This is a genomic window from Pseudomonas poae (genome assembly GCF_001439785.1).
GTDB lineage: Bacteria > Pseudomonadota > Gammaproteobacteria > Pseudomonadales > Pseudomonadaceae > Aquipseudomonas > Aquipseudomonas poae.
The window spans coordinates 57,672-115,342 of the sequence record NZ_JYLI01000001.1 but is presented as its reverse complement, the minus strand read 5'-3'; the positions used below and the strand labels follow the sequence as shown (position 1 = coordinate 115,342).

44 protein-coding genes and 3 pseudogenes (2 of these 47 cut by a window edge) are annotated in these 57,671 nt (G+C 59.5%); 16 read left to right on the top strand and 31 right to left on the bottom strand.

Features of this window, described 5'->3' with window-relative positions; all coding sequences use genetic code 11:
• The 5 genes in view from TU75_RS00425 to TU75_RS00405 are tightly spaced (at most 34 nt apart) and all read right to left on the bottom strand, a layout consistent with a single transcriptional unit that may run on beyond the window.
• A protein-coding gene (locus tag TU75_RS00425; RefSeq protein WP_060547894.1) for a non-ribosomal peptide synthetase crosses the window boundary here: on the bottom strand, positions 1-2,146 show its beginning. It extends 11,744 nt beyond the left edge of the window; 2,146 of the gene's 13,890 nt are visible here — the first part of the coding sequence; it begins with the start codon at positions 2,144-2,146; its stop codon lies beyond the left edge, outside the window.
• Between the two features lie 34 nt (positions 2,147-2,180).
• Positions 2,181-5,165 carry a non-ribosomal peptide synthetase gene (locus TU75_RS00420; protein WP_060547893.1) on the bottom strand — a complete coding sequence of 995 codons (2,985 nt, stop codon included), beginning with the start codon at positions 5,163-5,165 and terminating at the stop codon, positions 2,181-2,183.
• Positions 5,166-5,199: 34 nt separating this feature from the next.
• The gene (locus TU75_RS00415) at positions 5,200-6,246 is read right to left on the bottom strand and encodes a TauD/TfdA family dioxygenase (protein ID WP_060547892.1); all 1,047 of its coding nucleotides are present in this window, start codon (positions 6,244-6,246) and stop codon (positions 5,200-5,202) included.
• Between the two features lie 17 nt (positions 6,247-6,263).
• Positions 6,264-9,635 carry a condensation domain-containing protein gene (locus TU75_RS00410; protein WP_060547891.1) on the bottom strand — a complete coding sequence of 1,124 codons (3,372 nt, stop codon included), beginning with the start codon at positions 9,633-9,635 and terminating at the stop codon, positions 6,264-6,266.
• 8 nt (positions 9,636-9,643) lie between these two features.
• Complete coding sequence (locus TU75_RS00405; RefSeq protein ID WP_060547890.1) at positions 9,644-10,618, bottom strand: TauD/TfdA family dioxygenase; 975 nt, start codon at positions 10,616-10,618, stop codon at positions 9,644-9,646.
• 254 nt (positions 10,619-10,872) lie between these two features.
• Between TU75_RS00405 and TU75_RS00400 the strand changes: the two genes are divergently transcribed.
• Positions 10,873-12,933 (top strand): TonB-dependent receptor, encoded by a 2,061-nt coding sequence (locus TU75_RS00400; RefSeq protein WP_015372153.1) that lies wholly within the window; start codon positions 10,873-10,875, stop codon positions 12,931-12,933.
• 87 nt (positions 12,934-13,020) lie between these two features.
• Positions 13,021-14,424 carry a diaminobutyrate--2-oxoglutarate transaminase gene (locus TU75_RS00395; protein WP_082630252.1) on the top strand — a complete coding sequence of 468 codons (1,404 nt, stop codon included), beginning with the start codon at positions 13,021-13,023 and terminating at the stop codon, positions 14,422-14,424.
• 3 nt (positions 14,425-14,427) lie between these two features.
• On the opposite strand, the gene TU75_RS00390 is transcribed toward TU75_RS00395, so the two are convergent.
• The 5 genes from TU75_RS00390 to TU75_RS00370 form a co-directional block, all read right to left on the bottom strand.
• The gene (locus tag TU75_RS00390) at positions 14,428-15,090 is read right to left on the bottom strand and encodes a fimbria/pilus periplasmic chaperone (protein ID WP_231981962.1); all 663 of its coding nucleotides are present in this window, start codon (positions 15,088-15,090) and stop codon (positions 14,428-14,430) included.
• A complete protein-coding gene (locus TU75_RS00385; RefSeq protein WP_060547888.1) occupies positions 15,074-17,476 on the bottom strand; it encodes a fimbria/pilus outer membrane usher protein in 2,403 nt (800 codons plus the stop codon). The genes TU75_RS00390 and TU75_RS00385 overlap by 17 nt, the downstream gene beginning before the upstream one ends.
• Before the next feature lie 52 nt (positions 17,477-17,528).
• On the bottom strand, positions 17,529-18,224 hold the full coding sequence (locus TU75_RS00380) for a DUF1120 domain-containing protein (protein ID WP_169794336.1): 696 nt from the start codon (positions 18,222-18,224) through the stop codon (positions 17,529-17,531).
• A 177-nt stretch (positions 18,225-18,401) separates the two neighbouring features.
• A complete protein-coding gene (locus TU75_RS00375; RefSeq protein ID WP_060547887.1) occupies positions 18,402-22,112 on the bottom strand; it encodes an ATP-binding protein in 3,711 nt (1,236 codons plus the stop codon).
• A complete protein-coding gene (locus tag TU75_RS00370; RefSeq protein WP_060547886.1) occupies positions 22,109-22,759 on the bottom strand; it encodes a response regulator in 651 nt (216 codons plus the stop codon). Before TU75_RS00370 ends, TU75_RS00375 begins: the two co-directional genes overlap by 4 nt.
• Before the next feature lie 326 nt (positions 22,760-23,085).
• Here TU75_RS00370 and TU75_RS00365 point away from each other — a divergent pair, with 326 nt between their 5' ends.
• Positions 23,086-23,334 (top strand): CsbD family protein, encoded by a 249-nt coding sequence (locus TU75_RS00365; protein ID WP_003230634.1) that lies wholly within the window; start codon positions 23,086-23,088, stop codon positions 23,332-23,334.
• Positions 23,335-23,484: 150 nt separating this feature from the next.
• On the opposite strand, the gene TU75_RS00360 is transcribed toward TU75_RS00365, so the two are convergent.
• The gene (locus TU75_RS00360) at positions 23,485-23,709 is read right to left on the bottom strand and encodes a hypothetical protein (RefSeq protein WP_003230636.1); all 225 of its coding nucleotides are present in this window, start codon (positions 23,707-23,709) and stop codon (positions 23,485-23,487) included.
• Positions 23,710-23,732: 23 nt separating this feature from the next.
• Positions 23,733-24,905: a zinc-dependent alcohol dehydrogenase gene (locus TU75_RS00355; protein ID WP_003230639.1), complete on the bottom strand. Its 1,173-nt coding sequence runs from the start codon at positions 24,903-24,905 to the stop codon at positions 23,733-23,735.
• A gap of 326 nt (positions 24,906-25,231) precedes the next feature.
• On the opposite strand from TU75_RS00355, the gene TU75_RS00350 reads away from it, so the two are divergent.
• A complete protein-coding gene (locus TU75_RS00350; protein WP_060547885.1) occupies positions 25,232-26,158 on the top strand; it encodes an NADP-dependent oxidoreductase in 927 nt (308 codons plus the stop codon).
• Positions 26,159-26,236: 78 nt separating this feature from the next.
• On the opposite strand, the gene cyoD is transcribed toward TU75_RS00350, so the two are convergent.
• The 4 genes from cyoD to cyoA are packed head-to-tail and all read right to left on the bottom strand — an operon-like array spanning position 26,237 to position 30,115.
• The gene (cyoD, locus tag TU75_RS00345; RefSeq protein WP_015372147.1) at positions 26,237-26,575 is read right to left on the bottom strand and encodes a cytochrome o ubiquinol oxidase subunit IV; all 339 of its coding nucleotides are present in this window, start codon (positions 26,573-26,575) and stop codon (positions 26,237-26,239) included.
• Between the two features lies 1 nt (position 26,576).
• Positions 26,577-27,191, bottom strand: a complete 615-nt coding sequence (gene cyoC / locus TU75_RS00340; protein ID WP_060547884.1) for a cytochrome o ubiquinol oxidase subunit III — start codon at positions 27,189-27,191, stop codon at positions 26,577-26,579.
• A gap of 3 nt (positions 27,192-27,194) precedes the next feature.
• Positions 27,195-29,168 (bottom strand): cytochrome o ubiquinol oxidase subunit I, encoded by a 1,974-nt coding sequence (cyoB, locus tag TU75_RS00335; RefSeq protein WP_060547883.1) that lies wholly within the window; start codon positions 29,166-29,168, stop codon positions 27,195-27,197.
• Positions 29,169-29,170: 2 nt separating this feature from the next.
• Positions 29,171-30,115 carry a ubiquinol oxidase subunit II gene (cyoA, locus tag TU75_RS00330; RefSeq protein WP_032869773.1) on the bottom strand — a complete coding sequence of 315 codons (945 nt, stop codon included), beginning with the start codon at positions 30,113-30,115 and terminating at the stop codon, positions 29,171-29,173.
• Positions 30,116-30,538: 423 nt separating this feature from the next.
• Between cyoA and TU75_RS00325 the strand changes: the two genes are divergently transcribed.
• Positions 30,539-30,853, top strand: coding sequence for a hypothetical protein (locus tag TU75_RS00325; RefSeq protein WP_003230651.1), 315 nt, complete (start codon positions 30,539-30,541; stop codon positions 30,851-30,853).
• Between the two features lie 8 nt (positions 30,854-30,861).
• Here TU75_RS00325 and TU75_RS00320 read toward each other — a convergent pair whose 3' ends face one another.
• Both TU75_RS00320 and TU75_RS00315 read right to left on the bottom strand, forming a co-directional pair.
• Positions 30,862-31,440 (bottom strand): DUF1349 domain-containing protein, encoded by a 579-nt coding sequence (locus tag TU75_RS00320; protein ID WP_060547882.1) that lies wholly within the window; start codon positions 31,438-31,440, stop codon positions 30,862-30,864.
• A 56-nt stretch (positions 31,441-31,496) separates the two neighbouring features.
• Positions 31,497-32,309: a DUF1206 domain-containing protein gene (locus TU75_RS00315; protein ID WP_060547881.1), complete on the bottom strand. Its 813-nt coding sequence runs from the start codon at positions 32,307-32,309 to the stop codon at positions 31,497-31,499.
• A gap of 183 nt (positions 32,310-32,492) precedes the next feature.
• Here TU75_RS00315 and TU75_RS00310 point away from each other — a divergent pair, with 183 nt between their 5' ends.
• The 6 genes and pseudogenes from TU75_RS00310 to TU75_RS00285 all read left to right on the top strand — a co-directional run bounded on the left by TU75_RS00310 (position 32,493) and on the right by TU75_RS00285 (position 40,341).
• Positions 32,493-32,876, top strand: coding sequence for a hypothetical protein (locus TU75_RS00310; RefSeq protein ID WP_060547880.1), 384 nt, complete (start codon positions 32,493-32,495; stop codon positions 32,874-32,876).
• A 268-nt stretch (positions 32,877-33,144) separates the two neighbouring features.
• Entirely contained in the window at positions 33,145-34,035 is an 891-nt protein-coding gene (locus TU75_RS00305; protein WP_060547879.1) for a LysR family transcriptional regulator, read from the top strand.
• A gap of 141 nt (positions 34,036-34,176) precedes the next feature.
• Entirely contained in the window at positions 34,177-36,855 is a 2,679-nt protein-coding gene (acnA, locus tag TU75_RS00300) for an aconitate hydratase AcnA (RefSeq protein ID WP_060547878.1), read from the top strand.
• 249 nt (positions 36,856-37,104) lie between these two features.
• A complete protein-coding gene (locus TU75_RS00295) occupies positions 37,105-38,157 on the top strand; it encodes a lactonase family protein (protein ID WP_060547877.1) in 1,053 nt (350 codons plus the stop codon).
• Positions 38,158-38,216: 59 nt separating this feature from the next.
• A pseudogene (locus TU75_RS00290) lies at positions 38,217-39,539 on the top strand (MFS transporter).
• A 70-nt stretch (positions 39,540-39,609) separates the two neighbouring features.
• Complete coding sequence (locus tag TU75_RS00285; RefSeq protein ID WP_060547876.1) at positions 39,610-40,341, top strand: transporter substrate-binding domain-containing protein; 732 nt, start codon at positions 39,610-39,612, stop codon at positions 40,339-40,341.
• A 6-nt stretch (positions 40,342-40,347) separates the two neighbouring features.
• On the opposite strand, the gene TU75_RS27600 is transcribed toward TU75_RS00285, so the two are convergent.
• Positions 40,348-40,629, bottom strand: coding sequence for a hypothetical protein (locus TU75_RS27600; protein WP_060547875.1), 282 nt, complete (start codon positions 40,627-40,629; stop codon positions 40,348-40,350).
• Between the two features lie 41 nt (positions 40,630-40,670).
• Between TU75_RS27600 and TU75_RS00275 the strand changes: the two genes are divergently transcribed.
• Positions 40,671-41,105 (top strand): YeeE/YedE family protein, encoded by a 435-nt coding sequence (locus tag TU75_RS00275; protein ID WP_060547874.1) that lies wholly within the window; start codon positions 40,671-40,673, stop codon positions 41,103-41,105.
• A 2-nt stretch (positions 41,106-41,107) separates the two neighbouring features.
• Complete coding sequence (locus TU75_RS00270; protein WP_060406158.1) at positions 41,108-41,527, top strand: DUF6691 family protein; 420 nt, start codon at positions 41,108-41,110, stop codon at positions 41,525-41,527.
• A 49-nt stretch (positions 41,528-41,576) separates the two neighbouring features.
• Here the strand turns inward: TU75_RS00270 and TU75_RS00265 are convergent, their stop codons facing one another.
• From TU75_RS00265 to TU75_RS26150, 11 genes and pseudogenes are all read right to left on the bottom strand, one after another.
• Positions 41,577-42,152, bottom strand: coding sequence for a TetR/AcrR family transcriptional regulator (locus TU75_RS00265; protein WP_060547873.1), 576 nt, complete (start codon positions 42,150-42,152; stop codon positions 41,577-41,579).
• Positions 42,153-42,168: 16 nt separating this feature from the next.
• Positions 42,169-43,809 (bottom strand): AMP-binding protein, encoded by a 1,641-nt coding sequence (locus tag TU75_RS00260; protein ID WP_060547872.1) that lies wholly within the window; start codon positions 43,807-43,809, stop codon positions 42,169-42,171.
• A gap of 94 nt (positions 43,810-43,903) precedes the next feature.
• Positions 43,904-44,143: pseudogene (locus TU75_RS28410) on the bottom strand (methyl-accepting chemotaxis protein); the annotation flags it as partial.
• A gap of 30 nt (positions 44,144-44,173) precedes the next feature.
• Positions 44,174-44,836, bottom strand: a pseudogene (locus TU75_RS28405) (PAS domain-containing protein); the annotation flags it as partial.
• A gap of 344 nt (positions 44,837-45,180) precedes the next feature.
• Complete coding sequence (locus tag TU75_RS00250) at positions 45,181-46,419, bottom strand: GTP-binding protein (protein WP_060547870.1); 1,239 nt, start codon at positions 46,417-46,419, stop codon at positions 45,181-45,183.
• Complete coding sequence (nthB, locus tag TU75_RS00245) at positions 46,416-47,078, bottom strand: nitrile hydratase subunit beta (RefSeq protein WP_060547869.1); 663 nt, start codon at positions 47,076-47,078, stop codon at positions 46,416-46,418. The genes TU75_RS00250 and nthB overlap by 4 nt, the downstream gene beginning before the upstream one ends.
• 41 nt (positions 47,079-47,119) lie before the next feature.
• A complete protein-coding gene (nthA, locus tag TU75_RS00240; protein WP_060547868.1) occupies positions 47,120-47,713 on the bottom strand; it encodes a nitrile hydratase subunit alpha in 594 nt (197 codons plus the stop codon).
• Positions 47,714-47,792: 79 nt separating this feature from the next.
• Positions 47,793-49,307 carry an amidase gene (locus tag TU75_RS00235; RefSeq protein ID WP_060547867.1) on the bottom strand — a complete coding sequence of 505 codons (1,515 nt, stop codon included), beginning with the start codon at positions 49,305-49,307 and terminating at the stop codon, positions 47,793-47,795.
• Positions 49,308-49,611: 304 nt separating this feature from the next.
• A complete protein-coding gene (locus TU75_RS00230) occupies positions 49,612-50,481 on the bottom strand; it encodes a transporter (protein ID WP_060547866.1) in 870 nt (289 codons plus the stop codon).
• Positions 50,482-50,568: 87 nt separating this feature from the next.
• Positions 50,569-51,627, bottom strand: coding sequence for an aliphatic aldoxime dehydratase (oxdA, locus tag TU75_RS00225; RefSeq protein WP_060547864.1), 1,059 nt, complete (start codon positions 51,625-51,627; stop codon positions 50,569-50,571).
• Between the two features lie 13 nt (positions 51,628-51,640).
• Positions 51,641-51,823 carry a hypothetical protein gene (locus tag TU75_RS26150; protein WP_082630250.1) on the bottom strand — a complete coding sequence of 61 codons (183 nt, stop codon included), beginning with the start codon at positions 51,821-51,823 and terminating at the stop codon, positions 51,641-51,643.
• A 285-nt stretch (positions 51,824-52,108) separates the two neighbouring features.
• Between TU75_RS26150 and TU75_RS00220 the strand changes: the two genes are divergently transcribed.
• Together TU75_RS00220 and TU75_RS00215 are read left to right on the top strand one after the other, a co-directional pair.
• On the top strand, positions 52,109-53,044 hold the full coding sequence (locus TU75_RS00220; RefSeq protein ID WP_060547862.1) for an AraC-like ligand-binding domain-containing protein: 936 nt from the start codon (positions 52,109-52,111) through the stop codon (positions 53,042-53,044).
• A 402-nt stretch (positions 53,045-53,446) separates the two neighbouring features.
• Complete coding sequence (locus TU75_RS00215; protein ID WP_060547861.1) at positions 53,447-54,724, top strand: DUF2254 domain-containing protein; 1,278 nt, start codon at positions 53,447-53,449, stop codon at positions 54,722-54,724.
• Between the two features lie 2 nt (positions 54,725-54,726).
• Here the strand turns inward: TU75_RS00215 and TU75_RS00210 are convergent, their stop codons facing one another.
• A complete protein-coding gene (locus TU75_RS00210) occupies positions 54,727-56,049 on the bottom strand; it encodes a chloride channel protein (protein WP_060547860.1) in 1,323 nt (440 codons plus the stop codon).
• 258 nt (positions 56,050-56,307) lie between these two features.
• Between TU75_RS00210 and fdhF the strand changes: the two genes are divergently transcribed.
• Positions 56,308-57,671 carry the start of a formate dehydrogenase subunit alpha gene (fdhF, locus tag TU75_RS00205; protein WP_231981967.1) on the top strand. The gene runs 1,816 nt beyond the window's last position, so 1,364 of the gene's 3,180 nt are visible here — the first part of the coding sequence; its start codon is at positions 56,308-56,310; its stop codon lies beyond the right edge, outside the window.

Sequence of the window (57,671 nt, the reverse complement as noted above, 5' to 3'; positions counted from 1 at the left end):
CGATTTCCAGCACATTCAGACGCTCGCTGGCGAGTACCTGCAACAGCCGTTGCGGGTCGTGGGCGACCTCGTCCGGCAGGATGTGCACGGTGGCGCCGAGTACCGGTGCGGCGAGGAATTGCCACACGCTGATATCGAAGGCCACCGAAGCGGTCTGGGGGATACGGTCGGCGGCCTTCAGGCCCAGGGCCGGGACTTTGCCGAAGATGTTATTGAGCATGCCGCGTTGTTCGATCATCACGCCCTTGGGCGTACCGGTCGAGCCCGAGGTGAACAGCACGTAGGCCAGACTGCGCGGGGTGCCGGCCGGTGCCAGCGGTGCATCGTTGGCGGTGTTCCAGGCCGCTTCGGCGAACAGCGCCTGGGGCGCGTGATCCAGACCGCTGAGCAACTGATCGAGCAGGCCGCTGCAGTCTTCGCTCGCCACCAGCAAGGGCGCGCGGGACAAACTGAGGATCTCGCGCAGGCGCTCCGGCGGGTGGTTGACCTCCAGCGGCAGCATCGCCGCGCCGGCCTTGAACACTGCGATCATCGCGGTCAACAGCGCCAGGCCACGGGGGGCCAGCAGAGCCACCAGTTGGTCCTCGGCGGCACCTGCCGCGCGCAGGGCATGGGCCAGGCGCGTGGCGCGCAGGTCCAGTTCGCCGTAAGTCAGGGACTGGCCGTCGCAGATCGCGGCCACCTGATCGCCGCGCTCGGCGACCTGGGCGGCAAACAGTTCGGCGTAGCTTTTATCCAGCGGGAAATCGTGAGGGTTGAGCGCCCAGTCGCCGAGCAATTGGTTGCGTTCATCGGCGGCCAGCAGGTCGAAACTGCCCAGCGGGGCTTCCGGTGCGGCGAGCATGCCGTGCACCAGGCTGGCCAGGTGGCCGAGCAGACGCTGCACTGTCTCGGCGGTGAACCGCTCACGGTCGTACGACACGCGGATGCCCAGTTGCTCACCAGGAAGGATCACCACGGTCAAGCCATAGTGGGTGTGCACGCTGTGGTCCATGCCATCGAGGCTGAACTGAAAGCCACCGTCAAGAATCTGCTCATCGATGGGAGCGTTCTCGAACACCAGGATGCTGTCGAACAGGGTTTCGCCACGGGGAAAGTCGCTCCAGCCCTGAATATCGGTGAGCGGCGTGTGCTCGAAGTCGCGCATCTGCACGTTGAGTGCCTGCAAGTCGCTCAGCCAGTCGCCCAGCCGCGCTTCGGGATCGACGTTGACGCGCAGGGGCAGGGTGTTGATGAACAGGCCGATCATCTCGGCAACGCCGGTGAGTTCGGCCGGCCGCCCGGCCACGGTGACGCCGAACACCACGTCGCGCTGCCCGCTGTAGCGCGCCAGCAGCAGCGACCAAACGCCCTGGAAGAAGGTGTTGGGCGTGATCCTGCGGCTGCGGCAGAAGCTCGCCAGTGCCTGGGTGTGCTGTGCGTCCAGATGGATCAGTTGGTCGTCCACCAGCACCGCATCGGTATAGCGATCGCGCGTCACGCCGTTGTCCACGGTCAGCGGCGTCGGCGCGTTGAGCCCCTGCAACTGGTCGCGCCAGAACTGCTCGGCCTTGCCCGCGTCCTGGCGTTGCAGCCACTGGATGTAGTCGCGAAACGGTCGTGGGCTGCTGATCTGCGGCGTGCGCTGGTTGCACAGCGCCTCGTAGACCTTGAGAAAGTCCACGGTCACCAGGGAAATGCACCAGGCATCCATCAGGATATGGTGGAAGCTGCGAATGAACTCATAGGCCTCATCGGCCAGGCGCATCAGGCGAAAGCGAATCAGCGGCGGCTTGGACAGGTTGAAGCCGACCTTCTGCTCCTCTTCCAGCAGCGCACGAATGCGCGCCTGCTGCTCGTGGGGCGCCACCCCGCGCAGGTCGAGGGTATCGAGGGGCACCTTGACCTCGCGGTGGATCACCTGCACCGGCTGCTTCTGGGTTTTCCACTGGAAGCTGGCCCGCAGGGACGGGTGCAGCGCCACCACCTGACGCCACGCTTCAAGAAACGCGGTCTCGTCAATGGCCCCACCGATTCGGTAGCGATCCTGCATCAGGTACACCCCGGAGTCCTCGTGCAGCAGGGAGTGGAACAGCATCCCTTGTTGCAGCGGTGACAGCGGGTAGACATCTTCGATCGGATTGCGCGTGGTCTGGTCGGTGGTCATTCAAAACGTCCTGCAGAAATAGGGGCGGCGGCGATTACAGGTCGGCGTCGTTGAGCTCGGCCATCAGCGCGTTGAGTTCGTCATCCGACATCCCGGAGGCGCTGAACTCGGCGCTTTGCGCCTGTGCAGGGCTGGCGTCCAGCGGCTGGGCGACGCTGGCCATGGCGGCGATGCTCTGGTGCTCGAACACGTGCTTGGCTGACAGCGCGATGCCTTGTTCGTGGGCCTGGGCCACCACTTGCAGGCTGAGAATCGAGTCGCCGCCGATGGCGAAGAAACTCTCGGTGACACTCACCCGAGGCAGTTTCAGCACCTTGGCAACGATGGCGTGCAACGTGGTTTCCATTGGCGTGCGCGGGGCCACGTGGCTGCTCTGGTCGAGCGAGTCCGGGTCGGGCAACTGCTGGAGATCGAGCTTGCCATTGGGCGTGCGCGGGAAGGCGCTGAGGGTGAGGACGCGGGTGGGCACCATGTAGGACGGCAAGCGTTCGCCGAGGTAACGCTTGAGTGCCTCGGAATCTGGCGCATAGCCATGGGCGGCAAGCACGTAGGCGAGCAGGCGTTTGCCGGCGGGTTGATCCTGCACGATCACTGCCGCTTCGCGCACGTCACTGTGGCTGCACAGTTGGCGCTCGATCTCGCCGAGCTCGATGCGGTAACCGCGCAACTTGACCTGATGGTCCTTGCGCCCCAGGAACGCCAGGCGCCCGTCGGCCAGCCAGCAGGCGAGGTCGCCGGTACGGTAGGCGCGGGTGCCATCGGCGAGGGTGACGAAGGCCTTGGCGGTTTCTTCGGGTTTGTGGCGGTAACCCCGGGCCAGGGTAGGGCCGGCAAGGATGATCTCGCCGGGTTCGCCGATGCCGCTGGCGACGTCGTGTTCATTGAGTACGCGCAGGTCCATGCCGGCGATCGGGCGGCCGATGGTCAGGGCGCGGTCGGTGTCGAGCACGTCGTAAGTGGCCCACACGGTGGCTTCGGTGGGACCGTATTCGTTGACCAGCAAGGCGCCGGGCAGGGCGTTGCGGTGCTGGGCAATCAGCGACGGCGGGCAGGCCTCACCGGCAACGATCCAGCAGCGCAGGCTGTCGGCGCCACCCAATTGATCCAGCAGCGCCTGGTACAGCGACGGCAGCGACAGGCCATGGCTGACCCGGTGGTGCGCGATCAGCTGGGCCAGGCGTGGCATGTCCAGTTCTTCGCCGGGCGCCGGCAAGACCAGGCGGCCGCCCTGGGCCAGGGTCCAGAAGATCCCGGCCACCGAGCTGTCGAAGGCAAATGATGACAGCAGCAGGTAGGCGCTCACGGGCACCTCATACGCGGCCATGCGCACCTGGGTGGAATGGCTTAGGGCACCGTGGCTGATTTCCACGGCCTTGGGCGCGCCGGTGGAGCCGGAGGTGTAAATCAGGTAGGCCAAGTCGTCGCTGTGGGGCAGGGGCAACGGCGGTAAGGCGCTGGCGGCGTGCAGGTCCGCCAGCACAATGCAGTGCAGGCCGGCCGGGACGCTGTCGGCCAGCTCGGGGCTGACGACGATGTGCGCGATGGCGCTGTCGGCGAGCATGTAGGCGCGCCGGTCCTGGGGGTAAGTGGGGTCCACCGGCACATAGGCGCCACCGGCCTTCATCACGGCGAGCATGGCGACGATGGCGGCGTTGCCGCGCGGGAACAGAATGCCCACCGGCACGTTGGCAGCGATGCCCGCGTCCACCAGTTGGTGCGCCAGTTGGGTGGCGCTGGTGTCCAGTTGCGCGTACGTCAGGTCACCCTGTTGATCGCTGAGGGCAACGGCATCGGGCTGGCGCTGCACCTGGCGGGTGATCAGCTCCACCAGTGTCACCGCTTCGATCACCGGTTGCTGTGTCGGTGCGGCGATGATCTGCGCTTGCTGCGGGCCGCTGATGGGCAGTTGCGCCCAGGCTCGCTGTGGGTCGGCCAGTGCCGCCTGCAGCAGTTGCGTCCATTGCTCGGCCAGGCAGGCCGCCGCGTCGGCGCTCAATACCGTGCCGTCGTAGACTAACTGAGCGCTGAGCCGCTCGGTGCCCTGATGAACCTGCAGGCACGCCTTGGCCGGGCTCATCACCGCACTGGCTGCGCGTTCGCGCGGGTCGCTGGCGCGCCAGGCGAAGGCATAACCGCCGCTGAAGTCGCCGGTGTAGTAGTCCTGCCAGCCGGCGGCATGGTCTACCAGGGTGCCGATGTGGTCGCTCTGTTCCAGCAAGGTGGCCTGCGCCTGCAGGTCGATGCGCAGGGGCAGGCGCTGCTCGAACAGGCCCACGGCGCTGTCGAGTTCCGGCCCACGGCTGGGGTGAATCAGGGTGATGGGCACTTGCTGCTGCCCGGACAGGCGCCCGAGCAGCACAGCCCAGGCGGTCAGCATCAGATGGGCGGTGAAAGACGGATGGTTGGGCAGGTTGATATCGAGGCATGCCGGGGCAAATCCACCGTCACGGGGTGTTTCCAGCGACAGTTGCAAGGCATGCCGTTCGTGCTCGGCCGCAGGGTGCCAGAACAGCGCGCCAGGATGCTCCGGTGCGTCTTCGACCAGGCTCCAGCGCCATTCGGCGTAATCGGCGTATTGCAGGGTGTCGGCCAGGTCCGGCGGGGTGTCTTGCAGCAGGGCGGTCGCCAGCAGCTTGAGGCTGGCGAGGTCCAGATGACTGCTGGCGGCAGCCAGGTGCAGCACCTGGCCGTCGGGCTGTTGCACGAGGGTGACCGTCAGGGGTTGTGTCCAGTCCTGGGGGAGCGACGGGATCTGCTGCGCCACGTTGACGCGCAGCGCGCAGGTGTCATGGATCACCTGCACCGGGTGGCGCAAACCGGGCACCGGAGTGAGCTGGGTGCGCAGGATTTCGCTGCCGCCCGCCAGCGCCTGCAAGCGCTGTGTGAGGGTGTCGGCGTCGACCGCCCGGGTCACGGTCCATTGCAGCTGGCAACCGAACGGGTGGCGGGTGCCGCCGTTGAGATGTGGGTAAAGGGAAGCCTGTTGCGGCGAGATGCGAAAGCCTTGAAGTCCGTTCATGTTCAACTCAACTGCAGAATAGGGGGGAGAGCGCTCACACGGCGACGTCGCTGGACAGCAGGGCTTCGGCCATGCCGGTCATGATTGCGCGCTTGCCGGTAAAGGGTTCGCGGCCGTGGACCGCGAGCATGTTGTCGATAAACAGCACGTCGCCCTGTTGCCAGGTGAAGCGCACCAGCGAATCGAGGTAGGCGGCGCGCAGGGCGTCCAGCACCTGGGGCTCGATGGGGGTGCCATCGCCGTAAAAGGTATTGGTGGGCAGGTCGAGGTCGCTGAAGTTGCCTTGCAGCGAATCGCGGATGGCGGCCGGCAGGGTGCTGATGTGAAAGAACGTCGCGTGGTTGAACCAGACTTCTTCGCCGGTACGCGGATGGCGCACCACGGCCGGGCCGCGTTGGCGGGTGCGCAGGCGGTTGTTTGCCTTCCACTCGACCTCGATACCGACGCTGGCGCAGTAGGCTTCGACGTCGCTGCGTTCGCTGGACTGGAACACGCTCTGCCACGGCAGGCCGAAGCCGTCGCCGTAGTTGCGCACGTAGAGCACGCCTTTTTCGCGAAAGCGCGCCTGGATGTCGCTGCTGATACGTGACTTGACGCTGCGGGTGGAGCCAATCGGGGTTTCGCCGCCGGTCTCGGAAGGCAACTGGCAGTAGAAGAACAGCCGCAGCGGAAACCGTGGCGAGTAGGAATGCTCGCTGTGCGGGAAGATCATCTGGTCGGCCGGGTAGTCGGTCGAGGTGTAGATATTGCCGCCCACCCGGGTGCGCGGCGAGGCGCGGAACATGTATTCCAGGGCGCCGGGAGACAGCGCGGCGATGACCTGATCGAACTGCTCCACGGAGTTGACGCCAAAGCCACGAAACAGCAGGGCGCCGTGTTGCAGCAGTTTCTGTTCCAGGGCGTCGCGCTCACTGGCGGCCCACGCCGCGAGGTCGACACCCTCGACGGCCGGTTCGAGCACCAGCGGCAGGGCATGGTCGGCGCTGAGCAGGCGTTCGCTGACCAATTGCCTTGGGGCGACGTTCATCGCTTTGCGGCGTACGCCGCCGAGGGTGCGCGGCGTTGGGGGTAGGTCTGGCATACAGGCATCCACCTCTGTCAAAGGGTCAGTGAGCGTCGTTTGGCGTGCAACAACTGGCTGCGCCCGGCGCTGGCCTGGGTTTGCTGACTTTCGCGCTGGAAGGCCTGGTCCCAGGTGTCGAGCTGCGCACCCAGTGCGGGCAGCGACTCGCTCAGCCGTTCGCCGGCCTCGTCCAGCAGACGCGTCCACAGGTGTTGCAGGCGCAGGGCACGGGCCTGATCGAAGTGCTCGCCACGGTATTTCAGCGTGGCGTCGATGCCATGGCTGCCGTGCACCAGGTCCAGCACCAGGTGGAAATCCCCCGGTGCCTGGGCCACCTCCAGGCTGTGCAGTTGCGCGCCGGCAATCAGAGTCGGCGCTGAACGTGACGGTTGATAGTTGAGCTTGACCTGGAACAGTGGTGCATGGCCCGGGCGTCGTGCGGGGGCCAGCGCGGCGACCACCAGGTCGAATGGCAGGTCCTGATGGGCGTAGGCGTGTTGCGCCTGCTCACGCACCTGCTGGAAAAATTCGCCGAGGCTCGACTCGCCCTCGACCTCGCAGCGCAGGGTGAGTTGGTTGACGAAGAAGCCGATCACCTCGTTATGCGCCGCCAGTGGACGGCCGCTGACGTCGGTGCCGAGCAAAAAGCGCTGTTGACCACCCAACTGCTTGAGCACCAGTTGGTAGCAGGCCAGCAGCAGCATGAACAGGGTCATGCCCTGTTCACGGGCGAGGCCGGCCAGCGCATCGCAGCGCGATTGAGGCAGGCTGAAGTCCAGGCGGTGTTGCCCAGGCGCCGCGCCGTTGCCGCCCAATGCCAGGGTTTGCGGGACGTCGGCCAGGTGCTCGCGCCAGAAGTCCTGCTGCGCGGCGATGCGCTGAGGTGTCCAGTGCGCCGCTTCCCAGCGCGCAAAATCCAGATACTGCGGGGGGCGTTGAGGCGACGTGTCCGCAGCCAGTTCGGCCAGCAACAGTTGCGCGGAGCGACCGTCGAAGGCGATGTGATGCAGGGTCAGCAGCAGGTCGTGCCGCTCGCCCTGACTGATCAGATGCGCGCGCAGCAGCGGGCCGTGTTGCAGGTCGACGGGAGTGGCGTGTTCCCGGGCCAGGCAATCCTGCAGGTTGTTCTGCACGATCAATTGCACAGCGCTGGCAGGCACTACGCGCTGTTGCGGGCCGTCGACGCCGTCGTGGTAAACCGTGCGCAGCACGCTGTGACGGTCAACGAGCGCGTCGAGCCGCCGGGACAGGGCTTGAGTGTCCAGCGCGCCGTGCAATGTCAGGTGCAGCACGAGGTTGTGCTGGGTGTCCTGCGGGTTGAGCTGGTGCAGGAACCACAGACGGCGCTGGGCGAAGGATTGCTGGCTGTGACTGCGGTCGGCCTCGGGCGCGGGGTTGACGAACGGGGCAGGGGTGCCGAGGTAGATCAGCAGCGCCTGCGCCCAGTGCGCCAGGGTCTGTTCGCCGAACAGGCTTTGTGTGTCCAATTCCCAGCCAAGGTCGCGCTGCAGACGCGCGGCGAAATCGGCCAGGCCGATGGAGTCCAGGCCCAGGCCGATCAGGCTGAGTTCGCTATTCACGGTGAGGTAGGGGTTGAGTTCGAGCAGGGTCTGCGCCAGCCATTGATGGCAGGCGGCGAGGTCGGGCTGCTCGCGCAATTGCGTCACTTCAAGGCGCTCTGCGGGCGCGGCGGCTGTGGCGCCGCTCTGGGCAATGATGCTCAAGGTGCCGGCCGCCAACTGGGTGCGGGCGCCCTGGCGGGCAATCTTGCCGCTGGTGGTCATGGGGATGGTGCCGGCCTGCACCAGCACGATCTGATCGATGCCGCAGTCAGCCGCTTCGCGCACGGCGTTTTGCATCGATGCGAACAGTGCCGGGTGATGGATCGGGTCGACGAACTTGCGTTGCGGCTCGGCCACGATCACCAGTTTTTCGCGGCCCAGCACCGGGTCCATTTCCGAGAAGGCGGCAATGCGCCCGGTGCGGATGCCGGGCTCGCTGTCGGTGATCGCAAACTCGATATCGTGAGGATAGAGGTTGCGGCCGTTGAGAATCAGCAGGTCCTTGAGGCGCCCGCAGATCACCACCTGGCCCTGGTGCATGAAGCCCAGGTCGCCTGAGCGCAGGTAATGGCCGGGCTCGCCGACGATCTGCGCCTGGAAGGCGATGCGACTGGCCTCGGGGTTCTGCCAGTAGGCTTCGGCGTTGCTCGGGCCTTGCAGCCACACTTCGCCGATACGGTCGGCAGCGCAGCGCTCGAAGGTATCCGGATTGGCGATGGCGATGCTGTGATGGGCCTGGGGATAGCCACAGGCGACGAACTCCACCGCTGGCGCGCCACCGAGGGCCAGCGCCACGCGACCGGTTTCCAGCACCTGTTTGTCCAGGCGCAGCACCACCGGCAGCGCGTCGGCCGGGGTGGCGCTGACGCACAGGGTGGCTTCGGCCTGGCCGTAACCTGGACTGATGGCCAACGGGTTGAGGCCACAGGCGGCGAAGCGCTGGGCAAAGGCGTCAAGGGTGCCGGGGTGGATCGGCTCGGCGCCGTTGATTGCGTGTTGCCAGGCGCTGAGGTCGAGCTGGGCGATCAGGCTGTCGCTGACCACGCGGTTGCACAGGGCGTAGGCGAAGTTGGGCGCGAAACTGGCGGTGGCGCGGTAGCGACTCAGCGCCTGCAGCCAGGTGGAGGGCGCATTGACGAAGGTCTGCGACGCCATCAGGTAGCACGGCATGCCGCTGTAGAGGGGCGCCAGCACGCCGCCGATCAGGCCCATGTCGTGATACAGCGGCAGCCAGTTGACCATGGCGCCATGTTCATCGAAGCCGTAGGCCTGGCGCATCAGCTCGACGTTGGCGATCAGGTTGCGCTGGCGCACTTCTACGCCTTTGGGCGTGCCGGTGGAGCCCGAGGTGTATTGCAGGAATGCCACCGTGGCCGCGTCGATAGACGGACGCTGCCAGTGGCCGGCAGGCGGCGTACCGAGGTCGTGCACGGTCAATACGTCGACGCGGTTGTCCACCAGTTCGCGCAGGGCCTCGCAATGTTCGACGGGCGCGAGGATCAGCGCCGGCTGCGCATCGACCACCACGTTGCGCACGCGGTCCAGATGCCGTGGCTTGCGCGACGGTGGCGGGAACAAGGGCACGGCGATCAGGCCAGCGTACAGGCAAGCGCAGAACGTGCGCACGTAGTCGAGGCTGCTGGGCAGCATCAACAGCACGCGCTCGCCCGGCCTGTAGCGCGCTTGCAGGGCAGCGGCCAGGGAGCAGGACTCTTCGTGCAGCTGGGCAAAGGTGAGCGTTTCGCCGACTTCGACGCCGTCGGGCAGAAAATGCAACGCGGCACGTTGCGGGAAGTGCAGGGCGTTGGCCTCCAGCACGTCTATCCAATGATTGAATGCGAACATGGTGGGGTTCATGCCATGGCGACGATGACTTTGCGGTCACCGGTATAAGGATTGCGCCCGTGGGCGACCAGTCGGTTGTCGAGCATCAGGATGTCACCGGCCTGCCAGGGGAAGCTCACGGCGGTGTGGTCGTACACGGCGCGCACGCTGTCGAGCAGGGCGTCGGGAATGGCCGAGCCGTCGCCGAAGTACACATGACGCGGCAGGTTTTCTTCACCCACGGCCGCCAGCAGGCTGGCGCGCACGGCGGGCTCGATCGCCGAGACGTGAAACAGGTGCGCCTGGTTGAACCAGACCCACTCGCCGGTTTCCGGGTGCTGCAGCACGGCGGGGCAGCGCTGGCGGGTGCGCAGGTCACCGTCGGCTTTCCATTCCCACTCGATGCCATTGTCCTGGCAGTAGCGCTCGACCTGCGCACGGTCTTCGGTGTTGAACACTTTTTGCCAGGGCAGGTCAAGGGCGCCGCTGTAGTTGCGCACGTAGAGCAGCTCGCGGCTGGCGAACAGCTCGCGGATGTCGGCGGGCATGCGCTGGTAGATCAGGCGGCTGTCGCAGATCGGCGTTTCGCCGCCGGTTTCGCTGGCTTTGATGCAGTGGAACCAGATGCGCGAAGGCCAGGGCCGGGTGTAGGCCTGCTCGTTGTGCAAGGGGATGAACTGGTGCGCCGGGTATTCGGTGGAGCTGTAGACCCCGGCGAACACTTTGCTGCGCGGCGTCGAGCCGAACTCGTAGCCGGCCAGTGGCGCGCCGAAGCTGGCGGCAAAGCGCTTGAAGTCGATGGGGGTGGCGACCGAGAAGCCGCGAAACAGCACGCCGCCGACGGTGCGCAAGCTGGCGTCGAGGCTGTCGCGCACGGACTGCTCGAGCGCATGGATCGATTGGCCGGGCTTGGCCTGCACGCACCGGGGCAGGGCGGCGCCGGGTGTTTCATCCGTGATCGACATGAGCTTGAAACGTCCGTCCTGGTGTTCGATGGAGGTCATTGTCTTGCACATCCTGTTTATGCTTTTGGCTTTTCAGCAACGTGACAGCAGGCCTTGAAAACCGGGCAGAGGCCTTCACAAAACGTTTAACAAAATGTGTTTATCTCGGTACGAAGGGCATACTAGGTGTTAATGAGAGGGATTATCAATAGTATTCCTTTAATATTTTTTTTGGCTTAGACTCCGTTTCGCTGGGGAAAAACAGCGTTTGCCAACGTATAAAAATTCGAATATTTGCGGTAGGGGAGCGGGGCGTGAATTACAAAATCAACACACTGGCGTTGGCGGTAGCATCAGCCGTCTGCCTGATGAACACTGCATGGGCTGATGATCAGCCAGCGGCGCTGGAGATCGCTCCAGTCACCGTCACGGGCGAAAAGATGAACCGCTCGCTGGATAAGACCCAGTCGAGTGTGGCCGTGATCACGGAGCAGCAACTGCGTGACAAGGCCGATCACAACCTGATCGATGTGTTTGCCCGCACACCTGGCGTGTACAACCAGTCCGGCAACGAGAACTGGGGTATTCGTGGCGTGCCGGTGTCCGGTTTCGATGACCAGGGCCCGGCAACCCTCAACGGTGCGATTTCGGTGTATGTAGATGGCGCCCAGCAACCCAACCGCGCGCTGACGCTGAGCCCGGTTGGCCTGTGGGATACCGAACAGGTCGAAGTGCTCCTTGGCCCGCAGTCCACCACGCAAGGGCGCAACTCCCTGGCCGGTGCGGTGGTGATCACCACACGTAACCCCACGTTCGAACCCACCTTCTCCGCCCAGACCAACATCGGCAACTACGGTGAGCACGGCGTGGCCGTGGCCGGCGGTGGCTCGATCATCGACGACAAGGTCGCCGGCCGGATCGCCATCGATACTCAGGACGGCGACGGCTATATCCGCAACACCACCAATAACGACGACGCCAACCCACACCGCACCAGCAACTATCGCGGCAAGCTATTGATCACGCCGAACGACGACACCGATGTGCTGTTGACCTACGCGCACAACGAACACCGCCAGGGCGACAACTCGATCACCCGCATCGGCGACAAGGTGCAGTACTACAAGATCGCGTCCAACACCAAGGCCTACGACAACCTGAACCAGGACACCCTGAGCGCGAAGATCGACTGGCGCCTCAACGATGCCTGGACGCTGACCAACATGACCAGCTACACGCACTCGGGCTACACCGCGCGCAAGGACTTCGACCAGACCGCCACGGCCAACAACGTCATCCTGCGCGAGCAGAACGGCGACATGTTCAGCCAGGAGCTGCGTCTGGGTTATCAGTCCGACACGGTGCGCAGCTTCGCCGGGGTGTATTTCGGCCATACCACCAACAGCTTCCACGACCGCTTGCTGTTCAATAACGTGCAGCGCGGCGCCGCCAAGGGCGATGTTGATATCAACAACGCGGCGATGTTTGGTGAAGTGAACTGGGACTTTGCGCCTGACTGGACGCTGATCACCGGCCTGCGCTACGACTACGAGACCAACGATACCGATATCAAGCAGGACGACTTCTCCAGCCCGTCCAAGGCGAAAAAGACGTTTAACGCGTTCCTGCCGAAGGTCGGCGTTGACTATCAATTCATGCCAGACCAGTACGTCGGGTTCATGGTGCAGAAAGGCTATCGCGGCGGTGGTGTCAACGTGCGAGCCGGTGGCGGTCACGTTGCCTACGATCCGGAATACACCACCAACTACGAGCTGTCGTACCGCGGGTCGTTCCTCGAGAAGAGCCTGCGCGCACGCGCCAACCTGTACTACACCGACTGGAAAGACCAGCAGGTCAGCGTGCTCGACCCAACGGGTAATTTCTTCCTGGTCTACAACGCCGGTCGCAGCGACATAAAAGGCTTGGAAGTGTCCGTCGAAAAAGATTTTGGCGAGCAATTCACCCTGAACGTCGGCGGCGCGATCACCGATTCCAAGTACAAGGAATTCAACACCGGTGACGGTAACGATCGCAGCGGCCAGCCGTTCCTCTACTCGCCCAAATACAAGATGTCGGTGGGCGGCACCTACCGCTGGAACGAGCGCCTGACCCTCAACACCGACCTGACCTACCAGAGCACCGCACCGTCCGACTTCGAGTTCGACGCCAACGGCAATGTGAGCAAGGTGCGTCGCAGTGACAACTATGTCCTGACCAACTTCAGCACCGAATACAAGGTCACCAAGAACGTCGCGGTGTCCGGTTACCTGAAAAACGCGTTCGGCAAGGAATACGTCACCAGCAACCGCATCGGCGACATCATCGATGTGGGCGCCCCCCGCACGTTCGGCCTGGTGCTGCGTTACGACATGTAAATCGCCGGACGCCGGGGACCCAGGTTCCCGGCGTCTGGTTTTGCCTGGCGCACTCCGCTTTCAAACCCAGCCTACCTGGAGCACTTCATGAACGCCGTTTCGAATGCCACCACGGGCGGTGCAGCACAGCTACGCCTGTCGCACACCGGGTTGTCCCAGCCTTATTGCCTGGATCTGACGCCGATGCTCGAGCGCCAGCAACAGCAGGAGTCGAATGCGCGCAGCTACCCACGGCGTATTCCATTGGTACTCGAACGGGCCCACGGCATCTACGTACAGGACAGTCGCGGCCAGGTGTTTGTCGATTGTCTGGCCGGCGCCGGCACTCTGGCGCTGGGCCACAACCACCCGGTGATCATTGAAGCGATCACGCAATTGATGACCGCCGGCGTGCCAATGCACACCCTGGACCTGATGACACCGGTCAAGGATGCCTTCGTGCAGGAAATCTTCGGCTGCCTGCCGACGGATTTCGCCCGCAACGCGCGCATCCAGTTTTGCGGCCCCAGTGGGGCGGACGCGGTGGAAGCCGCGCTCAAACTGACCCGCACCGCCACTGGGCGTCATTCGGTGCTGGCGTTCGAGGGTGCCTACCACGGCATGACCCTGGGGACGCTGGCCATCAGCGGCAACCTGTCACCCAAAAATGCCCTCGGCGCCCTGATGCCGGGCGTGCAGCGCCTGCCGTTCCCCCATGATTACCGTTGCCCGTTCGGCGTCGCCGGCGAGCAAGGCGTCACCCTCAACCTGCGTTACCTGGAGCACCTGCTCAACGACCCCGAAAGCGGCGTGACGTTGCCGGGCGCGATGATTCTGGAACCGATCCAGGGGGAGGGCGGGGTGATCGCCGCGCCGGACCGCTGGTTACAGGAGCTGCGACGCCTGACTGCCGCCCACGGCATTCCCTTGATCGTCGACGAAATCCAGTGCGGCATCGGGCGCAGCGGCCGTATGTTCGGCTTCGAACAGTCGGGCATCACCCCGGACGTGATCACCTTGTCCAAGGCCATCGGTGGCGGCTTGCCGTTGTCGGTGATGGTCTACAACGATTCGCTGGACGTGTGGCAGCCCGGCGCCCATGCGGGCACATTCCGTGGCAACCAGCTGGCCATGGCGGCCGGCACCGCGACCTTGCGCTTTATTCGCGACAATCACCTGGTGGCCCACGCCGAGACCGTGGGCGCGCACCTGCGCAACCAGTTGCAGGCACTGCAGAGCGAATTCTCCTGGATCGGCGATGTGCGTGGACGCGGCCTGATGCTGGGCATGGAAATCGTCGATCCCCAGGGGGTCGTCGACATGCAAGGGCATCCGCCCGTCGATGCGGTACGCGCCAAGGCGTTCCAGCAGGCCTGCCTCAGGCACGGTTTGATCGTGGAGCTGGGCGGACGTCATGGCGCAACGGTGCGTTTTCTGCCGCCGCTGATCATCACTGAGCAGGAGATTGATTTTGTGGCGCAGATCCTGTTTGAGGCGGCGCGTTCAGTTTGATAATCAAGGCTTCGATGCCTGGTCGGATAACTGGATGACATGGGTTTGCAGCATGAAGTTGAAGCTGGACACGCTGTTGAAAGTCAACGAGGCGTTGGCGGCCAGCGGTGATGTCAGCGCCTGGCACAGCGTTTCGCCCGGTAACACGTAAGCCTTGTTGAAGGTAATGTCGGCCTTGGTCGGCGCGCTCGACATGGTCGGATCAAAACGAAATACCTTGCGCGACGGGTTGCTCATACAGAGTTTCCCCTGCGTTTGCTTGAAGCTGATTTGCTTCCAGGTGTCGACCTCGGACACGTTGGGATCCACGCCAATGATCACGGGCAGATCCTGGCCTATGACGAATTTCACCTTGCCTGCGGCTTGCTGCTGTGGGGGCAACCCTGAAAACAGCACCCGTGCGATGTGTTCCCTGTTGAGGGGTTTGTTGCTACGGAAGATCACGCGCACGGTCTGGTTTTTACCGGGCGCGACCACCACGGTTTGCGGCACGGTGTACAACACGCCACCGTCGAGGTCGTCATCCGGCAGTTTGCTCACTTTGCTGTAGAGCAGCACGGCTTCGTCACTGTTGTTTTTAAGGTCGATGGTGGCCTCTTTCTGTCCTTTTTGAATCAGCACCGCAGAGGCGCTGGGTTGCACCTGGGCGTCAGCCAGCAGGGGCATGGCTGACAGGCAGGCCAGCCAGAGGCATTTTTTGCCGAGAGCAGTCAAACGTTGTATCGATAATTTGTTCATTGGAGGTCTCCAGTTGAGTGGGAAGTTTGCACGTCAAGGTGCTGTCGGACGCATCGAACATCCCTGACGTTTGCAGTTTTTTAATATTGTCCTGTTTAACCAGCAGCACGTTCTGGTCGATAAAGTTGGCGATCAAGTTGCCGTCCTGGTCATAAAACACCGTGCGAGAACTGAGCGCTTCAGGCTTGTTTGTCCAGCGCATCAACACGTTCTTGTTAGTGGTGGGCTCGAAGTCGAAATAGGAAACCGCGCCACGGTCGCTGATAAAGTCCACCTGGTTGTTTTGGAAGTACACGTCATCGTCCAACCCCTTGGGATTGACTTTGACGAAGTCAGGCTTGTTATCGGAAATATTGGCCAGCACCACCTTGCCGTTGTAGTTCGTTCTGGCCGAGCTGCGCTGACTGCTGACCTTGACGAAGCCTTTCAGGTGAGTGTCGACAATGGCGTAGGTGTCTTTGAGTTGTTCGGGTGTAAACACCACGCCCTTGCGATTGGCGGCGATTGAACCCGACAGGCTCAGGCTCTTTGACGTTGCACTGCGGCGCTCGCTTTCGGACTTGGAAACCGTCAGGCCGGCATGGGTGTACGGTGTATTGAAGTCGTTGCTTATATAGTTTTCTGCGGTGGCGGTGCGTTGGACACTGCGTTGCACATGGCCTGCCGTGACGCTGTAATCGCTATTGACCCGGGTGGTCAGATAGTTGTCCAGGCGTTGGGTGTTACTGTAAGCGTTGTATTGCGACCGGTAAGAAACATGGCGGCCGCCCACGTCGAATGGAATCGACAGGCTGGCATTCAACGTCATTGTGTCGCGCTGGGTATTACCGGGCGCTTGCAGGATAGACCCGGCACTCAGCGTGAGTGAGGCTCTTTTGAAGTTAGTGGAATAGCCTGCCGACCAGGTCGAATAACTGGCGCGGCTGTAGAAGTCATTCCGATTGAGCATGATGCTGAACGCATTATTGTCGCCCACCACAAAACTGTGCGTGATGCCCCAGGTACTTTTTATATCGGCCTGGTAATCATAAAGAACCTGGCCGACATAGGAGAAATTGCGGCTGATTGCCTGGTACGTAAGGTCGGTGCCGCCGTAACTGAGCGTGGCGTTAAAGTTGACACCCAATTTATTGCGCTCATTTCTCGATAACAGGCCATACGTGGTCATCTGCAGGCCGCCTTTAGTGAGGGTGTTGCTGACGGAGACGCCCTGATAACGCTGTTGGGCGACGACCGCGACAGTGGGGTTCACGGCATCGCTGTAGCGTTTTGAGTAACCCGCGCCTGCTGTCACGGCGGGCGTATCGGTGTTGGAGCGCCCGGCAAATGCGTAGAGCCCACTGCTTTGCGTGGTAGCGCGGCTGATGCGGGCACGGGAAATCTGGCGGGTATCGATGACTTGGCCATCGCGTTTGATCACCACCACCACATCCGACGTAAGTGACGTCACCGGTATGGCGGCAAGGTTGTTGTGGCCACGGTTGACGTTCAAGGTGTAGACCAACTGGTCTCGCTGGTAGAACTCAATCACCGCCGGCGCATCGCTGTCGTAGGTGAAGGCAACGCTGCCAATGCCTGAGGGCGAGTCCTTGGTGTTGTAGACCACGCCATCCACGTAGCCCACGCCGAAGCCGCCATCGGGCGAGTTCAGGCGGCCGGCTTTGACGCGGCCAATGTCGAAATCGCGATCCAGATAAAGCGACTGGACGTTGTTCTTGCTGTAGCGCTGGGTTCTGGACGTAAAGCTGCTGAACGTGCCGTTGGCGCGCAGTAACGCGTTGTTTGCATTGGCGCCCAGTTGATAGGTTGCGCTCAGTGAGTCGTTACTCGAACCGCCGGAGTCAAACGACGAATAGTAGGTGTTGTAATTGACGAAGGCGCCGGTTCCACCCTTTTGCCGTTGAATGAAGTCAGGGTTTTCCAGCAGCGCGCGCGGTACCGTGAGCTTCAGGCTGCGGTCGCTTCGGCTGAAGGTGGGGTTGATTCGATCAGTCAGCAGCACGTAGGTTGCAGCGCCGTTTTGAATGCGCTTACCCCAGGCGTCTTTTTTCAGACCGAACTGTTCAAGGTCATGGGCCGTATAGCCCGCTTGTCCTCCGGGCGCGCGATAAACCACAGTCTTGGCAATGAAGCGATCATTGACGTAGAGATGCACCGCGTTATCGCCAGCATACAGTTCTGTGTCGTGAAGGGCGTCCTCAACTTGCTGGTCACTGATGCCACTGATGCCGAGCAACTTGTTGTCAAATTTGAGTTGTGCGTGAGCGTTCATCGAGATGAAAAATATCAGCAGTAAGGAGTGGACAAGTTTCATGGCAATAAAAATGTCCCGCCGTCAGGCAGGACATTTGCGAACCCACACTAAATTAGTAGTAACGAACGTTGACTTGTGCCGTGCCGTTCCATGGAACTTGCGTGGTCGCGGTGATTTGGCTGGCCTTGTTTATTTGCGGTTCAACCTCGAAGTTCCAGGTGAACGAAGTGCCGCTGGCAGGGTTGTTACTGGCGTCCAGAGGACTCCATTCTTCTGCGGTGTAATAAGCCCAATTGGACATCAACGCCCGGCTGCTGGGCGTAGACATATGGTTGGCCGCGTCGCGGTTATAACCAAAGTTGGTGGTGTTGGTGACGCCGTCGACGGTGGTGCTGACCGGCTTCAGCACAAAGTTGCCGATCTTGTTCTTGGTCACCGGATCGATGCCGATACCGAAGATACGGCCCGAATCGCCATGGTCGGTGCGCCCGGCGCTATTCTTGCCGACCAAAGCGCTGGAAGGGTCCGCATCGACAATCCACATGGCGGTTTTCGTGGTTGTGCCTTCCGGGCAGTTAATAACGATCGTGGCTGGCTTTGCGGTGAGTGTGGTGAAGTCGGTTTTGTTCAGTGAGTCCCAAGGGATCTCGCCCCAGTCCAGATCATTGCCAGTTGGAATATTTACCGTACACGCGCTCGGTGTAATAACACCTTTAACGTTAATGTCGCTGGCGGCGTGGGCGATAAAGGGCGCGAGGGTGGCGAAGCCGGCAATGGATAACGTGGCACCCAGTTTGAAAAGTTTCACGGTCATACTCCTATGAATAATTAAAAGACGCTCGAAAGGGCAATGTCGATGGTGAAGTCGACCCTCTTTCAAGCGCGGCGAAATTATAGGAGTGTCAAACGTGGTGTTTGCCTGGAATATTCCAGTTCTGCTGTTAGCGAGGACAGTTCAAGCAAGACGTGGATTATGTGCGAGCTGTCAGATGCCGGCGTCGCGAAGTTGGTCAACGAAGTCGCGTATCGCTGTGTGTACGATTGAATGACGCTGCGCCTCACGGTGCAAATGCTGCGCCTGACGGGACAGTTCGGTCAGTTCGACCAGTTGCAACGCTCCGGCGAGTTTGTGCAGCAAATGGCCGAGGGTTTCGGCATCGTCACTGATCAGTGCGGCCTCTATGGCCAGCAGGTCCTTGCGACTCTCTGCGCAAAAACTGTCCCACATCACGGCCTTCAGATCGCCCATGCTGGTGACTGCCGAGTCTTCAGGCGGCGCGCACAGGTAACGCTCGAACAGGGTAATCAACGCACTGAGGACGATGGGCTTGAGGATGAGTTCATCCATGCCGGCCGCTCGGGCGCGCTGCTGCTCCTGCGGGTGAATGCTCGCCGTCATGCCTATGATGGGGATCGTCGCGGCGTCGAGCGCTGAGTCGCGTACCTGGCGCGTCATGGCGTAGCCGTCCAGTTCTGGCATATAGCAGTCGGTGAGGATCAGCGTGTACTGCTGCGTTTGCAGGCGTTCGAGTGCCTGCAGACCGTTTTCCACCAGGTCGAAGGCGCAGTGCAGATGCTCCATCTGCCTTTTGAGCAGCAATCGATTGGTGGGGTGATCTTCCACGATGAGCACCTTGTGCCCCTTGGGGTAGCTGGAACGGGGCAACGGAATCCGGCGGCAGCTGTTGCGCCCCAGCAGCAGTTGCTCAAGGGCTGCCTGCAAGCCGCCCCAGGTCAGCGGGTTCACGCTCAGGCGGGTGGCCGGTGGGCCGACGGCATAGCCGGCAGGCAGGGCCTCGGTGGTGATCAGCAGCGTCCCGGGCTTGCCGGCAGATGCCTCATCGGCGGTGATCAGCAGGTCCTGCTGATCCGACGTGAAGTGAAGCCCCAGCGCCAGCAGGTGCTCTGCCAGGGCTTCCCGGTAGGGCGCGAGATCGGACGCGAGCTTCACCGAGTGCGCGGTGAACGGTTTTTCAAGCGCGGCGACCACGGGCAGGCTCAGGGTGAAGGTGATGCGCGTGCCTTCATTGAGGCGGCTGTGCAGGTACAGCTCACCGCCCATCAGTTGCACGAGTCGACGCGAGATCATCAGGCCCAGGCCCGAGCCCCCGTAGCGCCGGGTGATGGAGCTGTCGGCCTGCATGAAGGGTTGAAACAGACGCTCCTGCTGCTCCTGGCTGATGCCGATGCCGGTGTCCGCGACCAGAAACTCCAGGTGCTGCTCGCCATCATCGTGCTGGACGCTCAGTTCCAGGCGCACATGCCCGCTTTGGGTGAACTTGGTGGCGTTGCTGAGCAGGTTGAGCAGCACTTGGCGCAGGCGGCTGCCGTCGACTTCCAGCAACCCGGCAATGCGATGATCAATCAGACTGTGCAGCTCAAGGTCTTTGCTGTGTGCCTGATGACCGATCAGGCGCAGCACGCCGTCGAGCAGTTGACGCAGATCGGTGGGCTCGGGCGCGACAACGAGCATGCCGGAGTCGATGCGTGAAAAATCCAGGGTGTCGTCAAGTACCTGCAGGAGCGAGCGGGTCGATTCATTGACCATCGCCAGCATTTCCTGCGCGTCCGTGGGCAGGTGCAGGTCGCTCATCAGTTCGAGCAAACCGAGAATGCCATTCATGGGGGTGCGAATTTCATGGCTCATGGTGGCCAGAAACGCCGCCTTGGCCTCGGCCGCCTGTTCAGCCAGCTGTTCGGCGGCGCGAATGCTGGTGACGTCGATGAACGTGGTGAGCACGCCCTGAGGTTCGTCGCCGTCCAGGCGATAGGGGGTAACGATGTACAGCCAATGCTGATCGCTGCCATCCTCGCCCATCAGAATATGCTCGCCTTGTTGGCGTTCATCGTCACGCAGCGCCCGTTCGACCATCTTGGAGATGCGCTGGCGCACCTGCGCGGGGTAGTAGCTGATTTCGTCGACGCAGCGCCCCAGTATCTGGGCCGCTTCAACGTTGAAGGTTCGCTCATAGGCTTTATTGAGCATCAGGTAACGGCGATGACGGTCCTTGATGGCGACCGGGTACGGATACGATTCAAGCAGTTCGCGGCTGAAGCGCAATTGCGCTGACAAGCGCTGTTGCGCTTCCCTGAGGGCGCGCTGGCGGGCTTTGAGGGACAGGTGCGCATAGAGCAATACGCCAATGATCAGCAGCGCGGCGGACCCTATGCTGCCGACGATGCGCCACAGGCGTTGCGGCGAGACGCCGACTTCATAGGTATTGCGCAGCCACTGCTGGGCAAACAGGTCGCGCTGTTCTATCGGAATGCTCTGGATGAGCTGATCCAGCAGGGCCACCAATTGAGCGTGACGTTCGGTCACCGCGATGGACAGCTCCAGCGGCAGATCGGTCGCCGCGGCAATCTTGAGGCTGTCCGACCAGCCTTTCTCCAGCAAGCGGTCGACTGTTATCAGGTTACCCACGTAGCCATCGGCCTTGCCGGTGCGCACCAGCTCAAAGCCATCAGCCGGGTCGGTCACCAGCAGCAGCTTGCTGTCGGGCACCCGTTGCTGGAGGCGTTGCGCGAACTTCGGTGTGTCCGGCACGACCAGGGTCGCGCCGTTGAGTTCTTCGATGGCGGTTTTGGCGGGTTCTCCGAGGCGTGTCACCAACACGTTCGGAATCCTCACGAAGGGCTGTGTGTAGCGCCAGCCGGGCAGGTGTTCGGTGGACGGGTCCACCGGAATACGCAGGTCAGCCTCGTCGGACGACGCCACCGTGCCGCTTCGCGCGGGGATCTCAACCACTTTGAGCCGCAGCGCATTCACCAGGTATTTCAGGTAGCTGTAGCTCAGCCCATTGGGGCGACCGTGTTCGTCGAGGAACGACATGGGACGGAAAGTGGTTTCATAACTCAAGCGCAGCATCGGCAAGTCATCCACCCATCGGCGCTGCGCGGAAGTCAGGTGGGAGGAGGGCTGCATGCGTTGCTTGAGCGAGTGCTTGTCCAGCCAGCGCAACTGCAGGTCGTTAAGGAAGTCCGACGGCGTGCGGGCCATCTCTGCGGCAAGGGCGTGGCGCAGGTCGGCCCGAAGCGTACTGATGCCGAAGTGCAGACCTGCATTGTCGTACAGGTCCTGCTGCCGAACCTCAAGGGACTTGTAGCGACCGCTGCTGAACAGTGCTTCGAGCTGGTAAGGCTCGCCCAGATAGGCGTCACCTTCGCCCTTCTGCAAGGCGTTCAGGGCTGACTGGGTGTCTGCGTAGATGTGCAGCTGCGCGGGCGGCAGGCGTTGGCTCAGCCATTGGGCAGTCGTATAGCCTTGCTCGGCGACGAATGAGTGTGACGTCAATTCGGCAGACGTAATCGCTGCGCTGCCGTGCCGAACAACCAATACCAGCGGGGAGAGCAGATATGGGCTGGAAAAGTTCATGCAGCGCTGACGCGTGGCGTTGGTCTGCAAGTCCGGCACGATGTCGATGTGCCCTTCGCACAGGGCTGTGGTGGCTTGTTCGAAGGTAGCGAACTGGCGAAACTCCAGCTTCAAATTCAACTGGTCTGCCAGGTAGCGCAAGTAGTCGATACTGAATCCGGCCGGGCTGTCGCCCACCCAGAAGCCCAGGGGAGGGGTGGTCTGTACGGGCAGACCGACCACCACAGTGTTGCCCAAAGCCACGTTTGTTTCTGTTGATGCCACGCACAGGCTCGACACCAGCAGTGTCAGCCATAACAGCCTGCGCAGGGCGTTGATCACCCCGTGTGCTCGACGGTGGATTTGGCCAGTGAGGCGTAATACTGATACAGCTGCGCGTCGGACTGTATGCCCAGTTTGCGCTTGGCCGAGTTCTTGCCCCAGCTCACCGTCTTGATGCTGCGATGCAGGATTTCTGCGATGTCCTCGGGTGACTTGCCCGACGCCAGCAGTCTTACGATCTCCAGCTCCCTGGGGCTCAGCTGGGCTTCTTTTGCTGTGCTGCGGGGCGATTCAGCCAGCGCTTTTTTCAATGAATCATTCAAGTAGATGCCCCGGCGCAGCACGGTGCGCACCGCCTTGGGCAGACAGAGAATGTCGCTGTTTTTTTGAATGATGCCACGGACCTTCGCCTCCAGAATCAACCGCAGAATGCCGAGGTTCTCTTCACCGGTCAGTACCAGCACGGGCAGGTTCGGGTAGCGTCTGTTGAGCACACCCAGCATGTGCAGGCCGTCCATGTCCGCGCCGGGCATCGAATAGTCCACGATGAGCACGTCGCACTCGTGGCTTTCCAGCGCGCTGAAGAGTTCCGGGACGCTGGTGGCGGTCGCCTGGATATTGGCGAAGCTGCTGTCATTCAGCAGTACGACCTGGCAACCGTGCAGGATGGCAGGGTGATCGTCGGCGATGATGATACGAGGAATCATGAACGCTGCTCCTGGGGAACTGAACAAATTGGCCCGTCACTGTGCCCGATTTCTCAGCACGCAAAAGTGTAGCGTGAGTACCGTGCTGCGCGCCTGTTTAGTTGAAACGGAAGAAACGTGAACGATACAGGCATGCAGGTTTGAAGAGACTGGAAAATTCCAGTTCCCTGGGGTGTGGCTGAATCAGCCCGGTCTTTGCCATCGGAGCGCTCGGTGCGGCACTTCAACTTGAACTAATCACTGCTCCATTCGCCCTAACGCTGTGCAGCTATCCGCCAGCCCGGATTAAACCCGGGTTGCCCACTACACGCGAAGGTTTTGTGATTATGAAAAGTGAACAGGTAGAAGGTGTTGTAGAAAAAGTCGCTGGCAAGGCTCAGAGCGCTGCCGGCAAGCTGTTTGGCGACTCGAAGCTGCAAGCTGAAGGTGCCGGGCGTCAGGCGGCGGGTCAGCTGACCCAGACCTACGGTGATGCACTTGACAGCGTTTCCACGTTCGTTAAAGAGAAGCCGGTTGCCGCTCTGGCAATTGGTGCGGTCGCGCTGCTGGTGCTGGACCGTCTGCTGCGCCGCTGAACCGGGGTGAGCAATAAACGCCACAGCCGCAGCGCTCGTCGAGCGCACTGACGCCAGCCCCGTTTAACACACGGGGCTGGCTGTTTTTTGTGGTCGCGGGTTTGCAAGCGCTTCGCAGCCTCGGAGAACCTGGGCTGCGGCCGCGCCTCTTCAGGGTTGCTGGTAGTGCCCGGGAATGTTGTTACCTTGCTCGTGTCGCGTTCTTTTCTGCACCTGAACGTCACTCAAACGGGCGTCCTTGAGTTCGCTGAACGTTTGTTTGAGCAGGGCTTCTGCCTGCCGGGAATCAAGGTGTTCAGCGTCGTGTTCAAGCGTTCGGCTTTGCGGCTGGTTGTCGAGGATGAAACTGACAAGGTAATGCGGCTTATCGAACATGATGGCTGTCCTTTAGGGTGTGCTCAACCAAGGCCGGTTGTGCCAGGTTGGTTGGCGGCCGTTTCCAGCTTGACTTTGATCCAGCCCGGGAAGTGCTGATCAAACTTCTGAAAAGCGCTGATGGCGTCCCCCATGGGTTCATGCTGTGTCAGCACTTTGGAGGGATCCACCCGACCTGCCAGCGTCATCTCAATGAGCTTGGGGATGTACTTGCGGTGATGGCAGTTCCCCATGTTCATGCGCAGGTTTTTATTCATCGCTGCGCCGATGGGAAAACGGTCGAATCCTGCCGGATAGACACCAATTATCGACAGCGTGCCCGCCTTGGCCAAACCTTGCACGGCCCATTCCAAGGCTTGTGAGGGCTTATCGCCCGGTTGCCATTGCGCGCCGTCGCAGGCCTGGCCGTGGTGAGCGTGGTTGGCGTCGACGCCTACGGCATCAATCGCGCGGTCCACGCCAATATCATGGGTGAGGCGATGCAGCGCCTCAACGGGGTTTTCCTTCTCGAAATTGATGCATTCAGCGCCAAGGTCCCGCGCGCGTTCCAACCTGTCGTCCAGGCCATCGACGGCAAAGATGCGTCCGGCGCCCAGCAGCTTCGCGCTGATGATCGCGAACAGACCTACCGGCCCACAGCCAAACACCGCAACGGTGTCACCGTCCTTTATTTCCGCCATTTTGGCGCCGAACCAGGCGGTGGGAAAAATATCCGACATTGCAATCGCCTGGTCGTCAGTAATGGCGTCGGGCAGTTTGATCAAGCCGATATTCGCGAAGGGGATTCGGGCCTTTTCCGCTTGCAGCCCATTGAACGGGCCTGTGGCCTTGGGGCCACCAAAAAAGGATGTGCCAGCAGTCTTGCCGTTGGGGTTGGCAACGTCACACTGCGCAAAATAACCGGCGCGGCAGTAAGCGCAATTGCCGCACGCGATAGTCGACGGCACCAGTACACGGTCGCCGATCCTCAGGTTGCGCACATCATCACCCAATGCCTCCACGATACCGACGGCTTCATGGCCCAGAATCGTGCCGGGTTGCATATCCGGCGCACTGCCACGAATGAAGTGAAGGTCGGTGCCGCAGATAGCCGAGGCCGTTATGCGGATGATCGCGTCGTTGGGAGCTTGCAGCGTGGGCTCGGCAACGTCATCCAGCCGGATGTCGCCGACACCGTGGAACACAATAGCTTTCATGTTGCACCTCGCGTGGTCAGGGGAGGGATGAGTCAAGCCGCCTGGAAGTGAACACACCCACTCGCGTTTTGCAGCAGGCTGCACGTTCGAACATCGATGCAGCAGACATCTATTGCGATAACGACGCTTTCGAAAATGTTTTGCGAAATCCTGAAACGTTCGATGAACGGTCGATGGCGAACGGAAGATGCCGTCTGTCTGTGGCGCTCAATATCCAGTGAACCCGCGAACGTTGACGGTCCTCCACACACTTGAGTGTTCTGAGATGAGCGCCCTGAAAAGGGGGGCTCTGAAATAGTGTTGAAAAGACAAACGAGGTGCCTGGCATGAAAGCGATCAGGATCAAGCAGTTCGGTGGCCCGCAGGTCATGCAGTTGACGCAGGTGCAAGTGCCGGAGCCCAAGCCGGGCGAGGTGCTGGTGAAGAATTTTTTCGTCGGCATCAATCCGGTGGATTACAAGATTCGCGAGGGCCAATACCCGCAAGTGACAACCGATGAATTGCCGCTGACGTTGGGCAGGGAAGTTGCCGGGCTGATCGAAGAGGTCGGTCAAGGCGTGAGTGATTTCAAGAAAGGCGACCGGGTGTTTGCGATGTTGGGCGCTGATGGCGCCTACGCCGAGTATTCCTGCGTGCCGGTTGAGCATCTGGCACGCATACCTGCGGGCCTCGATTGGCCTCACGCAGCGGGTGTGCCACTGGCCGGGCACACGGCCTGGCAGGCGTTGGTGGAGCATGGTCGGATCGAACACGGGCAAAAGGTGCTGATCCACGGAGGCACGGGGGGTGTTGGTCACTTCGCTGTGCAATTTGCCAAGGTCAAGGGCGCCGAGGTCTATGCGACGGCGTCAACAGAGAGCTTGCCGTTCTTGAACGAGCTGGGCGTGGACCGGGCGATCGATTACAAAACCGAGCGATTCGAGGCGATCTGCAAGGACTTTGATCTGGTGATCGACTTGATCGGCGGTGACACCCAGGCGCGTTCCTGGCAGGTACTGGGGGAGGGTGGCCGGCTGGTGTCCACCCTGACGATGCCGGACGCTCACCATCCGCAGGCGGCAGGCAAGACCGGGACACGATTCACCGCCGCCCCCCGAGGGGACGAACTGGCCGAGATCGCAGGTTTGATCGAGGCGGGCAATGTGCAGGTCTTTATCGCCAAGGTATTTGAGCTGAACGAGGCCGAGCAGGCGCTGGATTTTCTGGCCGGGGAACATGTGCACGGTAAAGTGGTGTTGCGCGTCAGCGAATGAGGACGCGAGGCTCGACATAAAGCCCATGGACGATTGCGCCGCCGCCTGGTCGGCGCAATCCACTCAATAGCCAGTACCTCAGTGTGCCAGCATGTTGTGATGAATACTGTCCATGATCCAGAGCGAGAGTCCTACCAGCAGAAGAATGACGACCGCCGAGAAAATCAGCGCAACCAGGTTCCAACGTTGTTCCTCGGCCGTATCCAGATGCAGGAAGAACCTGAGGTGGACCAGCACCTGGATAGCCCCCAGTGCAACCACCAGCCAGGCAGTGCCGGTACGTGGCAGCGCGGGGAATATCACCAGGGCGAACGGGATCAGGGTCAGCGCGACCGAAAGCAGGAATCCGACCAGGTAGGCGCGGCGGCTGCCATGGCGTGTTCCGGCGCTGCTGTGAAGCGAGCTTTGCTTGTACATATCAGACCACTCCCAACAGATAGACCACGGTAAACACACAGATCCACACCACATCCAGGAAGTGCCAGAACAGGCTCAGGCAACTGAGCCGCGTGGCATTGGTGCTGGTGAGGCCTTTTTGATGAACCTGGACCATCAGCACCGCCATCCAGATCAATCCCGTCAGCACGTGCGCGCCATGGGTGCCGACCAGCGTGAAGAACGCGGTGAGAAACGCACTGCGGTCCGGTCCGTGGCCTTCAGCGATCAGGTGGTGAAACTCATTGATTTCCATGGCGATGAAGCCGGCACCCAGTACAAATGTAATACCCAGCCAGCGCAGTACCTGGCGTTGCTGGCCATGGTTCATCGCGAGCATCGCGTAGCCGTAGGTGAGGCTGCTCAACAACAGCAGCATGGTTTCAGCGAGGACATAGGGCAGTTCGAAAATGTCCACGCTCGATGGGCCGCCCGCCACGCTGTCGCGCAACACCGCATAGCCGGCGAATAACGTGGCGAACAGGATGCAGTCGGTCATCAGGTAGATCCAGAACCCGAAAACGCTGAGGGAACCCGCGTCCTCGTGGCCATGTTCCTGGGTATGAGCGACGTCTTTTTCAATCACGGTGTTGGACATGGATCAAGCCTCTGCCAGGTCTTTGAGACGGGCCGCTTCGATGCGCGCGACCTCTTGCGCCGGCACGAAGTAATCCGTGTCTTCGTCGTAACTGCGCACCACGAACGTGACCACCGAGGCCACCAGGCCGAACGCCGCCATCCACCAGATGTGCCAGACCAGAGCGAAGCCGCAGATCAGTGTGAACAGGCTGATCACCAGGCCCGAGGCGGTGTTGCGCGGCATGTGGATGCTTCGATAGTCGGTGTGGCTGAGGGTGCTCACACCGCGCTCCTTCATGCCCCAATAGGCGTCCAGGTCGCTGACCTTGGGTTGCTCGGCGAAGTTGTACAGCGGTGGCGGCGAGGAGGTGGCCCATTCCAGCGTGCGTCCGTCCCACGGGTCGCCGGTGAGGTCGCGATACCGGTGACGCCTGCGGATACTGACAAACAGTTGCAGTGCCTGGGCCGCCACGCCGCAGAGAATGATTGCCACGCCGAGCAGCTCGAGCAGGAGCCAGGGCCGCCATTCCGGGTTGTCGAAATGATTGAGCCGCCGCGTCATGCCCATGAAGCCCAGCACGTACGACGGCATGAAGGCGAAATAAAAGCCGGTCAGCCAGCACCAGAAAGCGATGCGGCCCAATCGGTCATTCAGCCGGAAGCCGAAGGCTTTGGGGAACCAGTAGGTCAGGCCGGCCATGTAACCAAAGAGCGCGCCGCCGATGATTACGTTGTGAAAGTGCGCGATCAGGAACAGGCTGTTGTGCAGCAGGAAGTCGGCGCCAGGGACTGCCAGCAGTACCCCGGTCATGCCGCCGATGCTGAAAGTCACGATAAAGCCCAAGGTCCACAGCATCGGCGTTTCGAAGCGCACCCGCCCGCGGAACATGGTGAACAGCCAGGTGAAGATTTTCACACCGGTCGGCACCGCAATGATCATCGTCATGATGCCGAAGAACGCGTTGACGTTGCCTCCGGCCCCCATGGTGAAAAAGTGATGCAGCCACACAATGAACGACAACACGGTAATCGAGATCGTTGCCCACACCAGCGACACGTAGCCGAACAGCCGTTTACTGCTGAACGTCGCGGCAATCTCGGAAAACACCCCGAACGCCGGCAGGATCAGGATGTACACCTCCGGGTGCCCCCAGGCCCAGATGAGGTTGACATACATCATCGGGTTGCCGCCGGCTTCGTTGGTAAAGAAGTGCATGCCCAGATAACGGTCCAGGCTCAGCATGAGCAGGGTGGCGGTGAGAATCGGAAACGCCGCCAGGATCAGCACCGAGGTGCACAGCGCGTTCCAGGTGAACACCGGCATCTTGAACAGGGTCATCCCTTCGGTGCGCATCTTCAGGATCGTGACGAAGAAGTTTACCCCCGTCAGTAACGTGCCTATGCCGGATATCTGCAGTGACCAGATGTAATAATCCACCCCGACTCCCGGGCTGTAGGCCAGCCCGGATAACGGCGGATAGGCAACCCAACCGGTGCGCGCGAACTCACCGACCCCCAGTGAAATGTTCACCAGCGCGGCGCCGACCACGAACAGCCAGAAGCTCAGCGCGTTGAGAAACGGGTAGGCCACATCGCGCGCGCCGATCTGCAGCGGCACCACGATGTTCATCAAGCCGACCACGAAAGGCATGGCCATGAAAAAAATCATGATCACGCCGTGGGCGGTGAAGATCTGGTCGTAGTGTTCCGGTGGCAGATAACCCGGCCCGCCACTGGCGGCCATGGCTTGCTGGGTGCGCATCATGATCGCATCGGAAAAACCGCGCAGCAGCATCACCAGCGCGACGATGATGTACATGCAGCCGATCTTTTTGTGGTCCACCGAGGTGAACCACTCGCGCCACAGATAGCCCCATTTGCGTTTCCAGGTAATCGTGCCCAGCATCGCCACGCCAATCAGCCCGACGACCGCCAGCGTGTACATCACAATGGGCTCAGTGGTTGGAATCGCGTCCCATGACAGTTTTCCAAACATGGTTATTGCTCCTCGGCCAGCAGACTGGGGTGTTGATCGGTGCGCGTGCCGGTGACGCTCGATTGAGCACCGTTCAATGGGGCCTGGTCGCGCTTGGGCTTCCTGGCCTTGTTCATGCCTTCGTATTGATCGACGATGTCCAGAAACAGCCGCTCCTGCACGGTCGAGTAATAGGTCACCGGATGCCGGATGGTGGGCTTGGCCAGTTGTGCGTAGCGAGCCTGGTCGAGGGGCGTTGCGGCGCCTTTGACCTTGGTTACCCACGTCTTGAAGTCGGCAGGGCTGAGGGACAGCGTGGCGAAATGCATGTCGGAAAAACCGGCGCCGTTGTAGTTGGCCGCGATCCCTCTGAACTCGCCGGTCTCATTGGCGATCAGGTGCAACTTGGTCTGCATGCCGGCCATGGCGTAAATCTGCCCGCCCAGAGCAGGAATGAAGAATGACGTCATGGCCGCGTCGGAGGTGATGGTGAAACTCACCGGCGTATGCACCGGCAAGGCCAGCTCATTGACGCTGGCGATGCCCAGGTCCGGGTAGATGAACAACCATTTCCAGTCAGTGGCCACCACCTGCACATTGATCGGTGGCGTCTCTGACTCGAGCGGGCGATAAGGGTCAAGTGCGTGGGTGGTTTCCCATGTCACCCATCCCAGGGCAATGATGATGAGCAGCGGCACGCCCCAGACCACCGCTTCGATGGGGTAAGAGCTGGCCCAGCGTGGCGAGTAACGCGCCTTTTTATTGGTGGCGCGGTAGCGGTAGGCAAAAACGAACGTCAGCACGATGACCGGAACGACCACCAGCAGCATCAAGCCGGTGGCGAGAATAATCAGGTCGCGTTCATCCGTCGCAACTTGCCCCTTGGGGTTGAACACAACGAGGTTGCAGCCGGTTAACAAGAAAAGATTGGCGATAGATACCAGGCAATAACCCATTGCTCGTTTCATGCCGTGCTCCTGTAGTGAAAACGTCCGTTATTGTGGTGCCGACACGGTAGTGCCAGTGTTCGAAAGTTATTTAAGCGAAACGCTGGCGCTGCGCTGGTTAGTGCGGGTGCAGTCAGCGGCTTAACGCCAGGCAATACGCCGCCTCCAGCGGATAAACGGCATCCACTGCACGGATCTACTGGCTTTCACTGCCGCTCTGCGGGGCGCGCCGCACCGCGTTCCCGAACAATTTTGAATAGACGTCCCGGGGTTGGTTTAACAATTTGTAACTTCCCCTGACGAACGGTTTAACAAGCGAAACGGTACTCGCCTGGTGGGAGTACGTGCTGTAACCGGTATTGGAAAAAAGGTGGAATTCCTGCTGAATCATTCAGGTCTTACTTGAAGGCCAACTTACTAACTAACGGCCGGGGGAGAGCAGTTATGTTTATTCGTGGCACTACCTACAAGGCCTGGGCCGAAAAGGCACTCGAGGAAGAGTGCTTTACCCAGGAAGTGGAAAACGGCTGCCATATCGAAGTCAGGGCCCGTGAGCGCAAGGACGACGATATTGAAGTGCTGGTCTGCGTCTATACCGCCACGGGGGACTGTGTCGGCGAGCGCGTCAGTCAGTTGCCCGGCGCGCAATGGACCGTGCACGACGCGCTAAAGCGCGGCATCGATCAGGCGGAACGAATTGCCGGCGGGGAGTCGGGGCGCTTGCCCTGTGCTGACGCGCACGTGCGTGACGATGATTGACGGGCTGTCTAGCTCAAGTCGTGCAGGTCTCGCGCGAGAGGCTGGCTCAACGACCATTCAGAAAACTTTACCCTCAACCCTTGCCGCTGCGGTGTGCAGCACATGGGGCCAACCGTATAGCGTTCCGCGCGTGGAAATGGAGCAAGCCTGAGCAGTGGCCAAGTGATGCCGTTTGTGGAGTATTGCAAGCGCAGCACGCCATCGGAAACGGTCACACGAAGCCAGAAATCGGTTGGGTCGCCAGAAAAACAGCTCGGCGCCCAATCCGACGTGCCCTGTGTCAGCACGCTGCTGATCATTGGCATTCCATCGTTATATTCAATCCCTGCCTTGAGCCAGGTCTGCTCATTGAGCCTGACCATGATGCCCGCCTGGTCATAGAGCTCGCGAAAATCGGCGTTGACTCTGACTTGAGCGGTAAAGTCTCCCGTGGTCTCGAACCCCAGAAAATGCCCACTGTCTCGAATGAACCCATAATGGGTTTCACGCCAAAAGTCGGTTTGAGAGTCAGTAAAAATCTCTAATGAGTGGTCAGCCAAGCGTTGGCAAAGGCTCGGTTTGTTCAGCCACTTAGCGGCTTGCCACATTGACCCTTCAATGTTCTGGCTGACTGTTTCCTGTTTTTTATTCACTACGTTACCCCTCAATGTTTCGCTACTCCCGGCAAGTCCATATTGATCCTGCGCCAGAAGGCTTCAGAGAAGCTGTAAACCGAGAACGCAATCAGCCCCAATGCCATCACTATTAAAATCAGCCATCCAGCTGGGAGATTCTGGAGCGCGTCCAGGGCTTCCTTCATACCCGGTGGGTCCATGGCCTGATACGCAGAACCACTGATTGCCAGCAGCACCGAAATTTCCAAAAACACGACGCCCCGGGCAATCAGTCCGAATCGAGATACCGGGCGGACGTACCGCATGACGTCTTCGTCGGCCTCAAAGTATTTCTCGAACGACGCCTTCCACCCCTTGATGATATGAGCAACACCGACACCAAAAGGAACCAGCGCGATCAGGTACACCAATAGATTCGAGTGATCCCAGGACAAAAAATGCGCGAGCCAGTCTTTGGTCTGACCCCCGGAATCGCCCGAACTCCTGATGCCGCTAACGAGCAGGCCCAATGCAAAAAACGCTAAAGCGCCGTTGACCATTCCGCCGGCCAACAGACCCGCGCGAATCACCAGGCCTTTGAACGCGTTGCCGTGATGATCGACATCACGCGTAGCCTGGAGCACGCGCCAGGCAGCAAATGCGAGCAGTCCGGCCACCACAACTCCGATTAGGAAATAGCCAAAGGGTTGGCTTAGCAATGCTTCCAGGCTTTTGTGACTGTCCTTGGGCTTCGTCGCATCCTGCGCTGCCAGCAGGGCGAAGATACCGATGATCAAATAAAGCAGTCCCCGAGCGGCGTAGCCTCCCCGGGCCAGTATTACCAGGCTATGGTGCGTGTACATTCGATGCATTCCAGAGATGTGATACAGGAGCAGACCCCTCATGCTGATTGGGGTTCTAATTCCTTGCTTTTCAGGCTGATTGGCAATGGCGCGATCGGCGTGCAGTACGGTAACGGGCTCTACGGCCGTCGAAGCTCAAACGGTGCAGGCAGGGTAGGTTCATGTGCGAGCCGGATGAGGAATATGCAGATCAGCTTAAAAGAGAGAACGTCATTGAAAAATATATGGCTGGCGACAATCGTAACTCTCGTCATCAGTGTGAGCTTTTGGCTGGCGGCGTCATGGTCCGCCGGCGTGAATGAGCCGTGGGACGCGCAATGTTATTTGACTGTTCTGTATCCTGCGTCCCTGGCACTGACATTGGTGCTTGGTCTGCTGTTTCAAAAACGCAGATGGCTGGCGGGCCCCATCGTAATGTTCGGGCAGATTCCGTGTGTGATGATCAGCTCTGAGGCAGGACCGTTGCTGGCAGTCGGCATTTTGTATTCGATTTTGCTTTCGATCCCGGCAGTGATGTTGTCTTGGGTTGCTTGCGTTATCTGTCGGCGGATGGCTGCTGGGGGGTAATAGTGTTATTTATTCGGAGTTGATTTCATGAGCGACGCAGCGGGTTATCGCTGCGAAGAGCGGACGATCAGATCTGGCAAGTTACAGATGTGCCACACACTATGTGGCGTTTTTGGGGGGCTGGAGATGTACTAAGGCCAACGAGGGCTACCTTAGCCCAGTGCTCTGCACGGACGTTAGTCAGAGCACGCTACGACAGTTACCATCAGGCAGTTCTCCGGTCGCAGGTATAGCCGAAGATCGTCCCCGTGGATCTTAAGGAACTGCCATGCGCTATGACCTGACAAGCCTGGACATTTTCATCACCGTCGCCGAAGAGCGGAACCTGACGCGAGTAGGGCGCATGAAGCACTTGGCGGTTTCTGCGATCAGCAAGCGCGTGTCGGAACTCGAAAGCCAGGTCGGAGCAACGCTTCTGGTGCGTAACGCTCGAGGTGTGGATCTCACTCCTGCAGGCCAATCCCTGCTTTTCTACGCGCGGCAGGTCAGGCAGACGCTCGCTCAGCTTGATCAGGAGCTTGGCGACTATACTAGCGGCGTCAAAGGTCATCTGCGTATCCATGCCATCACCTCAGCTCTTTCTCAATTCCTCCCACAGGACATTGCGGACTTCGTTTCGCTCTATCCGCAGATCAAGTTCGACATTGAGGAGCGTGTCGGATCTGCCGTTATTCGGGCTGTAGCGGACGGTCGAGCAGATCTTGGCATTATCGCCAGTCAGACACCTGCAGAAGGGTTAGAAGCAATACCCTACCGCAATGATGAATTGACGTTGGTAGTACCCGCAGGTCATGCGCTCGCTGGCCGCAAGTCCACCCGGTTCGAGGAGGTACTCAAGCATGAGTTCGTGGGCCCACACCTTGAAAGTTCGATGCACACCTTGCTAACCGCCGAGGCTGAGAAACTGGGCATGGCGCTCAAACTCAGAATCAGGATTAGCAGCTTCGACTGCATGTGTCGGATGGTCTCTGCCGGCCTGGGCCTGGCTGTATTGCCACGTAGCGTTATCAACCAATATCTGCGAAGTCACAAGCTGAAAGCCGTGACGCTGGATGAGCCTTGGGCCCGAAGGTCGCTGCAGTTGGTCGTCAAGAGATATGACACTGCGTCGTCCACGCTCAAAACGCTCATCGACAATTTGAGGTTCGCAGAGGACTAGCGTTCTCCTTTAGAGAACGCAGCTATGACGATTCATCAATTTTCAGCAGTGTTTAGTAGTCCTAGTATCGGCTCATTAGCGGTATAGATCGGCTAGCCCTCGAATCCCGCGACCATTATAAAAAGCCTGAGCGATACGAGAATGACCGAGACTGCTTACGACCTCATCAATCATCTGGTGATCGACGAAGAGCCATTTGCTTATGTCGATCTGGCCAAGATGCTTTCCTCAGCACAACTATCGAAACTTCCCTACTCGATCCGAATCCTTCTGGAAAACGTGGCGCGCTGCTCCCCTGAGGCATTGCCGTCTGTTTTAGCTCGTGCCACTGGCCAAGGCCCTGACTGTGAAGTGCCATTCCAGCCCAACCGCCTTATGTTTCATGACACGACCTGTCTGCCGGCGTTGGCTGACTTCGCGGGCATGCGTGACGTTGTGGCGGACCTGGGCGGCGATCCGAAAACCATGAACCCGCTGATTCCAGCCGTGCTGACCATCGACCACTCCGTGATCGTGGAACATTACGCAGAAGCAGATGCGGTCGAGCAGAATCTGGACATTGATTTTCGCCGCAACAGCGAGCGGTATCGATTTATCAAATGGGCGCAAAAGAGCCTGACCAACTTCGGTGTGATTCCTCCAGGCACAGGCATTATTCACCAGATGAACATGGAAGCCCTCGCGCAGGTGGTGTGGGAAAGCACCACCGATGACGGCCAGCGCTTGCTGCATCCAGACGACATGGTCGCAACCGACAGCCATACGCCAATGATCAACGCCATCGGTGTCCTGGGGTGGGGCGTAGGAGGCCTGGAAGGTCAGGCAGCCATGGTTGGCGAGCCGGTGCCGATCAGCTTTCCAAAGGTTGTGGGTATCCGCGTCACCAACGCGCTGCGTCCAGGCGTTACTGCTACGGACCTGTCGTTGCACGTGGCGGAAACTCTGCGCAAACGTTCGGTCGTCGGCAAATTCGTAGAGTTCACCGGCCCTGGTCTTTCCGGGCTGAGTTGGGCCGCGCGTGGCACTGTCTCGAACATGGCGCCCGAATACGGCGCGACCGTGGTGTTCTTCCCATTCGACAACGAAACGCTGTCTTACCTGAAGCTCAGCGGCCGCTCACCGGAACTGTGCCGCAAGGTCGTCAGCTACATGAGCGCGCAACCGCTCTGGCGTCGGGATGAGCTCGATGAACCACAATTTGATGAGTTGATTGATCTGGATCTGGCTGATATCGAGCCGAGTGTGGCAGGCCCACACCAGCCGCATCAGCGTCAGAAGCTCTCGAACGCTGCCGCTTCATTCCATCAGGAAGTGATGGGTGAAGGGAAATTGATCACGGCACCTGCGCAACAGAGCTTTTTCGAGCCATCGTTTGGTCAGCCGATCACCCATGGTGCCGTGGTAATGTCGGCGATTACGAGCTGCACGAACACCGCCAACCCTGCGCAGATGATCCAGGCTGGCTTGCTGGCCCGCAAGGCTCGTGAGCTGGGTATTCAGCGCAAGCCTTGGGTAAAGACCTCTCTTTCGCCAGGCTCCCGCGTGGTCGCGGACTACCTGAAAGAGGCAAACCTGCTCGAAGACTTTTCGGCGTTGGGATTCGATCTGGCGGGTTTCGGCTGCATGACCTGCATCGGTAACTCGGGGTCGCTCGAAGAGCACGTAGACAAGTTCGCAGATCAAGGTCTCAAAGGCGTGGTGGTGTTGTCCGGTAACAGAAACTTCGAGGGGCGAGTGAACCCGAAGATTCCAGCGGGCTACCTGGCTTCGCCGGCGTTGTGCGTGGCTTACGCTATTGCCGGCACCATTGACATCGATCTGCAGTCCGACCCGCTGGCCAATGATCGTGATGGCAAGCCTGTGTACTTGCGCGATTTGATGCCTTCCGACGCTGAGATTGCCGAGCAAGCTGTCAAGGCCGTCAAGCCCGAATTTTTTCAGCAGCGCCTGGCCAAAGTTTGGGAAGGTACTCACCACTGGCAAGCTCTGTCGGCAGAAGGAAGTGTGCAATTTCCTTGGAGCCCAGATTCGACCTACCTGCGTCGTCCTCAATACCTGGCTAACATCGCTCGCGAACCTAAAACAAGCTTGGCGATCAGCGGCGCTCGTACGCTGATGGTACTGGGTGACAACGTGACCACCGATCACATTTCTCCTGCCTATTCCATTCCTGCAGATAGCCTGGCCGGCCAGTGGTTGCTTGAACGAGGTGAGGATCCGGCAGACCTGAACCAGTACTCCACCCGTCGTAGTAACCATGAAGTTATGTTGCGCGGAGCCTTCACCAATAAGTCGGTCAAAAATCTGCAGTTAGGTGAGAGCCAGCCAGGGCCGGGGGTCTGGGCCTGGAACGCCGATCACAGTGCTTGCCTGCCTCTGTACGAAGCGGCCAAAAGTTATGCTTCCCAGCAGACACCAATGGTCGTTTTTGCGGGAATCAACTATGGCGCAGGCTCCAGTCGTGACTGGGCGGCGAAAGCTCAGGCGTTACTCGGAGTCAAGGCGGTGGTGGCGCAGAGCATCGAGCGTATCCACCGTAGCAACCTGATTGGCATGGGGGTCATTCCACTGCAATTCAAAAATGGGCAGTCGGTAAGCGAGCTCAATCTTCAGGGTGACGAGCGCTTTGACTTCATTGGTTTGGATGACCTGGCTGTAGGTGACAACCGAGTGACTCTGGTTATCCATCGCGGCAGTGGTGACCAGCAGCAGGTCGAGCTCGGTGTCCGTTTGGACTCGTTGCAAGAGATTCGTTATCTGATGCACGGCGGCGTTCTCCCGTTCGTCATTCGCAAAGTGGTAGCGCGAACGCAGCACTGATTTGACCACGGCCCTCGCTCAGGGGCCGGACAAAATGCGATTAACAATAAAAAGGACGCATCTATGCACGGCGATGATCAAGACGCAGGTACCTGCCTGCCTGCATCAAATGGCGCAACCCGCCGCAGTGTACTCAAACAGATGGGCGCTGTAGCTGGGATTTCGGCTCTGGGAGCTCTGTTGCCCGCCGGTCTCGCTCAGGCCGCTAACCTTCTGAATAACAATACTGAGTCACGGAGAAATACCCCTATGTACGCCTATGTCGGGTCGCGCACTACACGTGAGCGTAATGCACGCGGTGAAGGCATCACCGTTTACAAGGTCGACCAGGAGGCTGGCACGTTGGCTCTCGTGCAGGTCTTCAAGGATCTGGTTAACCCTTCATTCCTTGCTCTCAACAGGGCTGGGGATCGGCTGTACACGGTGCACGGAGATCTGACCGAAGTCAGTGCTTTCAGCGTAGATAAGGCAACCGGCAAAATCACGTTCATCAACCGCCAAAGTTGTGAGGGGAAGAACCCGGTTCACTTGGCACTCGACCCCACGCAGCGTTTTTTAGTGGTCTCCAACCACATCGGCGGATCGTTGGCGGTGATGAATATCGCTGAAGACGGATCGCTCGGCAGTATCAACCAGTTGCTCAAGCTGGAAGGCCCGCTAGGCCCACACCGCGTAGAGCAACCCTTCGCCAAGCCGCATTTCAACCCGTTCGATCCGTCTGGCAAGTTTGTGCTGGTGCCAGACAAAGGCCTGGATCGGGTGTTCAGCTTTAAATTCCACAACGGCAAACTGTATCCGGCAGATCAGCCATTCGTGACCAGCAGGGAAGGGGCAGGGCCTCGCCACCTGGCGTTCCACCCAAAAGCGTCATTTGCGTATGTGGTCAATGAACTTGATTCAAGCGTGACCGCATACCGCTTCAATGGCCAAAGCGGCGCGCTCTCGCCGATCCAGGTATTACCGTCATTGCCAGCGACTTTCACTGGCAACAGCCGTGCTTCAGAGATCGAGATCGACCGCAGTGGTCGCTTCCTCTACGCCTCGAACCGGGGGTACGACAGCGTGGCAGTGTTCGCCATCGATCAGGGCAGCGGCATGCTCACCCCGGTGGAGTTCATGCCCACTGATGGCAAGACGCCGCGCTTCTTTACCCTCACACCGAACGAGCGCTTCCTGTTCGCGCTGAATGAAGACAGCGACACCATTATTTCAATGGCAACGGACGCCAAGACCGGTGCGTTGAGTAAGACGGGATTCACGGTTTCGACCGGTAGCCCAGTCTGCATGATTTTTTCAGCCTGACCGGCTACGTCTTACAATAATTATAGGAGCAGGTTTAGGCTTGCTCCAACGAGGTCGCCATGAGCAATAATAAACCTGATGAAGCAGCCATCGTACGCAAGGTCACGGGGAGAATTATTCCGTTCGTATTCCTGCTTTATATTGTTTCGTATCTTGATCGAGCTAACATCGGGTACGCTGCCCTGCAGATGAATAAAGAACTCGCATTATCTAGCGAGGCTTTCGGATTCATTTCAGGCATTTTCTTTATTGGCTACTTCCTGTTCGAAGTGCCTAGTAACGTCATGCTGAACAAGTTCGGTGCCCGGGTTTGGATTGCGCGGATACTCGTGACTTGGGGTTTCATTGCCGCTCTGACAGCGTTCGCACAAACGGCGAATCAGTTGTACATCCTTCGCTTCTTCCTGGGGGTTGCAGAGGCGGGATTCTTCCCTGGCATCATTGTTTATCTGACCTTCTGGTTTCGCTCCAAAGAGTTGGCCACCACGGTTGCACTGTTCACTGCTGCTATCCCGGTGAGCTACATCATCGGCGCTCCGATGAGCACCTGGATCATGGATAACATCAGTTGGTTCAACTGGAGCGGCTGGCGCTGGATGCTTTTTCTGGAAGGTATTCCTGCCGTCTTCCTGGGTGTTGCCTGCTACTTCTTTCTCACCGACAAGCCTGAGCAGGCCAAATGGCTCAAGCCTGATGAGAAAGCCTGGTTGCTTGAAGAGCTTGAGCGTGACCGTCAAAGTCGCAAGAACGTTAAGCGCCTTAGCGTGTTCAAGACAATGACCAACCCAAAGGTGCTCTACCTGAGCTTCATCTATTTTGTATATCAGTGCGGTAGCTTGGGCATCGGTTATTGGATGCCGCAGATCATCAAGAGCTTTTCAGAGTCGCTGACGCACACTCAGATCGGTCTTATCGCAATGCTGCCTTACATCGTTGCGACTGCGGCAATGATCCTTTGGTCGCGAAGCTCCGATAAGCGTGACGAGCGTAAGCTGCACTCTGCTATCCCATTGCTCATCGCGGCGTTGGGCATGGTCGGTGCCGGCATGCTGCAAAACCCCTATCTTGCGACAGCTATGATCTGTGTCGCACTGTCCTGACTGTACAGTTTCAAGTCGCCGTTCTGGGCGTTGCCTACCCTTTTCCTCGACCGCACTACAGCTGCAGTCTCGATTGCCGTTATCAATTCCATCGGCAACCTAGGCGGTTTCGCCGGGCCATCCTTGATCGGCATGGTGAAGGGCAATAGCCAAAGCGCATCCACTGGCCTTTTGTTCTTGAGTGCGTTGCTGGTAGTCGGTTTCCTGATGACCATCCTGATGCGCGTCAACAATAAGGATGAGACGCAAAGCGGCAATCCGATCGCTCGCGAGGCTAACTAATCCGAACTGATTTTTTCCTATACCTTGCCGATCTGGTGAGGACTACTAGCCTTAATCTCGGAGCAATTAAATGACCTCTCTCGACCATGCTGTGCTTCAAGATTTGGCCCCGGAAGGTGTGCTGCGTGCAGCAATTAATTTCGGTAATCCTGTTCTGGCGCAACAGGCGCCGGACGGTTCGCCTCAAGGCGTATCGGTGGCATTGGCCAAGGCGTTGGCGCAAGAGCTCGATGTGCAGTTGGAGATGGTTACCTTCGACGCTGCCGGCAAAGTATTTTCGGCGCTTGAAGAAGGTGTATGGAGCGTTGCGTTTCTGGCTATTGAGCCAGTGCGAGAAGAGCAGATCGCGTTCAGCGAGCCGTACGTCATCATTGAGGGCACTTATCTGGTGGCCGCTGATTCAACTTATCAGCATGTACAGGATCTTGATCAGTCGGGGCTGAAGATCGCGGTGGGCAGAGGGGCAGCCTATGACTTGTTTCTTTCTCGTACGTTAAAGCATGCGCAGCTTGAGCGTGCGGCAACCTCTGCCGGTGCCGTGGATCTTTATATCGAGCAGGCCCTGGATGCGGCTGCAGGTGTGAGGCAGCCGCTGGAGAAGGTCGCAGCTGGCAATCCTTCCTACCGTGTTCTTGATGGCGCGTTCACCTCTATTCGCCAGGCAATGGCCGTTCCCCGAGCTTGTGAGGCGGGTGCTGCTTTTGTTCGGGTTTTCGTCGAGCGAAAGAAAGCCGAAGGTTTTGTGCGCACTGTTTTGAACGAGAACGGCCAGACCGATGTGACGGTCGCACCTTTGGCGTGAAGCGTTCTATCTCGCCATTTTTAACCGCAAATGGGTGTAATGTTCAGCGCTTGTCTGGAAGCAGAAGTCTACTTCGTAGATACTCCGCGCCGCTTGGATGACCACTGAGCGTGTGACTGGCCTTAAGTCACTCAACTCCCATGCGAGCCAGCCGCCTTCAAAATAACTTGCACAGGCCGCTTGCATGTCAGCGAGGACGAACGGGCACACGGCTTTCACGCGCACAATTGCGACGGCAATACCGTTATCGTCTTCGTCACCATCGTAATGAAGGATTATGATTCCCATATCAACGTCCTTTACCGGCCCCTTTGTGCAGGAGAGACAACATGAGCATTGATTGGATCAACTTCTCGCCATGGACTTCATTGTGCGGTGGAGCCTTGATAGGAATGGCCGTCAGCTTGTTCGTTCTCGCAAATGGCCGTATCGCAGGCATCAGCGGCTTGCTTGGAGGCGTGATGCAATTTCCCAGTGAAGGCTGGAGCGAGAAAGCATTGTTTCTGCTTGGCCTTGTAATTTCGCCATTGTTGTGGGGCGCGTTCACTGTCTTGCCAAAGATAGCGATTAATACAGAGTGGCCTGCCCTAGCCATAGCGGGTCTGCTTGTTGGCGTGGGAACGCGTTACGGTTCGGGCTGTACGAGCGGCCACGGAGTATGTGGGGTCTCGCGACTATCACCTCGCTCCATCGTAGCAACGGCGTGCTTTATGACTACTGGATTTGCGACGGTATACGTCAGTCGTCATGTCCTGGGGGTTTAAAGATGATCAAATTAGCTGCATTTTTTGCAGGCTTGATATTTGGATTGGGTCTGCTACTGGCAGGCATGGCGAACCCCGCTAAAGTATTGGCCTTTCTTGATGTGGCTGGGGCCTGGGATCCGTCACTTGCACTGGTTATGCTAGGGGCGATCTCAGTAGCGGTCATCCCTCTAAATTGGGCGCGTAAGAAAAGGCAATCTTTGCTGGGAGCCCGCATGCAGCTACCACTGAAAAACGAGTTGGACGCACGCTTGATTGGTGGCAGCCTGTTGTTCGGTATTGGGTGGGGAATTGCGGGAATCTGCCCTGGGCCAGCAGTCGCTCTTTTACTTACCTGGCATTGGCAAGCCCTCATCTTCTTTTTAGCCATGCTGGCCGGCATGTACTTTTTCTCTATTCTGGAAAGTCGACGCGCGTCTTAATGAGCTGATGGCTGGGGACAACATGCTCCTGCCAATGCAATAAATTGACTCAAGGCAGCGTATTTATCGCCTGCACCACCGCATGGGCGATGGTCCTGGTAATGACGCGGCGCTGAGTGTTCTCCATCATGGGATTCAACCAGGCGGGTAGGCTGTTCAGAAGGGGCAATATTGCCTTGAGTGCACCTTCACGCAGAGGTCCGCCAGGTTCATGGCTCAGTTGCCCGACCAGGCTCAACATTTCTGACTCGTAAGCTTTCCTCAATCGCCGCACCTGTTCCTCCATGGGCGGGCTCAGGCAGCCGACGTCCATGACGGCCAGCTTGAAGTGCCCGGTCATGTTCTCATGCAAGCGCAGGTGGTATTCAATCAATGTGGTCAAGCGTTGCGCGGGAGGCAGTTTGCGCTTGTTGACCCGCTCGACCTGAGACAGCAGCGCCTGATACAGCTCCATCAGCAGTTCGAACAGCAGCGCTTCCTTGCTCTCCACGTGGTGATAAATTGCGCCAGGGCTGATGCCGACATGCGCCGCCAGCTCTCGCATGCTGACCTGGCTGAAGCTGCGCTCCTTGAACAATTCCAGCGCTTTACGCTGGAACTCCATGCGGCTTAGCACTCGGAACATCCGCGTGTGCTCACGCTCATGTGTCGAGCCCCTGCTGTTTTGCAATCTCCTGGTTGCGCAGAATGAACCGTTGCAACTTGCCACTGGGTGTCTTGGGCAATTGGTCGACAAACTCGATTTCCCGCGGGTAAGCATGTGCGGCCAGACGCTCCCGGACATGCAGGCGCAGCACTTCAGCCAGCTCGGCGCTGGGCGGGTACTGATTGTTCAACACGACGAACGCCTTGATCATCTCGGTGCGTTGCGGGTCGGGTTTGCCGACCACAGCCGATTCGACCACCGCCGGGTGTTCGATCAGCGCACTTTCCACATCGAAAGGCCCGACGCGGTAGCCGGAGGTGGTAATCACGTCGTCGTTACGCCCGACGAAGCTGATACTGCCGTCGTCATTGAGCTCGACGATATCGCCGCTCAGGTAATAACGACCTACGAAGACCTTGGTGGGCATCCCCAGGTATCCCTCGAACCAGCACAGGGGCGAGCGCTCGCGATCAACCGCCAATATTCCCGGCTGGCCTGGCGGCAGTTCGCGCTGAGCATTATCCAGCACGACAATACGGTAGCCGGGCACTGCATAACCGGCCGAGCCCTCGCGTATCGGGTGACGTAGACCGTGATGATTGCACAGCACCATGCCGATTTCGGTCTGGCCGTAGTGATCGTGAATGACTACCTCAAGTTGCTCGGCAAACCAACGGATGACTTGCGGGTTGAGCGGTTCGCCGGCGCTGCTCACGGTCCTCAACTGGCCACGCAGGGCGTCGGTGAACACGGCCCCCTCTGCTATCAGCAAGCGATAGGCCGTCGGTGAGCCGGCGAGGTTGTTGATTGCATACTTTGCAATGACCCGCTGGGTACTTTCCACCGTGAACGGCCCGTCATAAAACAGCGTCGCGTGGCCGCACGCCAGCGGTCCCGTCACCGCGTAATACAAGCCATAGGCCCAGCCGGGGTCGGCCAGGTTCCAGAACCGGTCGTCCTCACGCAGGTCAATCGCGTCACGCATGTAGCCCTTGAAGGCCAGCAGGGCGCTTAACGGTACCTCCAGCGGTTTGGCTGGCCCTGTGGTCCCCGACGTGCACATCAGCAGGAAAGGCGCGCTGGCGTCCAGCAGCACAGGAGCGCAGTCGTCAGACTGGAGACCCAGCGTGCTCCAGAAATCGTGATCACTCGGATAGCTCAACGCTCCACCGGTCACGACGATGTTGGGGCTGTCTGCAAGGTCGTCCAGCTTGGGACGATTGTGCGCGTCGGTCACGACCCAGCGCGCGCCGGAGCAGCCCAATCGCTGCTCGATCGCCTTGGGCCCGAAGGCGGTAAACAGTGGCTGATAGACCGCACCGATGCGCCAGGTGCCTAAAATGGCGATCAACAGTTCAACCGTGCGCGGCATCAGGCCGGCTACGCGATCACCTGGCCTGACCCCTTGCTCGCGCAGGAAGTTGCCGAAGCGTGCCGTGTGGGCTTGCAGCTCGCGGAACGTATAGCGCGTGGCGCGACCATCCTGGGCTTCGCAATACAGCGCCACAGCGTCGCCTTGGGTATGCCGGTCGCAGCACTCGATACAGGCATTCAGGGCAGTCAGCTCACCATGCAGATCCCGGGCGACGAGTGGCAGATAATCGAAGGATGTAACGGCAGATTCATAATCACGCATAACGACACCTTGCTTATTATTGTGGGAAGCGGTCCTGCAAACACACGCGCCGGGCAGTCGCTTTCAGGGCCTAGCTGTCCATCATGTCGGCCGCTTGCTGGGTCGCCTGGCTGGTACGGGTGGCCAGCTTGCGCACCTCATCGGCGACCACCGCAAACCCGCGCCCGGCTTCACCGGCGCGTGCCGCCTCAATGGCGGCGTTCAGCGCCAGCAGATTAGTCTGGCTGGCAATGCCCTGGATCGTGGCGACGATTTGCGTGAGCTTGCTCAGGGTTTCCTGCATGACTCGATGCTGTTGCTCCTGAGCCTCGCGCATCGCACTTTCTTCATGCCTGGCGTGGATGTCGGTGATGGCGCCGACCACCCGTTGCGGCGAGCCGTCCGCTGCACGGCGCGTTTGACCACGCCCGCGAAACCAGCGGTACGTGCCATTTTGGTGCTTGAGCCGATAGTCCACATCGAACGCGGTTTTGCCGCTGCGGTCCTCGACATGCGCCACAAACGCAGCGATGGCCCGTGCACTGTCTTCGGGATGCAAGCGCGAGGTCCAGCTTTCCAGGGTATTGGGAAACTCCTCGACTGTGGCGCAGCCCAACAGACGGCGCATCTGCGACGACCACCAGATGACATTGTTCGGATTCGCCGGGTCGCCCGCCACCACCTCAATATCCCATAACCCGTCATGCAGCATTTCTCGGGAAATTTCGAAACGCGCAGCCGCCAGTTCTAGTTCCTCGTGCCGGATGTACTGTTCGTGAATATCCTGCAGGCTTCCGCCCATGGCAACCGCCACTCCGTGCGGGTCGCGGCGCGAATCACCCTGCAACCTGCACCAGCGGTAGTCGCCTCCCGGCACGAGCGCCATGCGCACGTCCAGTGCTAAACGCGTACGTCCGCTGCGATCGGCCAGGTGCCGCTCCAGGGCCGTCAAATGGCGTTGCCGGTCGGCGGGATGCAGTTGTTCGTTCCAACGCCCCAGTTGATCAATCGCTTGGGTATCGGGCGATGGGCCAGCGCTCCAGTGCATCGCACAGGTAGGTGCCAGTGCGTTCCCTTTCAGCTCAAGCTCCCAGAACAGTGCATCCGCACCTTGGGTAATCAGCGCCCGGCGGGCTTCCCCTTGCTGCAGTAGCCTGTCACGCGCGGCCAGGCATGCGCTCAGCTCGGCGACGTCGAGCGTCAGCGTGCGTGTTTGTTCCTTCAACGCCCGCCGCTCCTGCAGCACACGCTCGACGCTCGCCAGGATGCGGCGCAACAACGGGTTGTTCGACGACAACGGGGTGCCTGGCTGGTCCGGCTGGTCCAGTCTGTCAGCGAGGGGCGCCAATACCCAGCGGGTGGTTCGCTTGAAAAAGAGCATGGAACACCTCCTTAAATGGGATCAACAGCCAAGGCGCCCGCGGACAAAGCGGCGGCGTCAAAGGCGGCCGCCCCCGGCAGTGCTTGCCAGGCCAGCGGGCCGACGGCGATTTCCTCGGCGCTCAGCAGGCAGTTGTCGAGTTCGCGCTGCAGTCGTTGGGTATCCAGACTCTGGCCGATAAAGACCAATTCCTGCCGACAGTCGCCGACAATCCCGTCCCACTTGCTCATGAGGCTCTGCAAGCGATATTCGTCCCGTGGCCATTGCGACGGCTCGATGAAGTTCCACCAGCGGCCCACATAGTCCCACTGGAATTGCTGGCCGCTTTGCGCGAGCAAGCCGGTTTCCAGATGCCGACTGGCCAGCCAGAAATAACCTTTACTGCGCAACAGACGACCGTTACACCAGGGACGCTGGAGAAAATCGAGCAAGCGCTGCGGATGAAACGGCGCGCGCTCGCGGTACACCCAGGACGTCACGCCATAGGTGTCCGACTCGGAAGCCGCTGCGTCGCCGGCCTCCATTTTCTGCATCCAGCCCGGCGACGCCGCCAGGCTGGGCAGATTGAACAGGTGGGTGCCGAGGAGGGCGGCTAACGCCACCTGGCCGTGTGTCATCGGCATGATCCGGGCGGATGGGTTCAGGCTGGCGAGGACCGAGTGCAACGCCAGGTAACCCGACTCACCGATCAGGTCCAGCTTGTTGACGAGAATCACGTTGGCGTACTCCACTTGTTCGATCAACAGATCCGCCAGCGGGCGGGCAGGCGCGTGGTCGCGCGCTATGCTGTCAGGCGATGCCAGCAGTGACTGAAACTGACTGCCGTCAACCACCGTCACCAACGTGTCAAGCCGTGCCAGTTCGCTGAGGCTGAAGCCCTGCGCGTCGAGGAAGGCGAATGTTTCCGCGACCGGCATCGGCTCGGAGATCCCGGTGGATTCGACGAGTAGGTAATCGAAACGCTGCTGGCGGGCCAGGGCGCTGATCTGTTCGAGCAAATCGGCGCGCAGCGTGCAGCAGATGCAACCATTGCTCATCTCGATCAGTTCATCGGTACCACGCTGCAGCGCTACGTCGCGCTGCACCGCTTCGGCGTCGATGTTGACTTCGCTCATGTCATTGACGATGACCGCCACTTTCAGGCCTTCGCGGTTGCGCAGGATGTGGTTGAGCAGGGTGGTTTTTCCGGCGCCGAGGAAGCCCGAAAGTACCGTCACCGGTAATCGACCCGACTGGGCGCCGACAATCATGCATTCACCACTTGCGAGGTTTTGGCCTTATCCAGGTAGCCTTCGAAAAGATCGACCACTACGAAACCTTCATCCGCGGCGTCACCCCACAGGTCCTTTACGCGAAACTCGACGTGGTAGGTGGGCTGATGCGCCGCGCTGGTATCGCCATGCCCGATCGCGTCGGGAAACGGCCATTTCGCCGAGGTGCGATGCAGGACCACGCCCTCCTTGCCACGTACATAAGCCGGCATGCGCACATGGCCCGCCACGTACTCGTCTCGAACCACCACGCGGTCACCCAATTCGAACGGCGGCCGACCGGTGAGCGCCGGGCGGCCCTTGGCGTGGGCGGGGTTCGCCAGCTTGAAGTGCGAGCCCAGGGCCTGGTCGAGCTCTGCCTGGGTGATCACGCCTGTTTCGACCAGCAGGGTGGCGGTCGCGATGACATAACGCTCGTAGTACTGCGTGCCCACGTGTTGCCGCACATCCAGGCGTTCGACGGCGTGACGGACTTCGTCCACGCTGAACTTTTTCAAGTGATCGACGCCGATGAACATCAGGCTGTAGGCCAGGTGCTCCCAGTCCTGCTTGAACACCGGTGTGTAGCTCAGGCTGTTGATGGTGTGGGGGACTTTGCCAAAGCCCTGGAAACCGCCGAGATCGTGAAAGCCATCCATTGTGCATACCTCTGGAAAGTTAAAGGAACAAAGCGCCGTGGCTACGCGACGTGCGGCAGCGCAACGCCGATCAGAACATCCTTGGTGATCAGTGCGCGCAACGCCTCTTCATCCATGGCCTCGCTGCCCACGGGCCTTACGGGCAGCACCAGGTAGCGGGTTTCGGCGCTGGTGTCCCAGACCTTGACGGTGACAGCATTCGGTAGCTCTGTGCCTAGTTCGCGCAGGACAGTGCGGCCTTCGCGGACCAGCCGCGCGCGGAACTCGAAGCCCTTGTACCACTCGGGAGGCAAGCCGAGGACGGGCCAGTTGGTGCAGGAACACAGGCTGCACACAATCACGTTTTTCAGTGTCGCGGTGTCTTCCAGGGCCACAATGTATTCGCCCTGTGGGCCGGTATAGCCGAACTGGGCACACGCGGCGGTGCCATCCCGGAGCAACAGCTCGCGAAACTGCGGGTCCACCCACGCCTTGGCCACCACCCGGGCGCCGTTCTCCGGGCTCCAGTCGTGCGCCATCAGCTGTGTCAGCTGTTCGATGTAACCGTCGGGAATCAGCTCTTTTTGCTTGAGCACTTGGAATAACGCCTGCGCGCGCTCGCCAGGAGTCGACGTGTTGTTCTCATGGGTCTTCATCATGGGGTTCCTCATCATTGAGCTTCGAAGCAGCGCCTGATGGCTTTATTGTTTGTACGTTTCACGGGGACCGAACCGGCTAGAGGTTTTTCCAGTCGACAGCCGCCTCGAAGGCGGCAGCGGCCTGATAAATCGTGCCTTCGGCGTAATGCTTGCCCACCAGCATGAGGCCGACCGGCAAACCGTCCACCAGGCCGCAGGGAATCGACATGGCCGGATGGCCGGTGATGTCCTGGGCTGAGGCGTTGCCGATCATTTCGAGCGCACGGGCCACGTATTCGGTGATCGAGCAATCCGCTGACGGATGGGGCTGGGCCACGACGGGCACGGTGGGCATCACCAGCAGGTCGTAGCGCGCCAGGGCCGCGTCATAACCGGCCCGCGCCATGCGCCGCAGATTTTGCGCCTTGGCGTAGAACCGCCCGTTGTAGCGGTCCAGGCCGTATTGCCCCACGAACATGCACAGCTTGAGCGAGGCGGACAACGCATCGGCCTGCTCGCGCCATTGCGCCTGCTTGTCCAGTAACGCGACGTCATACAGCCCTTGCCAGTTAAAGCCGGCGCCATTGCCGTGCATCATTTGCATGGTCAGGCCTTCACAGCCGATGGGGAGCCACAGCGCACCGGCGATCGTGTGTTCCGGCACCGACACCTCCTCGACCTGTGCGCCCAGTTGGGCAAACCGGGCGATGGCATGGCGCACCGAGGCGGCGACGCGCGGATCCTGGTTGGCCAGTGCAAAGCCTTCCTGCAGGATGCCGATCCGCAAACCTCGCACACCGCGCTCCAGGTAATCGCTGTAGGTGTCGACCCGGGGCGCGGCCTGGCGCGGATCGAGCCCGTCGGCGCCCGCCATGACCTCCAGCATCAACGCGTTGTCGCGCACCGTGGCGGTGATGGGGCCGGCATGGTCGATAGTCGCTTCGACGGCCATCATGCCGGTGTAAGGCACCAGCCCGTGGGTCGGCTTCATTCCGTAAGTGCCGCAGAAGGCCGAAGGAATCCGGATCGACCCGCCCTGATCACCGCCGACCGCCAGGTCGACCTCGCCTGTGGCCACCAACGCGGCGCTGCCGGAAGAGGAACCACCCGACGAAAAACCCTGGCGGTAGGGGTTGTGCACCGGCGCGGGATCGGACGTGTGGCTACCACCGGACAGGCAGTAGTGCTCGCACGTTGCCTTACCGAGTATGGTCGCGCCCGCATCCAGCAAGCGGGTGACGACAGTGGCGTCGAACGACGGTACGAAGCCGTCCAAAGGCTTGGCGCCATTCATCATGGGCACGCCGGCCAGGGAAATATTGTCCTTGAGTGCAACGGTCTTGCCCGCCAGCGTGCCAGTGGGTGCACCGTTGACCTCAGTGCGCACATACCAGGCGTTGAGCGGGTTGTGCGCCGCCGAGGGGCGATAGCCCGGCGTGCGCTCGTATCGTATTGACGGGATGCAGTCGGGCAGCGCGTCGATCAGGTCGTAGGCGTCGAAGCTCGGCTGCATCAACGCCAGGTATTCACTGGCCTGCTCACGATCGAGTTGCATGTGCAGGCTGCCGGCGGTGTCCAGTAGCTGTCCAAGGGTGGGGCGAACGATTGCCATCGTGAGGCATTCCTTATCGTAATGGCCTGTGAGCTGTGGAATTCAAGATAATCCCGGCTGACCCACAAAGGCTTGGCTGAAAAAGACAGTGGCTTGGTTGAAACGGACAGGCCTCTGGTTTTCTGCACGCTGTAGTAGCGGGCTTGCCTCAATGCCAGTCAGTTAAGGAGGCATCGCCCTCTGTAGGAGCGAGCTTGATCGCGAAAAACATCAACGATAACGCGTGCTTCCTGAATAAAATGCGGCGCTTAAGAGTTCTTTGCGAGCTCGCTCCTACAGAGTGCAGATACGGGCGCAAGCTATTTCAAAACACGCGCGCGTAGCGCAGGTTCATCCGGAAGTTTTCCTTGGGGCCGTTCTCCACGGAAAGGTCCTTGCCCAACTGCAGTTGGATCTGGTCCTGGGCGGTAAAGAACTTGGTGGCTGTGACGCGGAAGTTAGTGGTGCCAATTTCGTTGTCCTGGTTGACATGCTCGACGTTGGTCTCGCCGGCCCAGGTCCGCCCGAAGCCGATACCGAACGCGGTGCTGGCGTCAGGCATATAACGCCCCATCACCTGCGCCGCGTAAGAAACATCCTGCTTGAGACGGTCGCCATTGGCGCCGAAATCGGTGTTAGCGCCATACCAGGTCGCGCCGCCCACCAGGTCCATCGCCCAGTGTTCGGTGAAGTGCTTGACGTAGGCACTCTGCAATTCGAACTTCCAGCGGTTCTCACCGATGTTCAGCGCATCGTCCTTGTCGTAAGTGCCCGTGGGCACATATACATAGGGTGCGATGCTTAAGGTGTCGCGAGCTTCGTTGAGCCGCCACTTGAGCGGCGCGGTCAGGATCAGGTCTCCGATGCCCCGCGTGCTGCCCAGCGCCGAGGCGTCGCCACCAGTGGAGACGTGGCCGAAGGGCAACAGGAATTGCGGGTCGATGGTGAGCGTGTCGCTCAGTGCGTAGACATGCAGCAAACGCAGAATGCCGACGTCGGAGTTCAGGTTGAAATCCGCGCTGACCTTATGGCCGTTGTTGTAGGCCGAGTTCGTGGTGGAGTGCTGATAGTAAATCGCACCGATGGTCGCGCCGACGGGATATTGCTCATAATCGCCAGGGGCCACCTCGACCGCGTTGGCATGCAGCGCGGGCAATACGCTGGTGAGTGTCAGCAGACGGAACTTGTTTTTCATGGTGAATTCCTTGCAAAGGGATGCCGTGCCGCGCGGCTAAGGCGGCAAGCTAGCTGAAGTCCAAGTGGGCTGTAACGCAGCTGGCGTTCAGGTTTTCGCCGGTTGCGCGTCGCGCAGCATTCCGGTTTGCGGGTGACAGTTGATGTACTCGAACACTTGGCTTTTGGCGTCTGACACTGACACTTCGTGGTACAGCCGCAGTTTTTTCAGCCCCGCCGCCACACGGAAAAACGTCACGAAAATACGCAGGTGGGTGGGGTGCGATTCGGCCCAGCGTTCGAGTTTTTCGAGTGAGCGCCAGTGGCCGATGTTGTAGCTCACATCGAGAAAATTGCCCTCCATATCGATATTGCGCACGAAGCGGTTGCTGTAGCAGCCCAGGGATTGGCCATTGTCCCGCAGGAAATTCATGCCGTCCTGCAAGGTCGGCAGGATTTCATCGAGGTACAGCGAGCGCTCCTCCGCTTCGGCATCCGCCCAGTCCTGGCCCGAACGAATCAGCGCAATATTGTCATGACCCAGCACCACGACTCGACCGCCTTTTGCGGGGTCACCCGCGACGATTCGCAGTTCATCGGACGGCTTCATCCAGTCGGTCTGGGAGATCGGGAAACGGTCTCGCATCGACCCCCAATAACCGTGCTCTTCGATTTCGCCACTGGTTGTGTCCATAACCGCGCCGACACCCGGCAGGTTTTCCTGGAACGCGTACAGGGTTTCGAACTGCTCAGCCCGTGGCGCGGTGATTTCACGGAAGTAACCCAGGCCCTCGCCGAGACGCTTCGGAGATGTCCACCAGCCATTCACCTCGGCTGAACGCAACCAGCGGCAGTAGGCGCCCGGATCTTTCCAGTAACCCACGACAATAAGATTATCAAAGCCGCTGTTGTCGGTATGGTGGGTCAAATCGTGGGTCTGCGGGCCGTCGGCCAGGCTGAAACTGCCCACGATATGCCGCATGGCCTGCAGTGAAGCCTCGCGTTGCGCCTCGCCTTGATATTGCACGCCCAAGTAAGCCATCACCACTTGTTGCAACTGCTCGTCAGCACGCGCCACCCACATCGGAAACGGCGGCTGGTACTCCTCGGGCACGCGGCGAGACAGGGTGCGCGGGCATTTGAGATGTTTATCGATTGCAGATTCCATCTTGAGCTCCTCGTTATTTTTTCGGTTCAGGCGTACTGGCCGTATTGATGTCGAGATGAGCGGCGGTTCGCCGTCGGTGCAGCAGCTTCAAAGCCCCCCATTCGAGCAGCCAGTAAGCCGATTCTTCGGGTACCAGGTCCCGGGTCTGCAAAAGCCAGAAGGCGTCAGGCGAAGGTTGCGAGGGTTGTCGATACATGGCGTGCCTCATCAGCGGGGGATTGAGCGCTGTGAGATGGAAATTAATCCGCGCGGCGGGCGTGCGCTTTGTTTGGCGAGACAACTGTTTGGTTGGCTAGGACAAGGTGTGAACCGAAGGTCAAGCATGACGGCAATGGTGCACTTGTGCCCCGAAATGGACTCAGGTCTAGGCACGAGCCGTACGAACTTCCTGAACAATGCGCCTGGCCTAATAATTGCTTATCTGAAAACCCAATAAACACTTATAGAGCTCTTACCGTATTGCTACACCGAGGCCGGCGCCATGAACCCAAGCACTCATTATTCGACCCTTGCCGTTGCCGCACCACGTCGCTTTGATTACTGGAAAGAGGTGGTCTGCCGTCATTGCCTTGCAGCCGACAGTAAACCCCTGTCACAGAGCAGTTTTGACGGCGCGCTCGCCGTCAATACCGTGGGCAATTTGGACATATGTTCGCTGTCATCGCCGCTGCATTATTGGGAACGTTCGGAGCGGCATTTGCGTAGCGGTCCGGCCGAAGATCTATGGCTGGGTTTCGCGCGCAATGGCCATGGGCAGATCGAGCAGGGCGCGAGAAAAACCAACCTGGCGGCTGGAAATTTGTTTCTTTATGACGCAAACCAAGCGTTTCGATTCAGTTTCGGTGGTACCGAGAACCACCTCGTGCGTATTCCGCGCGCCTTGTTGACAGAGCGATTGCCGCGCATCGCCGATTACACTGCAATGGTCCTCGATGACCGACGCCCTGGTGTAGTCCCGCTGCGTGAAATGTTACGCCAAGCGGCGTCCACACCGGCGTCGTTGCAGGATGCGAGCATTTCGAAGCGTTATTCTGATGCCTTGCTTGATCTGCTTGTTATCAGCCTGGAACTTCAGGACTTGAAAACGACGCATCAGGAACTGGACCTCTATAGCCGCATCATGCATTACATCCAACGACACTTGACCGAGCCGGACCTGTCGATTGAAATTATCGCCCAGGCCCACAACGTGTCCACGCGAACCGTTACTCGCGCCTTCGCGCGCTACCAGAAGACACCTGTTGCCGAAATATGGAAAGAACGCCTGAATGCCAGCCGCGAAGCGATTGAGCGCGGTCAAGTGCGTAGCGTTTCCCAGGCTGCGCTAGAGTTTGGTTTTTCCGACTTCTCCCACTTTAGTCATGCGTTTCGAAAGGCATTTGGGGTTGCGCCCAATACCCTGTTACATCGAAATTGATATGCACACCTGAGGAATACTCGGGAATGACAGGAAGAGCGGATGTTGCAGGCTCCACAGGTATGGGCTGAATGACCTGCATCGGAGCGCTCGGCACGTCTTGACGCGTTTGCAGTGGCAGCAATTAGTGCACCTTTGGTGGTGTGCCATCGAAAAAAATCAGGTTTTTTTCAATGCCGGCGCATCAGGCTGCAGAGTCTTCTCGCGGCGAGAAAACAACGTACGTGGCGCGCGATAACCTGACGCTCTGAGACGCCATTACCTGAACAAACAACGTCAATGTTTTCACAACGTCTCTTCATCAAGCTGCAAGGGTTCGTAAAGATTACGCGCGCAATCACGGCAACATAAAACTTCTGGCCTGTTCGCGACTCAACTGACGTAGTCACTGAAGGATTGCACATGATCGCTCGTTGGCGTTGGGCAACGAATCAACTCACCAAACGGCTGTGGTTCAGAGCCTCCCTATTCTCCCTTCTAGGTGTGGCTACGGCACTGCTCGCTGTTGTATTCAAAGACTTCATTCCGGAGTCATTGCCAGCGCGCATAGGCGCAGATGCCGTAGACAAAATTCTGGGGATCATTGCCTCCAGCATGTTGGCCGTCACAACCTTCTCGTTGAGCACGATGGTCACCGCTTATGGGGCCGCGAGCAGCGGAGTGACACCGCGTGCCACCACCTTGGTGATGGAAGACACCACGACCCAAAACGCCCTTGCCACGTTTATAGGCTCATTCCTGTTTAGCTTGGTGGGGATCATCGCGTTGAGCACGGGTGCTTATGGCGCGCAAGGTCGGGTTTTGCTGTTCGCAGTAACGATAATTGTGGTCATCCTGATCGTTTATATGCTCCTGCGCTGGATCGATCACCTGTCAAAGCTCGGAAGGGTTGGTGAAACCATCGACCGCGTCGAGAAGGCTGCGATAGAGGCAATCACTCAACGTGTTCAGTGGCCCTACTTGGGCGGTTCAGCTTTCCCGAACGATCTGTCGCTACCTTCTGGCGCAATTACAGTCAAAAGTGAGCTGACAGGCTATGTGCAACATATTGATGTAAGCGCACTAGGAGCTTTCGCGCAGGACGACCAAGTACAGATTTATCTGGAGGTGCTTCCTGGGACATTTGTGCACGAGGGAATGCCACTCCTTCACATTGTGAGCTTAGGCAATTCGATGGCCGGTGATACCGGTACTGCAAGAGAGAGGATTCTTGCGACCCTAACCATCGGCGTCCGTCGAACCTATGAAAATGATCCACGCTTCGGACTTTGTGTGCTCTCGGAAATCGCTTCTCGCGCCTTATCGCCTGCGGTGAACGACCCTGGAACAGCCATCGATGTCATTGGCCGGGGAGTGAGGACTTTAACTTGCTGGAGTAAGCCTCCCTTCTCTAGCTCGCAAACAGACCAAGGGTGTAAGCAGGTCTTTCTCCGAGGATTGACGGTTGATGATCTGTTCGATGATTTTTTTGCCCCGATCAGCAGGGACGGTGCAGCTTTGCTGGAAGTTAACGTGCGCCTGTTGAAAGCCCTCATCAGTCTCGCTGAAATAAACCCAGCGATCTTTAAGGACGCATGCGACAGGCACGTGGATCTTCTGATCACTCGTGCAGAGCACACGTTAGCGCTGCAGCATGAGAAGGATCAACTGAGCTCACTGGCCAGAACGACCACGCGGTAGGCTTATCGAGCAGGATTCTTTGGCTTAGTGGCAGGTTCTGCACTCTCGAGAAAGCCTCGCGCCAACTGCTGATACAACTCAGGGCCCATTCTTGAACTGACAGCCTTGGCGATCAGGGCTGCCGCCATGAGACTGATCACCATGCTGTGGCTATTAATCATCTCCATCACAATGATTGCGGAGGTAATTGGCGATTGAGTAACGGCAGCCAGAAAAGCAACCATGCAAAGAGCAATAGTGGGCTGAGCGGCCAAGTGAAATAGCTCTGCGGTATTGGCGCCGACTGCAGCCCCTACAGCCAGCGAAGGGGCGAAAATACCGCCTGGAATACCAGAGAAATAGGTCACTACGGTCGCCAGGAAGCGAGTAATGGGCGCGTGCCATGGCAGGACTACATCGGATGCGATGACCTGAGAGGTAATGCCGTAGCCACTACCGAACGACATTCCGCCACTCAGCCACCCCAATATAGCGACGACCAATCCACAGATGCCGGCAAACCACACCGGGTGCAGGCGCCGCCATTGCCAGATCATTAGGTGTGGATGCCGCTGCGGCCATAACAACATTCGGCTGAACAAACCACCCAATAGCCCACATCCAATTCCTATGACTAATGCCGGGACGACTATGTCGAGGTTTATGTCCTGAACGCCGAAATGACCGAAGTAGTTGTAGTTTCCCTGCAAGGCAATGGCAACCATCCCAGAAAGTATGATGGTGCTGAGAAGAACGCCGCTGGTACGCGTCTCCAGCTTGCGTCCTAGCTCTTCTACAGCGAATGCGATCCCTGCCAGGGGTGTATTGAATGCTGCCGCGATACCTGCCGCGCCTCCCGCCAGAATGAGATCCTCGCTGCGTACGATTCGCGCATTGGGCAGGAAGCGGTGGAAGAAGTGCATGATGGATGCGGCAACCTGAACTGAGGGCCCCTCACGCCCTGCCGAAAAACCGCCTGTCAACGCCAGAGTTCCAAGGCTTATCTTGGCAAAAGCAATGCGGAGTGAAACCAGTCTGTTAATTGGCTTACCTTGACGCGCAAGTCGTGTTGCTGCGATTACCTGAGGAATTCCGCTGCCTTGGGCGCCCACGAAAAAGCGTGTTGTCAGCCAGACTACGAGCATGCCGATCAGTGGGGTGTAAATAAGAGGAAGCCACGCTCGCTCAGCGTTCTGTTGAGCAAACTGTGCCAGGGCAATGTCTGCCAGCCTAGCGAAAGCCACCACCAGTAGGCCGGCAATAGTTGCCGCAATCCATAGCGTGACTCTAGTTCGCCAGCGCATGGAGGCGAAGCCTCGGCGTAAAAGCATGATCGGTTTGCTCAACTCGGAACTTCCTTTCAAGTAGCCGTATTCAGGACAAGATTATAGAAATAAAGCGTTGGCTCCAAACGGCCCCGGAGCGAAGTGCCCCGGAATACCGGTTGCATTACAGAGGTGTTGCGTAACATTGCTGAACAAGTGAGTGCTGCTGGTGTTGAAAGCGGCCTCGCAGGTGCTGGATTTCCTGAGCAGCGAACACGTGCATGGCAAAGTGGTATGGCGCGTCAGTCACTGAAGGAGGCGACTCTCGAGTAACGCTCGTTGACGATTGCGTCGGCATTTGGGCGGCGCAATCAACTCAAGCTCGGGAATGACCGTTCACAACGTCGGCCAGCAAAAATTTTGAACGGTTTTCGCCTCGATAATATCGACTCTGTAACTGAACATTTCTGCCTACGCATCCTTCCTGGCGTTCTCACGGGGCCAATGCAAAGGCAAATAAATCGGCAAACGGGGCAGGTTTCCATGAGTGACGATATCCAGTGCAGCGTCGAATACAACGGTCGCATCCTTCACGGAAAAACCGACCAGCCGCTGATCGATTTCCTCGCGGAGAAGGGCATCGACTTGCCCCACGTCTGCTATCACCGAGCCCTCGGGCCGATTCAGACCTGCGATGTCTGCTGGATCGAGCACAATGGCGAAATGGTTCGCGGCTGTACCGTGCGTACTGCCAACGGCATGCAACTGGTGAGTGACGCGCCTCGCGTAAAAGCCGCCCAGGAAGAAGGCCTCGACCGGATTCTTGCCAAGCATGAGCTGTATTGCAGCGTCTGCGAACACAACACCGGAGACTGCACGCTGCACAATACCGTCGCCGATCTCAATCCGGCGATCCAGCGCTACAAGTACCAGCGCAAGCCCTACGGCAAAGACCACTCCAATCCGTTCTACTCCTACGATCCCGACCAATGCATCCTCTGTGGACGCTGCGTCGAGGCGTGTCAGAACGTCGAGGTCAACGAGACCTTGAGTATCGATTTCAGCATGGACCATCCACGGGTGTTGTGGGATGGCGGCACCACGATTGAAGGGTCCAGCTGTGTGAGCTGCGGCCACTGCGTCACCGTTTGTCCCTGCAACGCCTTGCTTGAAAAAACCATGCAGCCGGATGCCGGGCCTTTGACATCAATGCCCGAGCACATCAAGCGTCCGCTTATCGATGCAGTGAAAACCCTCGAAAACACTGTTGGCGCACCGCCCATCACTGCCGTTTCCGTCATGGACATGCACTGGCGCCAGCCTGAAATCAAACGCACCAAAACCGTATGCACGTATTGCGGCGTGGGATGTTCGTTCGAAATGTGGACGCGGGACCGGCACCTGCTGAAAGTGCAGCCGGTAATAGACGCACCGGCCAATGGCATTTCGACCTGCATCAAAGGCAAGTTCGGCTGGGATTTCATCAACAGCGAAAAACGCCTGACGACACCGCTTATCCGCGATAACGGTCGATTTCGTGAGGCGAGCTGGGAAGAAGCGCTGACGGTGGTCGCCGAGCGCCTCTTGGCGATCAAGCGCGAGCACGGCGCCGACGCCATCGGTTTCATCGGTTCAAGCAAGGCCAGCAACGAAGAGGCCTACCTGACGCAGAAAATAGCGCGCTTGATCATCGGCACCAACAG

Bases quoted from the DNA above. Each gene is read 5' to 3' on its own strand.
- TU75_RS00420 (WP_060547893.1), bottom strand. From the start codon at position 5,165: ATGAACGGACTTCAAGGCTTTCGCATCTCGCCGCAACAGGCTTCCCTT.
- TU75_RS00415 (WP_060547892.1), bottom strand. From the start codon at position 6,246: ATGCCAGACCTACCCCCAACGCCGCGCACCCTCGGCGGCGTACGCCGC.
- TU75_RS00410 (WP_060547891.1), bottom strand. From the start codon at position 9,635: ATGTTCGCATTCAATCATTGGATAGACGTGCTGGAGGCCAACGCCCTG.
- TU75_RS00405 (WP_060547890.1), bottom strand. From the start codon at position 10,618: ATGACCTCCATCGAACACCAGGACGGACGTTTCAAGCTCATGTCGATC.
- TU75_RS00395 (WP_082630252.1), top strand. From the start codon at position 13,021: ATGAACGCCGTTTCGAATGCCACCACGGGCGGTGCAGCACAGCTACGC.
- TU75_RS00390 (WP_231981962.1), bottom strand. From the start codon at position 15,090: ATGCCCCTGCTGGCTGACGCCCAGGTGCAACCCAGCGCCTCTGCGGTG.
- TU75_RS00385 (WP_060547888.1), bottom strand. From the start codon at position 17,476: ATGAAACTTGTCCACTCCTTACTGCTGATATTTTTCATCTCGATGAAC.
- TU75_RS00370 (WP_060547886.1), bottom strand. From the start codon at position 22,759: ATGATTCCTCGTATCATCATCGCCGACGATCACCCTGCCATCCTGCAC.
- TU75_RS00365 (WP_003230634.1), top strand. From the start codon at position 23,086: ATGAAAAGTGAACAGGTAGAAGGTGTTGTAGAAAAAGTCGCTGGCAAG.
- TU75_RS00360 (WP_003230636.1), bottom strand. From the start codon at position 23,709: ATGTTCGATAAGCCGCATTACCTTGTCAGTTTCATCCTCGACAACCAG.
- TU75_RS00355 (WP_003230639.1), bottom strand. From the start codon at position 24,905: ATGAAAGCTATTGTGTTCCACGGTGTCGGCGACATCCGGCTGGATGAC.
- TU75_RS00350 (WP_060547885.1), top strand. From the start codon at position 25,232: ATGAAAGCGATCAGGATCAAGCAGTTCGGTGGCCCGCAGGTCATGCAG.
- cyoD (WP_015372147.1), bottom strand. From the start codon at position 26,575: ATGTACAAGCAAAGCTCGCTTCACAGCAGCGCCGGAACACGCCATGGC.
- cyoC (WP_060547884.1), bottom strand. From the start codon at position 27,191: ATGTCCAACACCGTGATTGAAAAAGACGTCGCTCATACCCAGGAACAT.
- cyoB (WP_060547883.1), bottom strand. From the start codon at position 29,168: ATGTTTGGAAAACTGTCATGGGACGCGATTCCAACCACTGAGCCCATT.
- cyoA (WP_032869773.1), bottom strand. From the start codon at position 30,115: ATGAAACGAGCAATGGGTTATTGCCTGGTATCTATCGCCAATCTTTTC.
- TU75_RS00325 (WP_003230651.1), top strand. From the start codon at position 30,539: ATGTTTATTCGTGGCACTACCTACAAGGCCTGGGCCGAAAAGGCACTC.
- TU75_RS00320 (WP_060547882.1), bottom strand. From the start codon at position 31,440: ATGTGGCAAGCCGCTAAGTGGCTGAACAAACCGAGCCTTTGCCAACGC.
- TU75_RS00315 (WP_060547881.1), bottom strand. From the start codon at position 32,309: ATGTACACGCACCATAGCCTGGTAATACTGGCCCGGGGAGGCTACGCC.
- TU75_RS00310 (WP_060547880.1), top strand. From the start codon at position 32,493: ATGCAGATCAGCTTAAAAGAGAGAACGTCATTGAAAAATATATGGCTG.
- TU75_RS00305 (WP_060547879.1), top strand. From the start codon at position 33,145: ATGCGCTATGACCTGACAAGCCTGGACATTTTCATCACCGTCGCCGAA.
- acnA (WP_060547878.1), top strand. From the start codon at position 34,177: ATGACCGAGACTGCTTACGACCTCATCAATCATCTGGTGATCGACGAA.
- TU75_RS00295 (WP_060547877.1), top strand. From the start codon at position 37,105: ATGTACGCCTATGTCGGGTCGCGCACTACACGTGAGCGTAATGCACGC.
- TU75_RS00285 (WP_060547876.1), top strand. From the start codon at position 39,610: ATGACCTCTCTCGACCATGCTGTGCTTCAAGATTTGGCCCCGGAAGGT.
- TU75_RS27600 (WP_060547875.1), bottom strand. From the start codon at position 40,629: ATGGGAATCATAATCCTTCATTACGATGGTGACGAAGACGATAACGGT.
- TU75_RS00275 (WP_060547874.1), top strand. From the start codon at position 40,671: ATGAGCATTGATTGGATCAACTTCTCGCCATGGACTTCATTGTGCGGT.
- TU75_RS00270 (WP_060406158.1), top strand. From the start codon at position 41,108: ATGATCAAATTAGCTGCATTTTTTGCAGGCTTGATATTTGGATTGGGT.
- TU75_RS00265 (WP_060547873.1), bottom strand. From the start codon at position 42,152: ATGTTCCGAGTGCTAAGCCGCATGGAGTTCCAGCGTAAAGCGCTGGAA.
- TU75_RS00260 (WP_060547872.1), bottom strand. From the start codon at position 43,809: ATGCGTGATTATGAATCTGCCGTTACATCCTTCGATTATCTGCCACTC.
- TU75_RS00250 (WP_060547870.1), bottom strand. From the start codon at position 46,419: ATGATTGTCGGCGCCCAGTCGGGTCGATTACCGGTGACGGTACTTTCG.
- nthB (WP_060547869.1), bottom strand. From the start codon at position 47,078: ATGGATGGCTTTCACGATCTCGGCGGTTTCCAGGGCTTTGGCAAAGTC.
- nthA (WP_060547868.1), bottom strand. From the start codon at position 47,713: ATGAAGACCCATGAGAACAACACGTCGACTCCTGGCGAGCGCGCGCAG.
- TU75_RS00235 (WP_060547867.1), bottom strand. From the start codon at position 49,307: ATGGCAATCGTTCGCCCCACCCTTGGACAGCTACTGGACACCGCCGGC.
- TU75_RS00230 (WP_060547866.1), bottom strand. From the start codon at position 50,481: ATGAAAAACAAGTTCCGTCTGCTGACACTCACCAGCGTATTGCCCGCG.
- oxdA (WP_060547864.1), bottom strand. From the start codon at position 51,627: ATGGAATCTGCAATCGATAAACATCTCAAATGCCCGCGCACCCTGTCT.
- TU75_RS26150 (WP_082630250.1), bottom strand. From the start codon at position 51,823: ATGTATCGACAACCCTCGCAACCTTCGCCTGACGCCTTCTGGCTTTTG.
- TU75_RS00220 (WP_060547862.1), top strand. From the start codon at position 52,109: ATGAACCCAAGCACTCATTATTCGACCCTTGCCGTTGCCGCACCACGT.
- TU75_RS00215 (WP_060547861.1), top strand. From the start codon at position 53,447: ATGATCGCTCGTTGGCGTTGGGCAACGAATCAACTCACCAAACGGCTG.